At 42.0% G+C, this 55,717-nt stretch carries 59 protein-coding genes; 39 read left to right on the forward strand and 20 right to left on the reverse strand.

Features of this window, described 5'->3' with window-relative positions; translation table 11 throughout:
* Nucleotides 1-151 precede the first annotated feature (151 nt).
* From RBATCC27255_RS04700 to RBATCC27255_RS04725, 6 genes are all read right to left on the reverse strand, one after another.
* Nucleotides 152-2,581 carry a hypothetical protein gene (locus RBATCC27255_RS04700; protein WP_101028959.1) on the reverse strand — a complete coding sequence of 810 codons (2,430 nt, stop codon included), beginning with the start codon at nt 2,579-2,581 and terminating at the stop codon, nt 152-154.
* Entirely contained in the window at nt 2,581-4,674 is a 2,094-nt protein-coding gene (locus tag RBATCC27255_RS04705) for an efflux RND transporter permease subunit (RefSeq protein WP_101028960.1), read from the reverse strand. Before RBATCC27255_RS04705 ends, RBATCC27255_RS04700 begins: the two co-directional genes overlap by 1 nt.
* Before the next feature lie 259 nt (nt 4,675-4,933).
* Complete coding sequence (locus tag RBATCC27255_RS04710) at nt 4,934-5,500, reverse strand: TetR/AcrR family transcriptional regulator (RefSeq protein WP_015522778.1); 567 nt, start codon at nt 5,498-5,500, stop codon at nt 4,934-4,936.
* Between the two features lie 273 nt (nt 5,501-5,773).
* Entirely contained in the window at nt 5,774-6,370 is a 597-nt protein-coding gene (locus RBATCC27255_RS04715; RefSeq protein ID WP_169923255.1) for a 4'-phosphopantetheinyl transferase family protein, read from the reverse strand.
* Nucleotide 6,371: 1 nt separating this feature from the next.
* Nucleotides 6,372-6,860: a deoxycytidylate deaminase gene (locus RBATCC27255_RS04720; RefSeq protein WP_015522780.1), complete on the reverse strand. Its 489-nt coding sequence runs from the start codon at nt 6,858-6,860 to the stop codon at nt 6,372-6,374.
* Between the two features lie 69 nt (nt 6,861-6,929).
* Nucleotides 6,930-7,166, reverse strand: coding sequence for an AbrB/MazE/SpoVT family DNA-binding domain-containing protein (locus tag RBATCC27255_RS04725; protein ID WP_015522781.1), 237 nt, complete (start codon nt 7,164-7,166; stop codon nt 6,930-6,932).
* 160 nt (nt 7,167-7,326) lie between these two features.
* Between RBATCC27255_RS04725 and RBATCC27255_RS04730 the strand changes: the two genes are divergently transcribed.
* Both RBATCC27255_RS04730 and RBATCC27255_RS04735 read left to right on the forward strand, forming a co-directional pair.
* Nucleotides 7,327-7,911, forward strand: coding sequence for a nucleoside recognition domain-containing protein (locus RBATCC27255_RS04730; protein WP_015522782.1), 585 nt, complete (start codon nt 7,327-7,329; stop codon nt 7,909-7,911).
* Between the two features lie 16 nt (nt 7,912-7,927).
* Complete coding sequence (locus tag RBATCC27255_RS04735; RefSeq protein WP_015522783.1) at nt 7,928-8,440, forward strand: spore maturation protein; 513 nt, start codon at nt 7,928-7,930, stop codon at nt 8,438-8,440.
* A 265-nt stretch (nt 8,441-8,705) separates the two neighbouring features.
* On the opposite strand, the gene RBATCC27255_RS04740 is transcribed toward RBATCC27255_RS04735, so the two are convergent.
* The 3 genes from RBATCC27255_RS04740 to ychF form a co-directional block, all read right to left on the reverse strand.
* Nucleotides 8,706-9,374, reverse strand: coding sequence for a CRISPR-associated helicase/endonuclease Cas3 (locus tag RBATCC27255_RS04740; RefSeq protein WP_101028962.1), 669 nt, complete (start codon nt 9,372-9,374; stop codon nt 8,706-8,708).
* Between the two features lie 181 nt (nt 9,375-9,555).
* Entirely contained in the window at nt 9,556-9,684 is a 129-nt protein-coding gene (locus RBATCC27255_RS10645) for a hypothetical protein (protein WP_015522801.1), read from the reverse strand.
* 114 nt (nt 9,685-9,798) lie between these two features.
* Nucleotides 9,799-10,893: a redox-regulated ATPase YchF gene (ychF, locus tag RBATCC27255_RS04745; RefSeq protein ID WP_101028963.1), complete on the reverse strand. Its 1,095-nt coding sequence runs from the start codon at nt 10,891-10,893 to the stop codon at nt 9,799-9,801.
* 165 nt (nt 10,894-11,058) lie between these two features.
* Here ychF and RBATCC27255_RS04750 point away from each other — a divergent pair, with 165 nt between their 5' ends.
* The 18 genes from RBATCC27255_RS04750 to RBATCC27255_RS10580 all read left to right on the forward strand — a co-directional run bounded on the left by RBATCC27255_RS04750 (nt 11,059) and on the right by RBATCC27255_RS10580 (nt 28,931).
* A complete protein-coding gene (locus RBATCC27255_RS04750) occupies nt 11,059-11,448 on the forward strand; it encodes a thioesterase family protein (RefSeq protein WP_101028964.1) in 390 nt (129 codons plus the stop codon).
* Nucleotides 11,441-12,103, forward strand: coding sequence for an HAD hydrolase-like protein (locus tag RBATCC27255_RS04755; RefSeq protein WP_101028965.1), 663 nt, complete (start codon nt 11,441-11,443; stop codon nt 12,101-12,103). Before RBATCC27255_RS04750 ends, RBATCC27255_RS04755 begins: the two co-directional genes overlap by 8 nt.
* Nucleotides 12,104-12,187: 84 nt before the next feature.
* Nucleotides 12,188-12,658, forward strand: coding sequence for a DUF4830 domain-containing protein (locus RBATCC27255_RS04760; protein WP_169923256.1), 471 nt, complete (start codon nt 12,188-12,190; stop codon nt 12,656-12,658).
* A gap of 1 nt (nt 12,659) precedes the next feature.
* Entirely contained in the window at nt 12,660-13,379 is a 720-nt protein-coding gene (locus tag RBATCC27255_RS04765) for a pseudouridine synthase (protein ID WP_101029003.1), read from the forward strand.
* A gap of 159 nt (nt 13,380-13,538) precedes the next feature.
* Nucleotides 13,539-14,645 (forward strand): ABC transporter ATP-binding protein, encoded by a 1,107-nt coding sequence (locus RBATCC27255_RS04770; protein WP_101028967.1) that lies wholly within the window; start codon nt 13,539-13,541, stop codon nt 14,643-14,645.
* A gap of 465 nt (nt 14,646-15,110) precedes the next feature.
* Nucleotides 15,111-16,196: a PucR family transcriptional regulator gene (locus tag RBATCC27255_RS04775; protein ID WP_101028968.1), complete on the forward strand. Its 1,086-nt coding sequence runs from the start codon at nt 15,111-15,113 to the stop codon at nt 16,194-16,196.
* Nucleotides 16,197-16,296: 100 nt separating this feature from the next.
* Nucleotides 16,297-17,061, forward strand: coding sequence for a cell division ATP-binding protein FtsE (ftsE, locus tag RBATCC27255_RS04780; protein WP_101028969.1), 765 nt, complete (start codon nt 16,297-16,299; stop codon nt 17,059-17,061).
* A gap of 56 nt (nt 17,062-17,117) precedes the next feature.
* Complete coding sequence (gene ftsX, locus RBATCC27255_RS04785) at nt 17,118-17,996, forward strand: permease-like cell division protein FtsX (protein ID WP_169923257.1); 879 nt, start codon at nt 17,118-17,120, stop codon at nt 17,994-17,996.
* Nucleotides 17,997-18,028: 32 nt separating this feature from the next.
* Nucleotides 18,029-19,348, forward strand: coding sequence for a murein hydrolase activator EnvC family protein (locus RBATCC27255_RS04790; RefSeq protein ID WP_101028971.1), 1,320 nt, complete (start codon nt 18,029-18,031; stop codon nt 19,346-19,348).
* An 87-nt stretch (nt 19,349-19,435) separates the two neighbouring features.
* Complete coding sequence (locus RBATCC27255_RS04795) at nt 19,436-20,263, forward strand: hypothetical protein (RefSeq protein ID WP_101028972.1); 828 nt, start codon at nt 19,436-19,438, stop codon at nt 20,261-20,263.
* Nucleotides 20,264-20,381: 118 nt separating this feature from the next.
* Nucleotides 20,382-20,864 carry a transcription elongation factor GreA gene (gene greA / locus RBATCC27255_RS04800; protein WP_015522791.1) on the forward strand — a complete coding sequence of 161 codons (483 nt, stop codon included), beginning with the start codon at nt 20,382-20,384 and terminating at the stop codon, nt 20,862-20,864.
* A gap of 89 nt (nt 20,865-20,953) precedes the next feature.
* The gene (lysS, locus tag RBATCC27255_RS04805) at nt 20,954-22,867 is read left to right on the forward strand and encodes a lysine--tRNA ligase (protein ID WP_101029004.1); all 1,914 of its coding nucleotides are present in this window, start codon (nt 20,954-20,956) and stop codon (nt 22,865-22,867) included.
* A 157-nt stretch (nt 22,868-23,024) separates the two neighbouring features.
* On the forward strand, nt 23,025-23,213 hold the full coding sequence (locus RBATCC27255_RS04815; protein WP_147337740.1) for a hypothetical protein: 189 nt from the start codon (nt 23,025-23,027) through the stop codon (nt 23,211-23,213).
* A 135-nt stretch (nt 23,214-23,348) separates the two neighbouring features.
* Nucleotides 23,349-24,692 (forward strand): MATE family efflux transporter, encoded by a 1,344-nt coding sequence (locus RBATCC27255_RS04820; protein ID WP_101028974.1) that lies wholly within the window; start codon nt 23,349-23,351, stop codon nt 24,690-24,692.
* Nucleotides 24,693-25,321: 629 nt separating this feature from the next.
* Complete coding sequence (locus RBATCC27255_RS04830) at nt 25,322-25,993, forward strand: response regulator transcription factor (protein ID WP_101028975.1); 672 nt, start codon at nt 25,322-25,324, stop codon at nt 25,991-25,993.
* Nucleotides 25,993-27,036: a sensor histidine kinase gene (locus RBATCC27255_RS04835; protein ID WP_101028976.1), complete on the forward strand. Its 1,044-nt coding sequence runs from the start codon at nt 25,993-25,995 to the stop codon at nt 27,034-27,036. Before RBATCC27255_RS04830 ends, RBATCC27255_RS04835 begins: the two co-directional genes overlap by 1 nt.
* Nucleotides 27,037-27,069: 33 nt before the next feature.
* The gene (locus RBATCC27255_RS04840) at nt 27,070-28,134 is read left to right on the forward strand and encodes an FUSC family protein (RefSeq protein WP_101028977.1); all 1,065 of its coding nucleotides are present in this window, start codon (nt 27,070-27,072) and stop codon (nt 28,132-28,134) included.
* Between the two features lie 443 nt (nt 28,135-28,577).
* A complete protein-coding gene (locus RBATCC27255_RS10580; RefSeq protein ID WP_242958575.1) occupies nt 28,578-28,931 on the forward strand; it encodes a low molecular weight phosphatase family protein in 354 nt (117 codons plus the stop codon).
* Nucleotides 28,932-28,953: 22 nt separating this feature from the next.
* Here RBATCC27255_RS10580 and RBATCC27255_RS10545 read toward each other — a convergent pair whose 3' ends face one another.
* The 7 genes from RBATCC27255_RS10545 to RBATCC27255_RS04885 all read right to left on the reverse strand — a co-directional run bounded on the left by RBATCC27255_RS10545 (nt 28,954) and on the right by RBATCC27255_RS04885 (nt 35,127).
* Complete coding sequence (locus RBATCC27255_RS10545; RefSeq protein ID WP_206602212.1) at nt 28,954-29,181, reverse strand: hypothetical protein; 228 nt, start codon at nt 29,179-29,181, stop codon at nt 28,954-28,956.
* A 144-nt stretch (nt 29,182-29,325) separates the two neighbouring features.
* Nucleotides 29,326-29,820 (reverse strand): hypothetical protein, encoded by a 495-nt coding sequence (locus tag RBATCC27255_RS04860; RefSeq protein ID WP_101028980.1) that lies wholly within the window; start codon nt 29,818-29,820, stop codon nt 29,326-29,328.
* Nucleotides 29,821-29,966: 146 nt separating this feature from the next.
* On the reverse strand, nt 29,967-32,432 hold the full coding sequence (locus tag RBATCC27255_RS04865; protein WP_046431994.1) for an ATP-dependent Clp protease ATP-binding subunit: 2,466 nt from the start codon (nt 32,430-32,432) through the stop codon (nt 29,967-29,969).
* A 46-nt stretch (nt 32,433-32,478) separates the two neighbouring features.
* Entirely contained in the window at nt 32,479-33,468 is a 990-nt protein-coding gene (locus RBATCC27255_RS04870) for a protein arginine kinase (RefSeq protein WP_101028981.1), read from the reverse strand.
* A gap of 2 nt (nt 33,469-33,470) precedes the next feature.
* Nucleotides 33,471-33,974: a UvrB/UvrC motif-containing protein gene (locus tag RBATCC27255_RS04875; RefSeq protein WP_021882921.1), complete on the reverse strand. Its 504-nt coding sequence runs from the start codon at nt 33,972-33,974 to the stop codon at nt 33,471-33,473.
* A gap of 21 nt (nt 33,975-33,995) precedes the next feature.
* Nucleotides 33,996-34,445, reverse strand: coding sequence for a CtsR family transcriptional regulator (locus RBATCC27255_RS04880; protein WP_021882920.1), 450 nt, complete (start codon nt 34,443-34,445; stop codon nt 33,996-33,998).
* Nucleotides 34,446-34,656: 211 nt separating this feature from the next.
* Nucleotides 34,657-35,127 (reverse strand): hypothetical protein, encoded by a 471-nt coding sequence (locus RBATCC27255_RS04885; protein WP_021882919.1) that lies wholly within the window; start codon nt 35,125-35,127, stop codon nt 34,657-34,659.
* Nucleotides 35,128-35,305: 178 nt separating this feature from the next.
* Between RBATCC27255_RS04885 and RBATCC27255_RS04890 the strand changes: the two genes are divergently transcribed.
* The gene (locus RBATCC27255_RS04890) at nt 35,306-35,860 is read left to right on the forward strand and encodes a hypothetical protein (RefSeq protein WP_101028983.1); all 555 of its coding nucleotides are present in this window, start codon (nt 35,306-35,308) and stop codon (nt 35,858-35,860) included.
* A 282-nt stretch (nt 35,861-36,142) separates the two neighbouring features.
* Here RBATCC27255_RS04890 and RBATCC27255_RS10445 read toward each other — a convergent pair whose 3' ends face one another.
* The 3 genes from RBATCC27255_RS10445 to RBATCC27255_RS04905 form a co-directional block, all read right to left on the reverse strand.
* Nucleotides 36,143-36,286, reverse strand: coding sequence for a hypothetical protein (locus RBATCC27255_RS10445; RefSeq protein ID WP_169923258.1), 144 nt, complete (start codon nt 36,284-36,286; stop codon nt 36,143-36,145).
* Between the two features lie 245 nt (nt 36,287-36,531).
* The gene (locus RBATCC27255_RS04900; RefSeq protein ID WP_015523333.1) at nt 36,532-36,810 is read right to left on the reverse strand and encodes a zinc-ribbon domain containing protein; all 279 of its coding nucleotides are present in this window, start codon (nt 36,808-36,810) and stop codon (nt 36,532-36,534) included.
* An 87-nt stretch (nt 36,811-36,897) separates the two neighbouring features.
* A complete protein-coding gene (locus tag RBATCC27255_RS04905; RefSeq protein ID WP_101028985.1) occupies nt 36,898-37,485 on the reverse strand; it encodes a sigma-70 family RNA polymerase sigma factor in 588 nt (195 codons plus the stop codon).
* Nucleotides 37,486-37,719: 234 nt separating this feature from the next.
* On the opposite strand from RBATCC27255_RS04905, the gene RBATCC27255_RS04910 reads away from it, so the two are divergent.
* The 17 genes from RBATCC27255_RS04910 to RBATCC27255_RS04990 all read left to right on the forward strand — a co-directional run bounded on the left by RBATCC27255_RS04910 (nt 37,720) and on the right by RBATCC27255_RS04990 (nt 54,097).
* Nucleotides 37,720-39,249 (forward strand): YifB family Mg chelatase-like AAA ATPase, encoded by a 1,530-nt coding sequence (locus RBATCC27255_RS04910; RefSeq protein WP_101028986.1) that lies wholly within the window; start codon nt 37,720-37,722, stop codon nt 39,247-39,249.
* A 120-nt stretch (nt 39,250-39,369) separates the two neighbouring features.
* Nucleotides 39,370-39,564 carry a DUF1858 domain-containing protein gene (locus RBATCC27255_RS04915; RefSeq protein ID WP_015523330.1) on the forward strand — a complete coding sequence of 65 codons (195 nt, stop codon included), beginning with the start codon at nt 39,370-39,372 and terminating at the stop codon, nt 39,562-39,564.
* On the forward strand, nt 39,564-40,229 hold the full coding sequence (locus RBATCC27255_RS04920) for a class I SAM-dependent methyltransferase (protein ID WP_101028987.1): 666 nt from the start codon (nt 39,564-39,566) through the stop codon (nt 40,227-40,229). Before RBATCC27255_RS04915 ends, RBATCC27255_RS04920 begins: the two co-directional genes overlap by 1 nt.
* Nucleotides 40,226-40,984: a Nif3-like dinuclear metal center hexameric protein gene (locus RBATCC27255_RS04925; protein ID WP_101028988.1), complete on the forward strand. Its 759-nt coding sequence runs from the start codon at nt 40,226-40,228 to the stop codon at nt 40,982-40,984. The genes RBATCC27255_RS04920 and RBATCC27255_RS04925 overlap by 4 nt, the downstream gene beginning before the upstream one ends.
* 118 nt (nt 40,985-41,102) lie before the next feature.
* Nucleotides 41,103-41,771: a tRNA (guanosine(46)-N7)-methyltransferase TrmB gene (trmB, locus tag RBATCC27255_RS04930; protein ID WP_101028989.1), complete on the forward strand. Its 669-nt coding sequence runs from the start codon at nt 41,103-41,105 to the stop codon at nt 41,769-41,771.
* Nucleotides 41,772-41,802: 31 nt separating this feature from the next.
* Entirely contained in the window at nt 41,803-43,140 is a 1,338-nt protein-coding gene (locus tag RBATCC27255_RS04935) for an FG-GAP repeat domain-containing protein (RefSeq protein ID WP_101028990.1), read from the forward strand.
* Between the two features lie 22 nt (nt 43,141-43,162).
* Nucleotides 43,163-43,870 carry a response regulator transcription factor gene (locus tag RBATCC27255_RS04940; RefSeq protein WP_101028991.1) on the forward strand — a complete coding sequence of 236 codons (708 nt, stop codon included), beginning with the start codon at nt 43,163-43,165 and terminating at the stop codon, nt 43,868-43,870.
* A gap of 176 nt (nt 43,871-44,046) precedes the next feature.
* Nucleotides 44,047-45,384 (forward strand): sensor histidine kinase, encoded by a 1,338-nt coding sequence (locus RBATCC27255_RS04945; protein ID WP_242958576.1) that lies wholly within the window; start codon nt 44,047-44,049, stop codon nt 45,382-45,384.
* A gap of 41 nt (nt 45,385-45,425) precedes the next feature.
* On the forward strand, nt 45,426-46,409 hold the full coding sequence (locus RBATCC27255_RS04950) for a DUF1385 domain-containing protein (RefSeq protein ID WP_021882907.1): 984 nt from the start codon (nt 45,426-45,428) through the stop codon (nt 46,407-46,409).
* Nucleotides 46,409-47,251: a peptide chain release factor N(5)-glutamine methyltransferase gene (gene prmC / locus RBATCC27255_RS04955; RefSeq protein WP_101028993.1), complete on the forward strand. Its 843-nt coding sequence runs from the start codon at nt 46,409-46,411 to the stop codon at nt 47,249-47,251. The genes RBATCC27255_RS04950 and prmC overlap by 1 nt, the downstream gene beginning before the upstream one ends.
* 157 nt (nt 47,252-47,408) lie before the next feature.
* Nucleotides 47,409-48,530 carry a recombinase RecA gene (recA, locus tag RBATCC27255_RS04960; RefSeq protein ID WP_101028994.1) on the forward strand — a complete coding sequence of 374 codons (1,122 nt, stop codon included), beginning with the start codon at nt 47,409-47,411 and terminating at the stop codon, nt 48,528-48,530.
* The gene (locus RBATCC27255_RS04965) at nt 48,530-49,135 is read left to right on the forward strand and encodes a regulatory protein RecX (protein WP_021882904.1); all 606 of its coding nucleotides are present in this window, start codon (nt 48,530-48,532) and stop codon (nt 49,133-49,135) included. The genes recA and RBATCC27255_RS04965 overlap by 1 nt, the downstream gene beginning before the upstream one ends.
* Nucleotides 49,136-49,137: 2 nt before the next feature.
* Entirely contained in the window at nt 49,138-50,478 is a 1,341-nt protein-coding gene (rimO, locus tag RBATCC27255_RS04970) for a 30S ribosomal protein S12 methylthiotransferase RimO (protein ID WP_101028995.1), read from the forward strand.
* A gap of 53 nt (nt 50,479-50,531) precedes the next feature.
* A complete protein-coding gene (pgsA, locus tag RBATCC27255_RS04975) occupies nt 50,532-51,116 on the forward strand; it encodes a CDP-diacylglycerol--glycerol-3-phosphate 3-phosphatidyltransferase (RefSeq protein WP_101028996.1) in 585 nt (194 codons plus the stop codon).
* Nucleotides 51,117-51,153: 37 nt separating this feature from the next.
* Nucleotides 51,154-51,807, forward strand: coding sequence for a serine O-acetyltransferase EpsC (gene epsC, locus RBATCC27255_RS04980; protein WP_101028997.1), 654 nt, complete (start codon nt 51,154-51,156; stop codon nt 51,805-51,807).
* Nucleotides 51,808-51,810: 3 nt separating this feature from the next.
* Nucleotides 51,811-53,217 (forward strand): cysteine--tRNA ligase, encoded by a 1,407-nt coding sequence (gene cysS, locus RBATCC27255_RS04985; protein ID WP_101028998.1) that lies wholly within the window; start codon nt 51,811-51,813, stop codon nt 53,215-53,217.
* 94 nt (nt 53,218-53,311) lie between these two features.
* Entirely contained in the window at nt 53,312-54,097 is a 786-nt protein-coding gene (locus tag RBATCC27255_RS04990; protein ID WP_015523319.1) for a polysaccharide deacetylase family protein, read from the forward strand.
* A 412-nt stretch (nt 54,098-54,509) separates the two neighbouring features.
* On the opposite strand, the gene RBATCC27255_RS04995 is transcribed toward RBATCC27255_RS04990, so the two are convergent.
* Nucleotides 54,510-55,079: a hypothetical protein gene (locus tag RBATCC27255_RS04995; protein WP_101028999.1), complete on the reverse strand. Its 570-nt coding sequence runs from the start codon at nt 55,077-55,079 to the stop codon at nt 54,510-54,512.
* A gap of 168 nt (nt 55,080-55,247) precedes the next feature.
* On the opposite strand from RBATCC27255_RS04995, the gene RBATCC27255_RS05000 reads away from it, so the two are divergent.
* Nucleotides 55,248-55,574 (forward strand): helix-turn-helix domain-containing protein, encoded by a 327-nt coding sequence (locus RBATCC27255_RS05000; RefSeq protein WP_169923259.1) that lies wholly within the window; start codon nt 55,248-55,250, stop codon nt 55,572-55,574.
* Nucleotides 55,575-55,717 lie beyond the last annotated feature (143 nt).

Genomic DNA, 55,717 nt, shown 5'->3' on the forward strand with positions numbered 1-55,717 from the left:
TATTATTTGTAATTTTTTCAAGTTTTGAAATTCACAAAAAACATCATACAAAGCAAAAAGCAGCTATGCCAAACGACATAACTGCTTTTTATATTGTGTATGAAAGGGTTAGGGAAATAAGCCTTTCGTCTTGCTGTTAAAATATATTGAATTACTTTTTCTCGATTGAATCGGTCTTGTAGATGAAGTCAACCTTACCGTCCATATCATCGGAAATACCGCTGTAATTGTTGTACTTCTTTGATGCTTTCTGAACAGCCTTGAAACGGTCGATAATATCCTTGACATCACCGTTTGCGGCATCAACAATGCTGTCAATGCCCTCTTCTTTGAACTTCTTCATACCCTTGGACAATGTCATTGCACCGTCATTGAGCTGTTGTACACCGTCAACAAGTGTTTTGCCGCCGTTCTTAAGCGTTGCAATGCCGTCAAGAAGTGTTGTTGTACCGTTTGAAAGTGAGCCTGTGCCGTTTTTGAGAGTCTTTACACCGCTCTTAAGGCTTGATGTGCCGTCCTTGAGGGTTGAAGTACCGCTCTTGAGTTCGCTTGTGCCGCTCTTAAGACTTGAAGAACCGTTCTTGAGCTGACCGGCACCGCTTACAAGTGAACCTGTGCCGTCCTTGAGTGTGTATGTGCCGGCGAGAATCTGCTGAGCGCCCTTGTTAGCCTGATCAACACCCGCTGTGTATGAAAGCACACCCTGATAGAATGTGTTGTAGCTGTCAAGCTGAGTTTTGAGAGCCTGAAGTGACTTTCTGCCTGCCTGAGCTTTTGCAACACCTGCCTGAATCTGACTCTGAACCTCTTCGCTGTTCATATTTGTTTCGATAAGGCTCTGAATCTGTGCCTCTGTATTGCTGTCAATTGCAGTCTGAACCGCAGATGAACTCATTTGTGTAGAAACTGCAGTAGAAACCTGAGCCTGAACTTCTTCGCTGACCTGACCTGCGGCAACAGCGGCATCATACTGATCTGCCGTCATACCAAGACCTGCGGCTGCGAGAACCTGTTCCGTAACAGACTTTCTTACCGTTGCCTCAACGGCAGTTCTGATAACATCCTTCTGGCTGTTTACAGTTGCCGTTACTGTTTCGAGTGCTGTATTGTAAGCGAGCTTCTGAGCATTTTCGTCGCTGAGTGATGAAATAAGTCCTTCAAGAACGCTGTCATAGTTTTTAATTGTAAGCTTGTCGGCTGTAAGACCTGCGGCGGCAATCTGAGTGTCGGCAGTTGAAAGAAGTGTGTTAAACACCTGTTCTGCACCGCCGTTTAGAGTTGCGCTGTTGGATGAAAGCTTGCCGAGACCGCCCGCAAGTGTTGCAACATAACTGCTGAGACTTGCCGCACCGTTGTCAACCTGTGACGCACCGCCTGCAAGTGTTGCAAGACCGCTGTCAAGCTGTGATGCACCGCCATCAAGCTGTGACGCACCGTTTTTGAGCTTTGCCGCACCGTCATCAAGCGTTTTTGCACCGCTTGAAAGACCGTCTGCACCGCTGTCAAGTTTTTTTGCACCGCTGTTTACCTGTTCTGCACCGTCATAAAGCTTGTCAATACCTTCAATGAGTGTGCCTGACTTGTCAAGAAGTGTGCCGATACCGTCATAAAGCTGTGAAGAACCGTCAACAAGCTGTTCTGCGGCGTCTTCGAGTTCATCAAGAGAATCCTTAAGCTCGTCAACCTTATCGTCAACCTTTGAAAAATCAACATCGTTGAAAATATCGTTCATTGCAACTGTCATTGTTGTTGAAAGTTCAAAATCGGTTGTGTCTGCTGTGATTTCGACATAATCAGGGATTTCCATTTCATCCTTGTCAATGTCAAGGCTGTCCTGCATACCCGGAAGAGCAAAACCGGCAACGATTGTTCTTGTACCGTCATTTATAGCCTTGCCGTTTGAAACCTCAACATTTTTGAATTTGTCATCGTCAAGGATCATACCCGAAAGCATAAGGAACGGAACATTAACTTCTTGTGTCTTGCCGTTAATCTTAACCTTTTCCTTCTGTGTGTTTTCATAGTCAATGCGGATTGTAACCTTACCGCTCTTGCCGGCAATTTCATCTGCAGAAACAGTTTTGCCGTTGAGCTTGTAACTTAATTTGAGCTTTACGGGAAGTTCGGTTGTGCCTGTTCCCTGGTAGTAGATGTCATCGCCATTTGCAGCCCACTCATAAGCGTTGTCTTCGTTTACCGTGTATGTTTCGTCACCCTTAACATTTTTAACATCCTTGAGCTTTGAAACATCCTTTACCTTGCCTTTTGTATCTACACCCTTGAGCCAGTCGCTTACAATGATTTTCTTAGCCGCACCGCTTGCGTCGGCAATAACATAAACGGTTTCATTTTTGCTGAGCTTTTTGAGAGCCTCTTTAGTTGTGCTTGCCTTCTTAACAGCCTCAACCGTACTTTCTGTCTGAACACCGAGAGCCTGTGCAGTATTGTCTGCACCGGCGGAATAAGCGGCAACGCCTACTCCGCTGCAGAGAATTGTGAGTGCAAGTGCACCCGAAATAGCGCCCTTAATGTAGTTTTTATTTAAAAATTTGTGATTATTATTTTTGTTAGTCTTTTTCATTATACAGCAGCCTCCGAATTTGATGTTTTTTTCGGCTTAAAACCGAGAGTTGTCTTTGCAATTACCTTGTCGAACAGCATAAACATTGCCGGCAAAATAAGCGTTACGCAGAACATACTGATGACAGCGCCTCTTGCAAGGAGCTTACAGATTGACGAAATAAGGTCAACATCCGAGTAGAATGCAACGCCGATTGTAGCGGCAAAGAGTCCCATTGCACTAACGATAATTGACGGAATTGAAGTTTCAAGAGCCGTAATAACCGAGGTGCGTTTATCGTTTCCGAGATACCTTTCCTTCTTATATCGTGTCGTCATTAAAATTGCGTAGTCAACCGTTGCGCCAAGCTGAATTGTACTTATACAGATAGGTGTGATGAACGGGAGCGACTCGCCCATAAGATGCGGAATACCGAGGTTAATAAAGATTGCAAGCTCAATAACCGCAACAAGAATAATCGGAAGTGTGATACTCTTTTCAACAATCGCAATGATAATAAAGATTGCAACAATAGAAATTGCATTTACAACCTGAAAGTCAACTGTCGTGATGTTTACAAGGTCGTTTGTACAAGCGGCTTCACCGATGAGAAGTCCGTCCTTATCATACTTTGTAATGATTTTATTCAACTCGTCAATCTGCTTTGCCATAGGATCTGTGGCTGTTTTGTACTCAGAGTTGATAAGCATAAGCTCCCATTTATCATTTTTGAGAACGCTTGTGATTGAATCGGGAAGAACTTCTTCCGGAACAAGCGAACCTACAACGCTTTCAAGGCCGAGAACATATTTTACGCCGTCAACCTTTTCAAGCTCGTTTGTCATATTTCTTGCGTCCTTTGCAGAAAGCGAAGAATCAACAAGAACCATATGTGTTGTACCGACACCGAATTCATCTTTAAGCTTAGTGTTGGCAATTACATTTGCCATATCTTCGGGAAGACTTTCCGACAAATCGTAGTAAATCTCATTGTTCGTCTGGCTGTATGCCGAATAGAACGGATAAATAAGAGCCGCAAACATCACGAGAAATACGGGGAAAATTTTAACAAGTCCTGTTGCAAGCTTCTTTGTTGACGGAATAAGCGACTTGTGCATTGTCTTTTCAAGAGGCTTGTCAAGAACAAGAATGAGTGACGGAAGAACCGTTACACAGGAGATAACACCGAGGATAACACCCTTTGCCATTACAATACCGAGGTCAAGACCGAGTGTGAATGTCATAAAGCAAAGTGCGATAAAGCCTGCAACCGTTGTGATTGAACTTCCGATTACGGAACGGACGGTTTCGTGAATTGCAACAGCCATTGCCTGCTTGTGGTTTTCACAAATGCCCTTTTGTTCTTCGTAGCTGTGCCACAGGAAGATTGAGTAGTCCATTGTTACCGCAAGCTGAAGAACTGCCGCCAACGCTTTGGTAATGAATGAAACCTCACCCATAAAGTAGTTACTGCCCATATTTACGAGGATAGCAACCGCTATACTTGCAAGGAACACAAACGGGATAATCCAGTTATCCATAAAGATCATCATTGCAATTACCGCAAGGACAACAGCGATTGCAACATAAGTCATTTCCTGTTCCTCAAACATATCCTTCATATCCGTAATCATTGCCGACATACCCGAAACAAAGCATTGTTTACCGGCAACCGAACGGATTTCTTCGATAGCGTTCATTGTTTCATCAGCTGATGTTGAGGTATCGAAGAATACCGCCATCATTGTTGCATTTCCCGAATTGAACGCATCATAAATTTTGTCGGGCAACATTTCCTTTGGAATTGAGATGTCGGCAAAATCGTCATACCAAAGAACCGTATCAACATGGTCAATTTCTTTGATTTTTTCCTCTGTTGCCGCAACATCCTTATCATCCATATTCTCAAAGATGAGGAATGAAAAAGCACCCTTTCCAAAGTCATCAAGCAGATAATCCTGACCCTTGATTGTGTCGAGGTTATCGGGAAGATAACTAAGAATGTCGTAATTAACCCTTGTAAATGCCATTCCCAAGGCTGACGGAATCATCAGCGCAACGGCAAGTATAAGGATTACGAAACGGCTTTTAACAACCGCTTTCCCTAACTTCATATTTCATACTCCTTCATATATGATTTGCAGACTGCACTCTGCATTCAAAGGAACGATCCGAGAGGTGAACCGTATTTCCTTTGTCCGTAATATATTCTATTACGGCTTTGTTAAAATTTAAACAGACACAAAAAATGCCGTGTCAGGAATTTAGACACGGCAATAAATTTGTACAGAAATCAGACATTTTGTTAAATTCGTCTGCATTTCAGACACGCAAATAAACGCAAATATTCACTTTTAACCAATAAAACAGCAATCAGGCGTTGATTTTGGCACATCTGTCCAATGCAGACTCCATTGAACCCTCAAACAGCTCACAAATGCGTTTCATCTTAATTCTGAGGTCATATTTCATACCTCCGCCGAGCCAGTCGATAATAAAACCGACAAGCTGACACTTGTAATACATAATCATTGCGTCAAGGTCATCTTCGGCAATATTTTTTGTAATTTCAAGCTTGTCAAAATAGCTTTTTATAGCGTGAGTACAAATCCTGTTGAGATACACATCAAATGTAGTTCTGTTCGCAGAATTGTAAATGTGCTGAATCACCGACTTGTTTGAAAAAGCATAGTCAATTACAGAAATCAGGCTTTCATAAACAGAAGTATTGTTGTCGGTTTCGGTCGCAACAAATCTGTCAGCCTCTTCAACGAGAATTTCCTCAAGAAGCGACGGAATGTCGTCAAAATGGTAGTAGAAAGAATTACGGTTAATTCCGCATTCTTCAACAATTTCCTTGACTGTAATTTTATTCAACGGCTTTTTATTCAAGAGCGAAATAAATGTCGCCTTGATAGCCGCCTTTGTAAATGTCGGCATAGTGTCCCCCCTGAAAATTGCAAAACATCCGTGTGCAGACGGATATTTCCGTTCCGAATTTTTTCATACACAATATATGCAGCCGATTGCTACACTAATTAAAGTAAATTGTATCACAATTATTTAAAAATAGCAATAACAAGCATATTAACAAAATCAGGGGTTTGTTTTGTATTTCCTATGTAAAAAAGCCCCGAAATTGATGTTACCCCAAAAAAGTCAGACCAAAAATCTAATAATTTTGGAGGTTGATTCAAAATCGTGGCTTTATAGTTATAAAGTGATAAATTCAATATCTTTCGGGAAATCATTTTGCACACTGCAAAGGCTGATTTCATAGTCCGAAAATTTATATTGTTTCATATAATATTCGATTTGATTTTCAGAGAATTTTCCGCTGCTGACATCAACACTTTTTGCGCCACGGTGAAATCCGTCACCCATACATTTTAGGAGTGCCTCTTTTTTTGTCCACAATTCAAAAAATGTGCCGAGCCTGTCAAAAGCATTGCCGAGCAATTTCATCTCGTTGTCGCAGAAAACAATTTTTCCGAGCCTTATGCCATTGAGAAATCGAATTTCTTCAATATCACAACCGACTTCGGAATCCGACAACGCAAAAAGCACATAGCTTCCGCTGTGCGAAATATTGAAACAAAGCCCGTTGTCACATTCGGGTTTGCCGAATTCATTCACGGTGATTTTTGCACCGCCAAGAAATTTGTTCATAAACAATCCGCCTGCAATGCAACGCAGTTTATCGTCAGCTCTGCGGCATCTTTGAACACGCTCCGCTCTTTCGGGAGAAAGCTCACCGACTCTGTCAAAAGAAATTTTGCGGATATCGGTTATAAAAAGCCGTGTTTTCATATCAATAGCCACGGAGTGCGTCAAGCGAATCATCGGACATAATCCAATCGTTCACATCAATTTCCGTAAAATCGGTTTTATCATTTCTGACAATAACCTTGTCAATACCTGCGTTGATAACCATACGCTTGCACATTGCACACGAAGATGTGTTCTGAACATACTCGCCGTTTGACATCTCCTTGCCGACAAGATAAAGCGTTGCGCCAATCATCTGTTCTCTTGATGCATGAATAATAGCGTTCGCCTCGGCGTGAACGCTTCTGCAAAGTTCGTAACGCTCGCCACGGGGAATGTTGCGTTCCTGACGGATACAAAATCCCAAATCACAGCAATTTTTTCTGCCTCTCGGAGCGCCTGTATAGCCTGTTGAAACGATCTGGTCGTTGTTCACGATAATTGCACCAAAATTTCTGCGCAGGCAAGTTCCCCTTTCAAGCACAGTTTCGGCAATGTCAAGATAATAATTAATTTTGTCAATTCTGTCCATATAAAAACACCGTCCGTTATCATAATTTCAAATTCGGTCAAGTATATTTTAGAGTAGCCGAAAGCAGTATCAGCCTTTGAGCTTTTCAACACAATCTCTGCATACATATTTTCCGCCGAATGCAATCAGATTATCAAGAGTATTGCAAAAAACGCACTTGCTCTCTGCCTTTTTTATCGTAACGCACTCATCGTCAGCCTCAATGTGAAGAATGTCACCCGGCTTAATGTTGAGGTGGTTGCGGATATCCTTTGATATTACAATTCTGCCTGCTTTATCAATTTCCCTAAAGTTTGTATAAATCATTTTAATTCACCATAATCCCTATTTTTTAATTCACCATAATCCCTATTTTTACCTATACTACCATTTTTCGGGATTTTTGTCAACGATTTTATTAAATAATTTGATTACAAAAATGACAATATTGTACATTTTGTCGTTAATTGCAGCAAAAGGAGTAAAAATGCTGAATTATATCTGGAGCGGACTCATTGCCGTGAGCGTATTGTGTGCGTTGTTTATGGGCAACACCGCCGACATTTCAAACGCACTCATCGAAAGCGGAGCGTCATCAATACAGCTTATTCTCACAATGGCAGGCATAATCTGCCTTTGGTCGGGAATTATGAAAATCGCAGTCGAAAGCGGTTTGACAAACATTTTTGCAAAAATCTTTGCACCGTTGCTCCGTCCGCTTTTTCCGAGGCTTGATAAAAAAAGTGACGCCTTTCAAAGCATCACCATGAATATCAGTGCAAATCTGCTCGGACTCGGCAATGCCGCGACACCTTTCGGGCTAAAAGCAATGGAACAGCTGCACACGCTCAATGACCGCCGTGACATTGCGAGCAACGAAATGGTTGTTTTTGTAGTTATGAACACAGCGTCACTCCAGCTGTTACCAACAACGCTTGCCGCACTCCGCCAATCCTACGGAAGCTCTGCGCCTTTTGAAATTATCGTTCCCGTCTGGATAAGCTCTGCGTGTGCGTTGACGGTGGCATTGCTGATTGCCTGTACGCTGAATATCAGGCAAGGTAAAATTTGAGAAATGTGGTGAGCAAATGGAATTTGTAATGCCGGCATTTGCGTGTATTGTTGTGGTGTTCGGGCTGATAAAAAAAGTTCCCGTATTCGATGTGTTCATTTCGGGAGCAAAAGAGGGAGTAAAACTTCTGTACAACATTGCCCCTACAATTATGGGACTTGTGTTTGCCGTTGACCTTTTGCAGTCAAGCGGAGCAATTGACGCAATATGCGCACTGATTCAGCCGACAGCGGAATTTTTGGGGTTTCCGAAAGAAATTGTTCCGCTCGTACTCCTCCGCCCTGTTTCGGGAAGCGGTTCAACCGCACTCCTCACAGCCCTTTACAAAACCTGCGGACCCGACAGCTTTGCAGGCAGAACAGCCTCCGTACTCGCAGGTTCAAGCGAAACAACCTTCTACGCAATCGCAATGTACTTTGGCTGTATCCGAGTCAAAAAAATTCGCCACACCCTCTTTGCCGCCATAACCGCCGACCTAACCGCCGCAATCATGAGTGTTATAACGGTCAGATTGTGGTTTAATATGTGATATAAAAATAAGTTTTTGATCTATTTTCTTTTCTGCGGCTTTTTTATCATGCCGGTTACGGGCTTCAGGGTCTTTGACTTGTAATAATGTTCTATAATGCGAGCGCGAAAGCAGCACATCTGGTTGTCTACACTCCGTGTAGACAATTTCAGAAAAAAAGGGGGCTGTGAAAAAATAAAGTTTAAGACTTCATTCTTCGCAGCTCCACACAGTCACCTTCCTCGCGGAAGGTGACATAAACTCGGCTATAAAGTAGACGCTACTATCACATTTCAATCCACACCTTAATAACTTTTACACACGGCACAAGATACTGTATCGGCAACATCTGCGCCTCGTCAAAAATAATTACGCTGTCGGAAATATTATGCAATTTTCTGCTTTTTGAGGGCTTGTTGCTGAATAAGGATTCAAAAAACTGAACCGCAGTCGTCACTATAACCGGAGCGTCCCAGTTTTCGCAGGCAAGTTGTTGTCTTTGAACCGTTTCTGACGAAGTTTTTTTAGGATCAAAAGTAACATTGGAATGGTGTTCAACAACATTTTCTGCACCGAGTGCGTCCTTAAAAACGGCGGCATTTTGCTCAATAATGCTCGTGTAAGGAATTACATAAATCACACGCTTTCGCTTGTGCTTGTCCTGAACCGCATAATTCAGTGCAAAAGCAAGCGAAGATATCGTCTTTCCGCCGCCTGTAGGGACTGTAAGTGACAAAAGATTTTCGTCGCTGTCTTTGGCGGCTATACATTGCTTTTGAATTTCAGAACGAAGTATATTCAGTTCTTTTGTAGGTGTTCCCCATTTGGCAGTATAAGCGTTAAGTCTTTCAAGCAAAACAGGGATATCATCATATCCTCCACGGCTAACCGTATCGTCAAGCATAAAACGCTCAGTGCATATAAAATCCGAGTCAACAAGGCAGGAAAACAGCATATGTATCAAAAACGCATTTTTAACCTTCTTCCGTTACCTTTCCGTTTTTTTGGGGTATCCCAAATATTGAAATTGAGCCGCATTAACAAAGGGCGGATATCGCAAAATACGGTATCCGCCCTTTTCTATATTAAAACATCCTCAGCAATAAGCCGAATTGGGTCTTAGTCAGCTTGCTTTATCAGCAGCCGCAACCACAGCTGTTGTTGTCACAACCGCAGCCGCCGTTATTTCCGCCGCAGCAGCAGAGAACGATGATAAGAAGAATAATCCATGAGCAGCAGCCGTTGCCGTTACCAAAGTTACACATACGCTTACCTCCTTTCGTTTACACTACATATTATTGTGAAAGGAGAAATGTGTGACATCAAAAAAATGACGGCTGCGAAAATCTTCGTAACCGTCATCAACTGTAATGATTTAATTAAACATTGAACCTGAAAAGAACGACATCGCCGTCCTTCATAACATAGTCCTTGCCTTCACTGCGGACAAGACCTTTTTCTTTTGCGGCTGTCATACTTCCGCAGGCGATAAGGTCGTCATATGCGATAACCTCGGCTCTGATAAATCCACGCTCAAAATCCGAGTGAATTTTGCCCGCTGCCTGAGGTGCTTTTGTTCCTTTTTTGATTGTCCATGCACGAACCTCCTGTTTGCCTGCCGTAAGGTAGGAGATAAGTCCGAGAAGTGCATAGCATTCCTTGATAAGTCTGTCAAGACCGCTTTCTTCAAGTCCCATATCGGCAAGGAACATTTCCTTTTCTTCCTTGTCCATTTCAACGATTTCTTCTTCAATCTGAGCGCAGATGGGAAGAACGCCGGCGTGCTCCTCGGCGGCAATCTTCTGAACAGCCTTGTAGCCCTCGTTTGAGTCGATGCCGTTTGAGAAATCCTCGTCACTCATATTTGCGGCATAGATAACAGGCTTGTTTGTGAGAAGAGCAACCTCTGAAAGAATTGCTTTTTCGTCATCGTCACATTCAACGCTTCTTGCAGGCTTGCCCTCGTTGAGTGCGTCAAGAACTCTTTCAAAAAGGTCGATGTCTTTCTGATACTTTTTATCGCCCTTGAGCATTTTCTTTGTCTTGTCAATTCTGCGTTCGAGCATTTCAACATCGGAGAGAATAAGCTCAAGATTGATTGTTTCAATGTCACGGGCAGGGTCGATGTTGCCTTCAACATGGATAATGTCGTCGTTTTCAAAGCAACGGACAACATGAACGATAGCGTCACATTCACGGATGTTTGAAAGAAACTTGTTGCCGAGTCCCTCGCCCTTTGATGCACCCTTTACAAGACCTGCAATGTCTACAAATTCAATTGACGCAGGAGTATATTTGTCAGGATCATACATTTCCGCAAGTTTATCAAGTCTTTTGTCCGGAACTGCAACAACGCCGATATTCGGTTCAATTGTGCAGAAAGGATAGTTTGCACTCTGAGCGCCTGCGTCTGTAATTGCGTTAAAAAGAGTACTTTTGCCGACATTTGGAAGTCCGACGATTCCGAGTTTCATTTATTTTCACCTCAAATAATATTCGGGCAATGCTTGCCTATTTTCACTGAATATTGTATTATTATATCGTATGGATACTTACTCTGTCAATTCACAGACGAGTAATGCACGCTTTGTTAAGTATATCACATAAAATTGCTTTAAACAATAAGAAAGGAAATTTTTATGAGCGAAATAAATACATATTCTGTAACAATTAAGGTTGAAGAAGAAAATCTTGCCGTTTCAATGGGCAGCGGCAGTCTTTGTGTGCTTGCAACTCCGTGCGTTGTGGCTCTTATGGAAAATGCCGCCGCAGCTCTTGCAGACAAGGTTCTTGACAACGATGAGCTTACAACTGTCGGCACGATGATTTCAATTGAGCACACAAGCCCCACTCCCCTCGGTGCTGAGGTTACGGCAACAGCCGTTCTCAAAAGCGTTGACGGCAGAATGTTTAATTTTGAAGTTTTTGCCGAAGATAAAAAGGGTGAAATCGCAAGAGGCACTCACACAAGAGTAAGCGTAAAATCAGAAAAATTTCAGATGAAGGCGGACAGAAAGTTTGATGAATAAGTACAAATATTATCTGTTTGACCTTGACGGCACAATCAGCGAGAGCGCATTGGGCATAAGAGAGTCACTTGAAAACGCAATTAAAAGTATGGGCAAGCCGTTGCCGAATCTTGACGATTATACATTGTATATCGGACCGCCGCTGCTCGATACATTCCGCAATATCTGCCGTTTCAATGAGGAAGAATCGGCAAGAGGCGTTGAGATTTATCGTGAATACTACAACACAAAAGGCAAGCTTGTGAACAAGCTTTATGACGGCATTGACAGGGTTCTTGCAGAGCTTAAAAACAGCGGTGCAAAGCTTGCCGTGTGTTCGTCAAAGTATGAAAAGTTTGCCGAAGAAATTACAGAACTTCTCGGTGTGCATGATATGTTTGACGCAATCTGCGGTTCAACACTTGACGGCAGCAGAAAAGATAAAAAAGACCTCATTCCGTATGCTGTTGAAAGATTGGGCGGCAATCTTGAAAATGACAGAAAAGATACCGTTATGATTGGCGACACTTGGTTTGACACAAAGGGTGCAAGACTTTGCGGTGTTGATTTTGTCGGTGTTGAATACGGCTACGGCGACCTTGAAAGCATGAAAAAAGAGGGCGGCAGGGTGTTTGTGAAAACTACGGCTGAACTCTTGGATGTTCTTACAAAGTAAATAATTTGAAATCGGACAAACGGAATTATCCGAAGATTTTTCGCATACATTTTATCAGAGAATAAAATGTGCGGAGGATTTACAATGTTCGTTTTTGATTTTAAAATCAAGGCTAAGAAAACGGTAATTTTAGCGGCGGTGCTGTCCGTAACAGCGGCAATAATATGTACAGCCGTCACGGTTGCAATAAATTCACGGTTGCCCGATACAGCCGTAAGTGATAAAACAGGGGAGTATTCTCTTGTGCTTAATGACGGTGAGGAGAAAAAATTCCTTGAACAGTTCGGAATTGAAACCGCCGACGCAAAGCCTGAAAAACGCTCGGTTGTAATTCCGTCGGATTTTAATAAATATTATGAGGAATACAACGAACTTCAGAAGAAAATCGGACTTGACCTCGGAAAATTCAAGGGCAAAGAGGTTACGGAGATTACCGTTCCCCTGGAAAAACCAAAGGATAACAATGCCGTTTTGCTTGTTTACAAAAACAGGGTAATCGGCGGACACATTACAAACGGAGAATACGGCAGTAAAAATCTGCCGCTTGTTGAATAAGATGGAAAGACTCGATAAGCTTATTTCGTCACAAAGAGCCGACGGCAGAAAAGAGGTTCAAAAGCTGATTAAAAGCGGTGCGGTTCTTGTGAACGGAAAAATCTGCAAAAAGCCTGATACAAAGGTTGACCCCGACAAGGATGAAATTGTTGTGGACGGACAGGCTTTGAATTACAGCAAATACATATATATAATGATGAACAAACCTGCGGGAGTTGTGTCGGCAACCGAGGACAGGCAGTTTAAGACTGTTATTGATATTATCCCTGAGGATATGAAACGAAAGGGACTTTTTCCCGTCGGCAGGCTTGACCGTGATACGGAGGGACTGCTTCTTATTACAGATGACGGTGACTTTGCGCACAGCATAACCTCGCCTAAAAAGCATGTGAACAAGAAGTATATTGCGCAGCTTGACGGAGAAATCACAGAAGATACTGTCAAGAGTTTCTCCGACGGAATTGAGTTCTCTGACGGAACGAAGTGCCGCAGTGCCGTGCTTGAATGTGACGAAAATGATAAAAAAACAGGAATTGTCACAATTTGTGAGGGTAAATATCATCAGGTTAAAAAAATGTTTTTGTGTTGTGGATTAAAAGTTGTGCATCTTCAACGAATTTCAATAGGCGGTTTGTATCTTGATAGCAATTTGCACATAGGTGAGTGTAAATTGTTGACGGATTTGGATAAAAAGTCGGTCTTTATCGGCAATATACACTAAAAAATGCATCTGAATTTTATCCTGTGTCGGTTTTAAATAAAATAATGCATATATCTTTGGTCAATTTCGGTATGGTCAAATTGTGCGAAAAGTGGTATATTATTGTAGTAATAAAGCTAAGGACTTTATAGTTATCGACTAATTGGAGGTTTATACACAATGGCAAATGTTTCATTAAGACATGTTTACAAGATTTATGACGGCGGTGTAACTGCTGTTACAGACTTCAACCTTGAGATTGCCGACAAAGAATTTATCATTCTCGTTGGTCCTTCAGGCTGTGGTAAATCAACAACTCTCAGAATGATTGCAGGACTTGAGGATATTTCAAAGGGTGAGCTTTATATCGGCGATACACTCGCAAACGATGTTGCACCTAAGGACAGAGATATTGCGATGGTATTCCAGAACTATGCTCTTTATCCTCATATGACAGTATATGATAATATGGCATTCGGTCTTAAACTCCGTAAGTTCCCTAAGGAAGATATTAAGAGAAGAGTTGAAGAGGCTGCAAGAATCCTCGGTATCGAGCAGTATCTTGACAGAAAGCCAAAAGCTCTTTCAGGCGGTCAGAGACAGCGTGTTGCTCTCGGCCGTGCTATCGTTCGTAACCCGAAGGTATTCCTTCTTGACGAACCGCTTTCAAACCTTGATGCTAAGCTCCGTGCTCAGATGAGAACAGAGATTTCAAAAATTTATCAGCGTCTCGGCACAACATTCATCTATGTAACCCATGACCAGACAGAGGCTATGACAATGGGTACAAGAATTGTTGTTATGAAAGACGGTTTCATTCAGCAGGTTGATACTCCTCAGCATCTTTATGATATGCCTTGCAATATGTTTGTTGCCGGATTTATCGGTTCACCTCAGATGAACTTCATCAACGCTGTTCTCTCTAAGAACGGCGGCAAGTATACTCTTGATTTTGACAAGTATCACATTCCTGTTCCGGAGTCAAAGGTCAATGCTGACCTCGACAGCTATGTTGGCAAGGAAGTTGTTTTCGGTATCCGTCCTGAGCATGTTCACGATGAGCCTGAAGAAATTGCTAAGGCTGAGTGCCTTCTCAAAGCCAATGTTGATGTTACCGAACTTATGGGCGCTGAGATTTATCTCTATGTAAACATCAACGGTACACCTATTACAGCTCGTGTTGAACCGACTTCAACAGCTAAGCCGGGCGACGACATTGAGATTACTTTCGACCTCAGCAAACTCCACATCTTTGATAAGGACACTGAGAAGACAATTACAAACTGATTATAATTTCATTTGGTTTTCACGGCGGAGCGTTATGCTCCGCCGTTTCGGCTTTTTAGGCAATTCTATTTTAACGGATTTTGGCAAAATATGCTCTGCTTTTTTACTTTTTATTTACAGGCTCTTTTTCTGCTCCAACTTTTATTATAGAGCCTTATTGTATAGCCTTTTTAAATTCGTTTCACTGTGACGAATGAACAATTTTTCGTATTTTGTCACAAAATCAACACAATGTTGTGATATATTAAAAAAGTAATAAAGTTATGTAACAATTGTTTAATTTTGCTTTCAAAACTGTAACTTGTTGCTGATTATGCAAATTCTCTAAAAAAATTCAAGAAAAATTGTAAATAGAGGTTGATTTTTTTCTCGTTTTTGTGTAATATGTATATGAGACAGATTGTATTTTATTGAACTCTTTTACAATCACAATATATAACTGCGGAGAAAACGAGGTAAAAATTTATGTCAAACAGATTATTTCAAGGTATTGTACACCAGATGAAAGACGCAATCGACAGAACGATTGGCGTAATTGACGAGACTTCGGTTGTTATTGCCTGCTCCGAGCTTGGAAAAATCGGCGAGGTAAACGAGAGCGTTAATTCCGAAACACTCAGCTCGACAGCACCGTTTGTTGTGAACGGCTATACATACAGATCTTTCGGCAGCAATGCAAAGTATGATTATGCAGTATTTGTTCAGGGTACCGATGAGTATGCTCAGAAGTATGCTCAGCTTTTGTCGGTTTCCTTTGCAAGCATCAAGCAGTATTATGACGAAAAGTATGATCGTTCAAACTTTATTAAGAATGTTATTCTTGACAACATTCTTCCGGGTGACATTTACCTTAAAGCAAGAGAGCTTCACTTTAACAGCGAGGTTTCCCGTGTTTGCCTGCTTATTAAAATTGTTTCAAAAACAGATGTTTCCGCTTATGATATAATTCAGAACCTTTTCCCGGACAAGTCAAAGGACTTTGTTATCAACATTAACGAGGTTGAAATTGCACTTGTTAAGGAAATCAAGCCTGACACAGAGAGCCGTGACCTTGAAAAGCTGGCAAGCTCGATTTCAGACACACTTTCGAGCGAGTTCTACACGCATTGCGTTGTCGGTATCGGTACAACGGTTACAGGCATAAAGGATCTTGCAAGAAGCTTTAAGGAGGCTCAGTCGGCTCTTGAGGTTGCAAAGGTATTTGACACTGACCGTACAATCGTAAGCTATGATAACCTAGGTATCGCCCGTCTTATCTATCAGCTTCCCACGACATTGTGTGAAATGTTCCTCAAAGAAGTTTTCAAGCGTGGTTCAATTGAGAGCCTTGATCAGGAAACTCTCTTTACAATTCAAAGATTTTTTGAAAACAACCTTAATGTTTCCGAAACATCAAGAAAGCTCTTCGTACACAGAAACACTCTTGTGTACAGACTTGAAAAAATTAAAAAGCTCACAGGTCTTGACCTTCGTGAGTTTGAGGATGCAATTGTGTTCAAGGTAGCTCTTATGGTTAAGAAATACCTCAACGCAAGTCCTACAAAATACTGATTTGGTTAAAGTGTGCCCGAGCATAGTGCGTTCGCTGTGCTCTGGGCGTTTTGACTTTTTATGAGTATTTGTACAATAACTACAAAACAAAGGTGACTTTATGATTGATTTTATAAATGTGTCTAAAACATACCCTAACGGCACTCATGCTCTCTACGGTATTACGCTGAGTATTGATAAGGGCGAGTTTGTGTTTATTGTCGGTGCATCGGGCGCAGGCAAAAGTACATTTCTTAAACTCATTATGCATGAGGAAATTCCGACATCGGGCAAAATCGTTATCAACGACACCGATGTTACAAAGCTGAAAAGGAGCAAGGTTCCTTATATGCGCCGTCATATGGGCATTGTTTTTCAGGATTTCAGACTTATTGACAAGATGAATGTTTTCGACAATGTTGCGTTTGCGATGCGTGCTGTCGGAAAACCTTCGGCAGTAATTAAAAAGCGTGTTCCGTATGTGCTTGAGCTTGTCGGTCTTAAAGATAAGATGAAAAACAGACCGAGTGAACTCTCGGGCGGTGAGCAACAGCGTGTAAGCCTTGCAAGAGCCCTTGTGAATAACCCCGAAATTATTATTGCCGATGAGCCGACAGGTAATGTTGACCCCGAGATGTCACACGAAATCATTGAGCTTCTCAATGAAATTAACGCAACAGGCACAACCGTTATTGTTGTAACGCATGAACATGACCTTGTTCGTGAGTTTGACAGACGAGTTGTTGTTCTTGACCACGGAAAAATTAAGAGCGACACCAAGGATTTGTTTGTTAAAGATGACTATACTGACGATTACGGTGATGACAGCGGTGAAGAAGAAAACACACCGGATTATCCCGATAATGCAGTGGTTGTTCCGGAATAATGCGTTTGCGCAAATAGGATTTTGAAAGGATTTTTGATATGACCGGATTTGGTTATTTGGCAAAAGAAGGTTTCAAAAATGTGTGGAACAACCGTATTATGAGTATCGCTTCCGTCTGCGTACTTATAAGCTGTCTTGTTCTCACAGGTGCGGCGGCACTTTTTTCATTGAATGTTGACAAGGTTGTTGAATCTGTCGGCAAGTCAAATGAAACCTCTGTATACATTAAAGACGGATATTCACAGCTTGAGGCTGTTTATGTAGGAAAAGCAATTGAAAAGCTTGACAATGTTGAGTCTGCAACCTTCCTTTCAAAGGAAGATGCAATAAAGCAGTATAAATCTACTCTCGGCGATGATCTCTTTGCAGAAATGCAGGGCAGAAACAAACTCCCTGATTCATTTATTGTAGTGATGAAGGATTTGTCAAAGTACGATGAAACTATTGCACAAATCAAGAAAATTGACGGTGTTGACAGTTTCAGCAGTCACCGTGAGCTTGCAAAAAAGCTTACGGACATCAGCAATCTTGTAAATATGATTTGCGTTGCAGTTGTGTGTGCTTTGACAATCATTTCAATCTTTATCATCGCCAACACAATCCGTGCAACAATGTACTCACGAAGATTTGAAATCAGCATTATGAAATCGGTTGGCGCAACGAATTCGTTTGTCCGCTGGCCTTTCCTTATTGAAGGTATGATAATCGGACTTATTTCCGCAATTCTTTCAACAGGTGCAATTGCAATTCTCTATGAGACTGCACAGGCTCTTGTTTATCAGATTGTTCCGATTGATTTCATTCCGATTAACAATGTCATCTGGATTACAGGCGGCTTGTTTGCAGTTGCGGGTGTTGTTATCGGCTTCTTCGGCAGCTTTATCTCAATAAGAAAATACCTTAAAATGGAAGGTAATGAAATACTCGGTTGGTAATCCCGACAGAAATCTTAAAGGAGGAGATTACAATGAACAAATTAAAAAGAATTTTATGTGCAATGCTCTGCGTATGTATGATTTCAATTCCTATGGCAATTCCGACTGTTGTTTCTGCTGAGGACAGCATTTCAGACCTTGAACAACAGCTTCAGCAGCTTGAACAGGAAAATCAGAAGTATCAGAAGATTCTTGATGATACAAAGTCTGACATCGCAGAAAAGGAAGAATACAAGAGCGCCCTTGTAAGCAAGGTTCAGGTTCTTGATGAAAAAATTGCAGTAACCCGTGAGAAAATTTCAAGCCTTAACGATGATATTAAGGAAAAGCAGGACGCTTATGACAAGGGACTTTCGAAAGTTGAGGATCAGTTTGACGCACTTGCAAACAGACTCAGAATTCTCTATATGTCAGGCAATGCAACCGACCTTGAAATCATTTTCGGTGCAAAGGATTTTTCTGACCTTATTGATAAGATGGAGCTTGTAAAGAACCTTGCAAACAGCGACAAGGAGCTTATCAGCGAAATCCAGACAAAACTGGACGAGCTCAGCACCCAGAAGGAATCCCTTGAGGCCGACAAGAAAGACCTTGAAACTCAGCAGTCGTCATTGAAGTCGGATCAGGACGAGTTTAATAAACTCATTTCGGATAATGACGAGATTCTTAAAAATCTGTACGCATCAAATTCCAAGGCGCAAAATTCTCTTGAAAGTGCGGCTTTGAAGAGTGATGAGATTGAATCCAAAATCAGCGAGTACTATGCCGCTCAGAAGGCGGCTGCGGAACAGGCTGCTCAGGCTGCCCAGAGTTCAAGCAGTTCATCAAGCAGCTCTTCAGGCAGTTCAAGCAGTTCATCAAGCGGCTCAAGCAGTTCGGGTTCATCAAGCTCAGGTTCATCATCTGTAATTGTTCCGTCGGGTTCGGGCTTTGCATGGCCTACACCGGGCTTTGTAAGCCGTTCATCTGAATGGTTTGAGGACAGAGAAGTTTATAACCACGGCGGAATTGATATTGCCGGCGCGGGCATCATGGGAACTCCCGTTGTTGCGGCTGCCGACGGTACTGTTATCGCAACCAACAGCAGTTGTACACACAACTGGGGCAAGAGCTACAGCTGCGGCTGCGGCGGCGGTTACGGTAACTATGTAATGATCAGCCACGCGGGCGGTAAGATGACAGTTTACGGTCACCTTACAAGTCTTACAGTAAGTACAGGTCAGACCGTTTCAAGAGGACAGGTTATCGGCTATGTCGGTTCAACAGGTAACTCAACAGGACCTCACCTCCACTACGAATGCCGTCTTAACGGTGTAAGATACAACCCGATGTCTGAGTATCCGTACATGTGATAATTTCTTTGATACATACACAATTTGATAATTAATTTAAAAGCCTTCGCATATACTTAAATAAGTAAATATGCGGAGGTTTTTGTTTTGATTACTTCATTGAATGTTGTGTTTCCCGAAAAGTGCGGGAAAATAAGGGGATTTTTTAACAGGCTGAGGGGGGACAAGGTGTGCGTTGAAATCAAGAGGGCAAGGGGCGTAAGCGTAAAACAGCTTACATACATCTGTCGCAGACAAAAGGTCAATCTCAATAAAATTGACAGGGCAATCGGCAATCAGCGCACAAGACTTTTGTGTTGCGAAGAAATGACTTTTCCAAATGACAGCGGTTACAAGCGTTTTTACTCGCCGTTTTTTTCGGCAAGACTTTGTACAAATATGGCGCTTTATGCCCTCAGCAAATTTGATACTCCCGAAAGGCTGACGGTCGGAATTTATGACCCCGATGCTCAATGCACCGACCTTGTTTCATTTGTGTTGAAATATACGGGCAATGCCTGTATTATCACAGACAACGAAGATGTGTTCTATGATGAGCTGAATACCATTGCCGAAGAAACAGGTGCGTGTGCCGTTGTTACTCACCACCGTGAACAGCTTTCAAATTGCGACCTTGTCATTGCACCGTTTGAAATTGAAGAAAATCTGCCTGTAAGAAATGACGCGGTCATCCTCACAAACGGCAGACCTAAGGAAAATATAAAGGGCTTTGTGTATTTTCGCTATTGCTTTAAAATGCCGAACGGTTTCGCACTTTTGCGGCCTGAGGGATTGTCTGAGGAATACTTCTGCTCAGCACTCTACACACTCGGTTCACAGTACGAACTCGGCTCAATTGTTCCCGATTTGTGCCGTAACGACAATGAGGCGCAGACAGTGAAATCTCTTTGCAGTTATCTTGCCCGTTTTGCTTGACAATCGGTGTGAAAAAAATTATAATAAATCTATATGCAGTTTTTTGCTGATATGAAAGAATTTTATACCGTATGCACGCTTGTGCAGGTGCGGTATTAACTGAAAGGAACGATATAAAATGGCAGCTAAACCAACAATGCTTACTGCGGAAGGTCTTAAAAATCTTGAAGAGGAACTTGCAGAATTAAAAAATGTCAAGCGTAAAGAAATTGCAGAGAAAATCAAGGTAGCCCGTTCCTACGGCGACTTGTCCGAGAACAGTGAATATGATGACGCAAAGAACGAGCAGGCTATTATGGAGGCAAGAATCGCTACTATCGAGTCTATCCTCAAAACTGCTCAGATTATTGATGAGTCCGAAACATCTAACGATAAGGTACACCTCACTTCTGTTGTTACAATCGAAATGGTTGGCACAGACAGACAGATGACATACAAAATCGTTGGTTCGGGTTCTAACGAAACAAATCCCGCACAGGGCAAAATTTCAGACGAATCACCTGTCGGCAAGGCTCTTATGGACAGATGTGTCGGTGATGTTGTTGAGGTTGAAACTCCCGGCGGCGTAAAGGCATTTAAGATTCTTGAAATCTCAAAGTAATTTGTTTATCTATTGAATTTTAGCTGACGGATTCTGCTTTTGCAATCCGTCAGATTTATTGATGTTGAAAAAGAGAGGAATGATTGGAAATGAGTCAGAAGCCACAGCAGACCGGCACAAGCGATGTTATCAAGGTCAGATACGAAAAGCTTGCCGCCCTCAAAGAAGCAGGCAGAGATCCGTTTGTAATTACAACAAGTGCCCGTGATGTTCTCACGGAAACAATTAAAAACAATTTTGAAGAGTACGAAAACAAAGATGTATGCGTTGCAGGCCGTTTGCTTTCAAAAAGAGGCAAGGGCAAGGTTTCGTTTATGGACCTTTGGGATCGTTCGGGCAAAATCCAGATTTTTGCAAAATTTGACGATCTCGGTGAAGAAGAATACGGTTTCCTTAAAAAGTGGGATATCGGCGATATCGTTGAAGTAAAGGGTTTTGTTTTCAAAACGCAAATGGGCGAAATTTCTGTTCATGCAAAAGAGGTTAAGCTCCTTTCCAAATCACTCAAACCCCTCCCCGAAAAGTATCACGGTCTTACAAATACAGACCTTCGTTACCGTCAGCGTTATGTTGACCTTATTATGAATCCCGAGGTAAAGGATACCTTTGTAAAGCGTTCAAAAATTATCGGCAGTATCCGCCGTTACCTTGACAATCAGGGCTTTATGGAGGTTGAAACTCCTATGCTCGTTGCCAATGCCGGCGGTGCGTCGGCTCGTCCGTTCCTTACTCACTTCAACGCTCTTGACGAGGATTTAAAACTCAGAATTTCTCTTGAACTTTACCTCAAAAGACTTATCGTAGGCGGACTTGAAAAGGTTTACGAAATCGGCAGAGTATTCCGTAACGAGGGTGTTGACACCCGTCATAACCCTGAGTTTACTCTTATGGAGCTTTATCAGGCATATACCGACTACAACGGTATGATGGATCTTACCGAAAACCTCTATCGCCATGTTGCACAGGAGGTTCTCGGCACAACAACAATCACATACAACGGCATTGAAATGGATCTTGGCAAGCCGTTTGAAAGAATTACAATGCTTGACGCTGTTAAAAAGTATTCAGGTGTTGATTTCAACGAAATTCATTCTGACGAAGAGGCAAAGGCAATTGCTAAGGAAAAGGGTGTTGAGTTTGAAGAACGCCACAAGAAGGGCGATATCCTTAACCTTTTCTTTGAAGAATTTGCAGAAGAGCATATGGTTCAGCCTACTTTCGTTATGGACCATCCGATTGAGATTTCTCCGCTTACAAAGAAGAAACCCGAAAATCCCGATTATGTTGAGAGATTCGAGTTCTTTATGAATGGTTGGGAAATGGCTAATGCATATTCGGAGCTTAACGATCCGATTGACCAGAGAGAGCGTTTTAAGGCTCAGGAGGCACTTCTCGCACAGGGCGATGATGAGGCTAACACAACCGATGAGGATTTCCTCAACGCACTTGAAATCGGTATGCCTCCGACAGGCGGTATCGGCTTTGGTATCGACAGAATGTGTATGCTCCTCACAGATTCAGCCGCAATCCGTGATGTTCTCCTCTTCCCGACTATGAAGAGCCTGGATTCCGACAAAAAGCCGTCGGGTATTCCGAAAACCAAGGACGCTGTTGTTGAAGAAAAGATTGATTTTTCAAAGGTGAAGGTTGAGCCTTTGTTTGAAGAATATGTTGATTTTGAAACATTCTCAAAGTCAGATTTCCGCGCAGTAAAGGTTAAGGCTTGCGAGGCTGTTAAGAAGTCGAAGAAGCTTTTACAGTTCACTCTTGATGACGGCACAGGCACAGACCGCACAATTTTAAGCGGTATTCACGCTTATTATGAGCCTGAAGAACTGGTTGGAAAGACTCTTATCGCTATCACAAATCTTCCGCCGAGAGCAATGATGGGCATTGACTCCTGCGGTATGCTCCTCAGTGCAGTTCACGAAGAAGAAGGCGAAGAAAAGCTCCACCTCCTCATGGTAGATAACCATATCCCCGCAGGTGCAAAACTCTATTAAAATATGATGTAAAAATGTACCGTTTACAAAATAGATTGATGCAGAAATCGGTGCAAGCAAGAAAAAATCGCATAATTAGTGCAATGAGTGGGCAATTCCAATCGGAGTTGCCCATTTTCAGAAAGAAAAAGACAAATCGGAATTTATGGAGGAGACAATGATGGATAAAAAGACACAAAAAATAGGAGTGATTTGTTCAATTGTACAGATTATATTAAGCATAATATGCTTGATTTATAATGCGATAAATCAAGAAAATATTATAATTTGGGTATTATTTTTATGCTCTGGAATTTTATTGTTAAGCTCGAATATTAGTAGAAACAATAAAAAAGAAGATGAGTGAGGAAGTGCAACTTCCAGTTTGTAGGGATGACATGAAAAATGAAGTTTAAGGAACAGTGAAATAGATGTTAATAGAAATTAGATAAATCGGAATTTGAGAAGGTAAGTGAATGGGATACCATGGAGGAATATGATAATGTCGAAAGATGAGTATTTGATAACCGATACGCCCCTCAAAGCGTTGACGGTTTTTGCAATGCCAATGATTCTTGGAAGTTTTTTTCAGCAAATATACAATATGGCCGACTCTATTATTGTCGGCCAGTTTGTTGGTCCTTCCGCACTTGCAGCTGTCGGTGCATGTGCAGCATTGACCAATGTGTTCATTTGTGTGGCACTGGGAGCCGGTGTCGGAGCCGGTGTGCTTGTGAGCCGTTATTTCGGAGCCAGGGAGTATGGCAAAATGAAAACAATCGTGTCAACCTCCTTGATTAGCTTTTTGCTTCTAAGTATAGTCCTTGGTGTTTTTGGCTTTTTCTTCGCCGGCTCGATGATGAGTGGACTGCAAACCCCCGCTGACATACTGGATGATGCAGTACTGTATCTGCGGGTCTATTTTGTGGGCTTTCCGTTTCTGTTTATGTATAACATTCTTTCTACCATGTTCACCTCAATCGGCGAATCCAAAATTCCGCTGGGACTGCTGATTTTTTCGTCCATCCTGAATATTTTAATGGATCTTTGGATGGTAGCCGGGCTAGGTCTCGGTGTGTTCGGTGCGGCTATTGCAACCCTGATTGCACAAGGAATTTCCGCAGTGTTTTCGTTTTTGATTTTCTTTGCACGGATGCGGCAATATAAAAGCCCCTTTAACAGGTTTGAACGGCAGGAGCTGTATTCCATGCTTCGCATTGCGGTGCCGTCGGTTTTACAGCAGTCCACAGTGTCCATCGGTATGATGATTGTACAGGCAGTGGTAAATCCTTTCGGTACACAGGCACTCGCCGGGTATACAGCAACGATGAGGGTGGAAAATGTTTTTTCATTGATCTTTGTATCCATCGGCAATGCGGTTTCGCCGTATGTTTCCCAGAATCTTGGTGCAAAGAAAATTGATCGTATCAAAAAAGGCTACCATGCTGCACTGGTGCTGGATGTGTGCTTTGCCGTTCTTGCCTTTCTCGTCATTGAAACGCTACACACGCAGATCTCCTCGCTGTTCTTAGGAAAAGACGGAACGGCGTTTGCCTATCAGGTGTCCGGTGATTATATGAGGTGGATTGGTTACTTTTTCATCTTCATGGGTATCAAGATGGCAACCGATGGAGTTCTTCGCGGTCTCGGAATTATGCGTCCGTTCCTCGTTGCAAACATGGTGAACCTTGCGATTCGTCTGTCCGTTGCCCTGATCTGTGCACCGCGTTTCGGCATTGCCTTTGTCTGGCTTGCTGTACCGGCTGGTTGGCTTGCAAACTTTTTAATCTCCTATGTGGCTCTCAGGAGATCATGGCCGACTGATAAAATGGCATCCATTAGTTAACTTCCGGTTTTTCAACCAGCCCTTTGAGAAGAGAATTTTACAAAAGAAGTGTTCTCTATGTTCTCAGGCGAGAAAGTTCTTGAAGATTTACGGTGTGATAACAGCCTGATGAAAACAATGGTTGACCGCTTCGGAGAAGATGTGACAGACCAATATCAAACCGGACGAAGTGCATATTTGCGACTGGGACAATTATTTATGAGATTATTTGCTGGATTGCTATAAGAATCTGATGAAACGACCTTTCAAAAAACAGTTGATTTAGAAGTTAACTTTTTTTGAAAGGCCGTTTTTGCTATATCTAACAGTCTGTTGTACAAAGAAGATTTTGCATGGATTAAAAAACAAACCTTGTTGAGGTTAAATTGAGTTTTCCATTGTATTGTATTGTTAATGAATAAGAATGAGAAAAAGAACAGACAATGCTGAATGCTCTGGAAACAAGAATATCTGAGTATAGTATGTAAGTTCATAACAGAATGAAAGGAGCGATTCAAATGAGCAATTTGGAAAATTATATGAAACAGCAAGCAATTTTTTGTGAACAAAATGATAGCATTAGTAAGAATCTGGTATTCAGAGTATGGTGTAAAAAGAGGATTACGAGATGAAAAAGGAGGAAGAAGATCGTGTTTCAAATATTAATTGTAGAAGATGATAAAGAATTAAGCCAGCTATTCCAAAATGTGCTTGAGAAGAATGGATATCAGGTCAAAAGTGCATCGGATGGAGCACTGGCATTAGAAATATTGGATAAAGAGTATATTGATCTGATCATTTCCGATATTATGATGCCGGTTATGGATGGTTATGAACTGGTGTCGGAACTCCGTTCAGCAGGATATCAGATACCGGTACTTATGATCACTGCGAAAGGTTCCTTTGATGATATGCGCCAGGGATTTCTTTCGGGAAGTGACGATTATATGGTAAAACCGGTAAATGTGAATGAAATGGTTTTAAGAGTCGGAGCACTGCTTCGCCGTGCACAGATACTGAATGAACACAAAATTGTGATCGGTTCAACAGAGTTTGATTATGATGCAATGACGGTTACAACTGATAAGGAAAGTCTTGTTTTGCCTAAAAAAGAATTCCTGCTTTTATATAAGCTTGCAGCTTCGCCAGGCAGAACATTTACAAAACAACAGTTGATGGATGAAGTATGGGGATACGAGACGGAAGCAGACCCACATACGATAGAGGTACATATAGGAAGAATCAGAGAGCATTTTAAAGATAACCCTGATTTTGAAATCGTAACAATGCGTGGAATTGGATACAAGGTGGTGAAAAAATAATGAAACAAAAGAAAGAAAAAGGATTGCGGATCCGATCCTGTCTGACCGGTGCAATCTGGCTGGCACTTGTATTTTCAACAGTCATATCTGCTTTATTATTTGCTTTTTTGAATCATTTTTTTAATCTGCCGGGCAGCATATCTGTGCTTGGCTGGCTTTTGATTTTCAATACATTGATTGCAGGGCTGATCACTTCCTTTATTAATGCAAAGTTACTGGAACCAATTACCAGACTTAGTAAAGCAATGAAGGAAGTTTCTCAGGGAGATTTTGAACAGCATTTGGAAACGAACAGCCGTATAGCAGAAGTTGGAGAATCTTATCAAAGTTTTAATGTTATGACAAAAGAACTTCGTGCAACAGAGGTGCTGCAGATGAATTTTGTATCTGATGTTTCTCATGAGTTTAAGACCCCGATTAATGCCATTGAAGGATATACAATGCTGCTTCAGGGAGAAGAACTGTCTCCGGATCAAGAGAAATATGTAGAAAAAATCTTATTTAACACCCAAAGACTTTCCGGATTGGTTGGTAATATTTTGCTGTTATCCAAGTTAGAGAATCAGAATATACCAATGAAAAAAACAGAATATCGTCTGGATGAACAGATCCGCCAGGCATTTCTTTCATTGGAAACAAAATGGACAGAAAAAGAAATTGGTTTTCAGGTAGAATTGGAGGAAGTTAAATATACTGGGAATGAAGGACTTTTTATGCATATCTGGATAAATCTTTTGGATAATGCGATTAAGTTCAGCCCTTCAAAGGGGACAATTACGATGTTTCTGAGACAAGAACAGGATTCTGTTAAATTCATTCTGGAAGATGAAGGACCAGGAATAGAGGATGATGTAAAATCCAGAATATTTGACAAGTTCTATCAGGTAGATGGATCTCATAAAGCAGAAGGAAATGGCCTAGGTCTTGCACTTGTAAAACGGATTGTAGATAGTGCCGGAGGAACAATCAAAGCAGAAAACCGTGAATATGGTGGATGCAGATTTGTTGTAGAGCTGCCAAAGCAGAAAGATGAGATTATATAGTTTTAAGATAAATTAGAAGATTGGATGATTTATATGACATTTTATCAGGAGTTGCAGTTAAATCAGGCAGGTTCTAAAAACCTGTTGAAAAAGAGTAAAACACTAAAAGAAAAATTATATCATATGTGGGTATATCTGGTGAAGATAGCTGTTACAATGGCATTTTGTTTTTTCTTTGTTAGTATTTTCAGCATCCTATTTGGAAATGAGAACAGCATTGTAGGTGTAGTAGTCTTATTATGTCTCATGGTGTTTAGAAATGCGGATCTGGGGATCCACACCGGACAATCTACGATGCTTTTGGCTTTGTTCTTTGTAATTATGACTGTATGTCCGCATTTAGCAAATCAGTTTTCACCGGTATTGGGAATGCTGTTAAATATTGCGGCACTGGCTGTGTTGATTCTGTTCGGATGCCATAATCCATTCATGTTTAATCAATCTACATTGGTTCTTGGGTATCTGCTGCTATATGGTTATGATGTTACGGGAAAAAGCTATCAGATGCGATTAGTCGGAATGGCTTTAGGTGCAGCACTTACCTGCTTCGTATTTTATCGAAATCATAAAAACAGAACTTATAAAAGTAATCTGAAAGATCTGATACAAGAATTTGATATCACTTCTTCCAGAACAAAATGGCAGATATGTCAGATTTTATGCGTACCGATTGTCCTTTGCATTGCAGAACTTTGTAATATGCCACGTGCAATGTGGGCTGGTATTGCGGCCATGTCCGTGATTTTGCCGTCTATGGAAGATATGCACTACAGAGTCCGTAAAAGGATTGTCGGAAATATTGCAGGTGTTATATGTTTTACAGTATTATATTTTCTGCTTCCTTCGTCAATCTATGCATATATAGGAATTCTTGGTGGAATCGGTGTAGGATTTTCAGCACAATATGGCTGGCAGGCAGTATTTAACACATTTGGTGCTTTAGCCATTGCTGCAGAGACTTATGGACTACAAGGAGCAGTTAGTCTTAGAGTGATTCAAAATGTTTTTGGTGTTGTGTTTGCTTTAGCATTTTGTGTTATATTTTATTGGTTTATGTCTAAAAAAAAGGAAAGTGATATGACCGTACATGCAGAGTGAAGTGAATCAGGAAGAAAATTTGAATAGAATTATTACGGTTCCTAGATAAGGTTTTTTATGATGAAAACAGTATATCATATGCGGTCATGCATTGAAAATACTGTTCAGTTAAGAAATGCTGTATTTTTTAGGTGCACTAATGTGTAGAAAGCAGGTGTATGATGAGTTCAAATCATTTTTTGGGGTATGACAAAAAGACAGATTGCATATCTGCCTCATAATGGAGTATAATGGTAACGCGATTTATGAAACCCGATACATGAAATCCCTATTTTTCTTTGGACGGAGGTGGATAGGATAATTTCGATTGTACCTGACAGGTGTCAGATACTTTTGTATGAGAAGCATGGTCTCTGTTTCGTTACCACCGTGTTTGAGATATGCCCTGCATATGTTTACTGTGATGGCGAAATTAATTTTATAGATGTGTTTGGTATTTTTAGATGTTTTTACCACAGCGTGAGAAGTCACTAATTCACAGAAATTATACAGAATCATACGGACTTGATTTCCTGAAGGATTCCATCATACTTGCTGCGCCCCAGATCAATCAGGATGCCGTCCGTCTCATGAAGGAGCTTTACGGCATCGACATGGAGAAAAAGCAGTATTCTAAGCTGATATCAAGCATCCCGGAGCCAGACATCTCCATGGGTTGTGATGTAGGTTGTCCGTTTATCGGCAGAGCGTTTGATGACAACTGGAAACTTGAAGATCCGACAGGAAAAACGGATGATGATTTCAGGGGGGTTATACAGCAGATCGAGAAGAATATTCTAGAATTAAAGAAAAAATGATTGCAATATAAATTCCGGTTTGTCAACCAGCCCTTTGAGAGAGGAGAAATCCTTTTCTCAAAGGGTTATTTCTGTTTTGGCATTGATTTTTATAGTTAGTCTTTCCGTCGGAAGTTACTGTTCCCTCGTTTGAAAGGACAAAGGCTTTTTTAATGTGATAATCTTCGTTGCTTATAAATGTGTTCAAGGCGCTGTGGACCGTGTAATCCTTGCCCGATTTCACCTCAATAGGAACAGCTAAAAAATACACTTTTCAATGCAAATTGAGGGGCAAAAGCTACACTTTTCAAATTATGAACAGAAATTTGATATAAAAAAACACGATGCAACCTATGTATTTGGGTTACACCGTGTTTTGTAAAATTGTTTAAATGTAGGCAGCTCTATGCTGTGATTATTTTATCAGTTCTTCAAGCTGCGATTTATTGTATTTGCTCTTATAGATGTCATAGCCTGCCGTGTCAAGGTTTATGTTTGCGTGCCTTTTGTCAGCCTGAACATAGACATCATCACCCTTGACATATATCAAAACCCAAATATCTCGACTGGTATCTTTCAGGTATGATAAAAGAAGTACATAACTCGGTTCAACATCTATCGAATCCACCTTATTATCAGATGTCATATATATCAAATCGTCAGATGCCTTCAACTTTTCGTTAAGGTTGTTTTTGTTTGATTTTGAAATGAGTTCATTAGTTTTGTAGTCATAAAATTCAACTGAAAATTGGTTTGGATCTGCGGTCGGAGTAGTATCTGATAAAGCAGTTGTATCGGCTTCATCAGAAGTTTGAGCGTTATTTGACGCAACTTCACCACCACAACCTGTAAACAAAATTGAAGTTGAAATAACAACTGCTAATAACATAATCGAGATAATTTTTTTCATAATTAACACCCTCTTGTGTTTTTGTCGGCTTGATTTCGGCTTGATTGTACACCTTAAATTCATTTTTGTCAAGATATTCAAAGCAAAAAAATCAACCACAAAGTTTTTAGCTCTGCGGTTGATTTTATTTTTATTAAGGATTACGCTTAATTGGCGTTTGCTGTTGTAAAGGTAAACTGACCGTCTGCGAAATCGCAAGTAACTACTGCGCCGTCCTTGACCTTGCCCTCGAGCATCTGCTCTGAAAGCGGATCTTCAATCTCGTTCTGTATTGCACGGCGGAGAGGTCTTGCACCGTAGTTTTCGTCAAAGCCCTTGTCGGCAATCTCGCTGATTGCGTTGTCTGTAAAGCTGATTTTAATATTCATCTTATCAAGACGGTTTTCAAGAGTTTTGAGCATCTTAACGGCAATCTGCTTAATTTCGTCCTTGTTGAGCTTGTTGAACACGATAATATCGTCAACACGGTTCAAAAATTCAGGACGGAATACCTTGCGGAGTTCGCCTGTTACAAGCTCCTTGATGTCCTTTTTCTCGCTCTCTTCGGCATTCTCATTTTCGGAATTAAAACCGAGTGAACTCTGCTTTTCTGTGATAAGTCTTGCGCCGACATTAGAGGTCATTATGATAATGGTGTTCTTAAAGTCAACCGTTCTGCCCTGTGAGTCGGTAAGTCTGCCGTCCTCAAGAATCTGGAGGAGCATATTGAATACATCTGGGTGAGCCTTTTCAATCTCATCAAAGAGTACAACCGAATACGGTTTTCTTCTTACCTTTTCGGTGAGCTGACCGCCCTCTTCAAAGCCTACATATCCGGGCGGTGAGCCGATAAGCTTTGACACGGTGTGTTTCTCCATATATTCACTCATATCAAGACGGAGCATTGCGTTTTCATCGCCGAACATTGCCTCTGCAAGAGCCTTGCAAAGTTCTGTTTTACCGACACCCGTCGGACCGAGGAAGATAAACGAACCGACAGGTCTTTTCGGGTCTTTAAGACCTACTCTGCCTCGTCTGATAGCCTTTGCGATTGCAGTTACAGCCTCGCTCTGACCGATAACTCTTTCGTGGAGAACATTCTCCATGTTAAGAAGCCTTTCGCTTTCTTCCTTAGTAAGCTGAACAACAGGGATACCTGTCCATTCGGACACAATCTTTGCGATATCCTCGGCAGTTACCTCGCCGCTGTTGCCCTTCTGCTGTTCCTGCCACTTCTTCTTTGCATCGTCAAGCTTTGTCTGAAGTTCCTTCTGCTCATCACGAAGTCGTGCAGCCCTTTCAAAGTCCTGCTCGTTAATTGCGCTTGCCTTTTCTTTTTCATAGTCTGCAATTTCATCTTCAAGCTCCTTTACATTATCAGGAGATGTAAGAGATGCAAGCCTTACCTTTGACGCGCCCTCATCAATAAGGTCAATTGCCTTATCGGGGAGGTAACGGTCTGCGATATATCTTGATGACAATGTTACTGCGGCATTGATTGCCTCATCGGTAATCTTAACCTTATGGTGTGCCTCGTAGCTGTCACGCAAGCCTTTGAGAATCTGTACAGCCTGTTCGGGAGTAGGCTCGCCAACCTTTACGGGCTGGAAACGACGCTCCAAAGCGGCATCTTTTTCAATATATTTTCTGTACTCGTTAAGAGTTGTTGCACCGATAACCTGAAAATCGCCTCTTGCAAGTGACGGTTTAAGGATATTTGCGGCGTCTGCACTGCCCTCTGCGGCACCTGCACCAACGATAGTATGAAGTTCATCAATGAAGAGGATAGTGTTCTTTGACTTTTTAACCTCGTCAATAGCCGCCTTAATTCTCTCCTCAAAGTCACCTCTGTACTTCGCACCTGCTACCATACCTGTGAGGTCAAGGCTGACAACTCGCTTGTCTTTAAGAATTTCAGGCACATTGCCCTTTGCAATTTCAAGTGCAAGTCCCTCTGCAACCGCAGTTTTACCTACACCGGGTTCACCGATAAGAACAGGATTATTCTTTGTACGGCGGGAAAGAATCTGGATAACCCTCTGGATTTCCTTTTCTCTGCCGATTACAGGATCAATTTCACCGTTCTTTGCGGCTTGAGTAAGATCTCTGCCGAATTTATCAAGAGCCGAACCGCCTTTCTGTGAACCGTTCGGAGCGGATTCGTTTTCAAAACCGCCGAAGCCTTCCTCTGCACCGCCCTGCATACCTTTTGACACAGCCTGTGCAAGTCTTTCAACAGATACACCGAGTTCTTCAAGAAAAGCAACTGCGTAGCTGTCGCTCTCCGAAAGGATTGCAAGGAGCAAATGCTCTGTGCCTACATAGGTGTAGCCTGTTTTTGAAGAAATGATAACTGCGGCTCTCAGAACTCTCTTTGTACGGGGAGTAAAATCATCGGGAGTAAGCTCAACGAGCGACATTGTACCGTTGATGGATTCAAGCTTTTCACGGAGAGCATCTTCCGTTACTCCGCACTCATTAAGAGCGGTTGCGGCAACACCGCTGCCCTCTTTTACGAGTCCGTAGAGAATATGTTCTGTACCGACATAGTTGTGGCGCATCTCCTCTGCACTTTCAATCGCAAGATTAAGCGCCTTGTTTGCTTTTTCTGTAAAACCTTTGAACTGATACATAAAATCATCACCCTTCCTTGTGGATAATGTATTAACTGCTTATTTTCTATGAAAGAGCCTCTCTTAAAATTTTTGCCCTTTCAATATCTCTTTCCTGTGCGGAAAGATTTTTTCCTGAGTTTACCATAAGCGTTGCAGGCTCAATTTTTTCCATAAGAGAGTCAACAACCTCTGCGGTAACATCTTTTATCTGTCCCGACAAAATGCCGAAACGAACATTTGACAACAGCTTTAAAGCCTCGTCATGAGTCATAACCATTGCCGATTTCAACAAGCCTAAGCTTCTGCTTACGCTATCCTGAATATCAATACTCTTTGCAAGTCTTTCTCTTGCCTGCCGTTCCTGAGAAACAAGCTGTTTTGTGATGTTCTCAAGATTTTCAATTGCGGCTTTTTCGGAGATACCGAGCGTTACCTGATTTGAAAGCTGATAAAGCGAACCGCTGGGTTCTGAGCCTTCACCGTAAGCACCACGGATTGTAAGTCCGAGCTTTGAAAGGTTGCCCGCAATTCTGCCGATTGTACGGCTCTTTTCAAGTGCCGGCAGATGGAGCATAACAGAGGCTCTCATGCCTGTGCCGAGGTTTGTAGGGCATTGTGTAAGATAACCGAGCTTGTCATCAAAAGCAAATTCAAGGTTTTCATCAAGCAGGGTGTCAAGCTTATCGGCTGTGTCATATGCCTGTTCAAGCGACAAGCCGTCTGTGATAACCTGAAGTCTTATGTGATCTTCCTCGTTAATCATAATGCTCATGCTTTCATCCTTGCTCAACAGCAATGCTCTGCCCTCTGTTTCGCTGATGAATTCTGGACTTACAAGATGTCTTTCAACAAGTGACACACCCTGTGCCTCTGTCAAATCATCAAGCTTAATCAGATTGAAATCCGAGGCAATTGAGCTGTTGCTGTCCCTGATTGCACTTGTAACCTTTTCAATAACCTTTTTTCTGCCCTGTTCGGACAGTCGGCACGGAAACGGGTAATCTTTCAGGTTTCTTGCAAGTCTTACTCTGGTGGAAATTACTTCGTTACTCATAATTAAGCCTCCATTTCCTTAATCTGGTCTCTTAACTCTGCGGCATGTTCAAAATTCTGTTCCGAAATTGCCTTGTCGAGTTCCTTTTTAAGTGCCTTGATTTTATCTTTCTTTGTCATCTCGGCACTCTTTTCGGCTTTCTTTGTACCGAAACGGCTGTTCTTACCGCAATGGGTTGTGTTGCCGTGGATTCTTCTGATTGAAGGAAGAAGCTGGTCGCCGAAGATTTCGTAACATTTTGCACAGCCTACATGACCCGACTTTGCAATATCGGAATATGAGCTTCCGCAGAAGTCACAGCGTGTTGCCTGAGTTCTTGCGGGAAGGCTGTTGCCGAAGAAACTTCCGAGGAGTCCCGAAAATTCGTCCTCAAAGTTACCGAAGATGTTTGTGTATCCCATTTTCTTTGCACATTCACTGCACAAATCATATTCCTTAATTTCACCGTTGATAACGGTCTTTACATGAGTATTTGCATTGTTAGCACCGCATTTTTGACATTTCATAATAACTGCCTCCGTTCAAAATCAACTTAATGTGAGCAACATATTCTTGAACAAGTCCGCTCGCACGGCATCTCGTTTACTCTGTTCAACATTTGTAAGCGTTCTGTCGGACAACGCCGAGGCTATCAGCCTTGCCGATGTAAGCTCAATCATATCTCTTTGCAACATATTTTTGAGCATTGCCTCTGCACTTGCCTTGTCAAGTGTTGTTCCAATCGAATTTATTATATGCATAAGCGCCGTACCTCTATCCATCTTCACACGGCTTATTCGGATAAATCCGCCGCCGCCCCTACGGCTCTCTACAATGTAGCCTTTTTCGGGAGTGAATCGGGAGGTTATAACATAATTGATTTGGCTTGGTACACATCCGAGGTTGCCGGCGAGTTCGTTTCGCTGAATCTCCGCACTGCCGTTTTCACGGTCAAGCATCTCTATAATGTACTGTGCCACCAAATCGCTCATTCTCATTTTGGTCGCCTCTTTTCATTTGTTTGACTACATTATAATATCAAGGTCAGAGAAAGTCAAAGTCAATTAAAGTCAAAAATTAAAGCATAAGCTTTGAAATTCTCACGAATCCTCGCTTATGCTCTCGTTTCCTAATATTTTAAAATATTTTTGACTTTTTCTGACTTTCGATTTTTATCCGATAAAGTCTGACTTTTCAAGCAATTTGACCTTACATAATCACATTAACCGTGTAATCAACATCGTAAATTTCACCGTCAAACCAATTTATAAAACCTATGTAGATGCAGATTTTGTCATCATGTTTATTCATATCACGAACAACCTTAAAGCACTCCGACCAACCCGAAAAGCGTTCAAGTCTTTTGACTGTATCAACATCGGCATTGCCGTTTACAAACACACACATTGCAAGGTGACGGGTTGACGATAACATTCTTACAAAGTCAAGGAACATCATATTAACCTCATCGCCCGAACATTCAATTTTAAGAGCGTCTTCCTCGATTTTGTTTCCGAAAAAATCAAGCACATTGTCAAACGCTGAATCAAAGTCATCGGTTTCAGCGTTCTTTAGTCCCTGCGAAAACTTGTAAATTGCGGTAGATGCATAAATTCTCTTAATTTTTTCAATCGTCACGGCAATCACCTTCTCGGTATCGTTACTTTTATTATTATACATTATATGAGCAAATTTGACAACAAGTATGTTATTCGGGCGGTTTAATACAATTTTCGCAAAAAAGCATTTGAAATTAAACAAAAATTTTGTGTTTGCCGATTGACAATTGTACAAAGATATTGTATTATATAATTGTACTAATGAATTAGCACAATTACTTGATAAGGAGCGTGATTTTATGTACAGCGACTTTGCATTAAGAACAGTTTTATATACTATACTCTGCATCGGTGCTATCGGAATAAGCACAGGAAAACTGTTTGCCATAAATCACGGCATTTCAAAATATCTTGCTAAAAAGTCATATAGCGGCAATTTTAAAACAGTAAAAACAACATTTATTTCACTTGGTGTTGAATATGTTTCGATAGCAATAATTGCACTTTTCATCAGTTTATGCACCATAAATACAATTTACACAAATGCATTCTTTGATGAACTGTTGCCTGAATTTTTCTCGACAGCTGTTACCGTATTTGCAATCGTTGTTCTTGGTGCAGAATGTGATTTCGGTTTGTGGTTACTCTTTGCAATACCCTATACTTTTCTGATTATTGCAAACATTCTCATTCTGTTTTTCGTCAATTACAAATTTGTTTATAAAGATTTTGAAGTTTCTAAAAATAAAAGAATAAAACTCTCGTTTTTCACCGCACTTGCAAATGCACCTTATGAATTTCTGATTCCCTACGGAATGATTGTAGATATGATTATCGACAGTATTATATTTTGATTTTGTGTTTAAGGAGGTTTGGTTTATGTTTAACTCGACATTTATGTTCAACACAACATTTGATCCGCAATATACTTTTGTTATCCTGTTTATTAACATAATTGCATCTGTACTTTTTACATCTGTTACAGTTTTCATTGCTATGAATTATGCAAAAAGAAAAGCCTGTATGGAAAACATAACACTTATAACAGGAAAAAATTACATAACAGTAGTTCTGATTTTTTCAGTTATAAACTGTATTGCTTCATTTGCCTCATTTATGGCTATGTATGCTACTTATTATTTTACATACATACCTGTTTGTTTGATTTTTACAGTTTTATCCGCTTTGGTTGAATATTTCATCGCAAGAACCGTAGTATTCAAAAAGTTTTCGTTTGATAAAAAAGAAAAGAATAAACGAGCCTTATCCTTTACTTGCATTTGCGCACCGTACTATATTTTTATTGTCAATGCACCGTTATTTTTATACCCAATTGCTTTCACACTCGACCCCTGCTGATTTTAACGAAGTGATATTATGAAATAAAAACGGTGAGCAGATGCCCACCGTTTTTGTGTTTAGCTTTTTAAATTTGAAATTAGTCTGAAGATAATCAAGCTTTTAAAATTAAAATATTTAACCTCAGTTACGAGAAATTAAACTAAAACAATAAAAATTCAATTAATTATTCAGCTGCTTTTCTTTTTGCAAAACATTCGCTGCAATAGTAGCTTTTGCCCTCAACAGGCTTGAAAGGAATCCTTGCAGTTCCGCCGCATTCAGCGCAAACGGTTTCAAAGAATTCTCTCTCTGTCTTGGCAGCATTTTTACGAGCCTGTCTGCAAGCCTTGCAACGCTGCGGTTCGTTTGTGAAACCCTTTTCAGCGTAAAATTCCTGCTCTCCTGCAGTAAAAACAAATTCGTTTCCGCATTCTTTGCAGACAAGTGTTTTATCTTCGTACATTGGTATTTACCTCTCTTTTTCTACCTCTCGGAGGTTAGTTTGTTGCCCTGTGCGGAGTTGCACCGCAATACTGTTTAAGGACATATGCTATTTTTGCAATCCGACACGAACCTTTTTTCTTGCTCTTTGAAGTGCATTATCAACCGTTTTTTCGGTTACGGAAAGCCTTTCGGCAATCTCTTTATAGCTCAAGCCGTTGCCGTAAAGCATAAGAACATCGTACTCGGATTTTGACAAAATGCCTTGAAGGCGTGACAACAGCTGATTAAGCTGTTCCCTGCACATCAAAAGCTCCTCGGGAGTTTTGGCGGAATCTTCAATTGACTCGCCCACATCGTCCATCGGAACAATGCTTGATGAGGGAATGGCTTTTTTCTGCTCACCCCGTCTGATTATCGAAATAAATCTTCTCTCAACAACAACCGACATATAGCTTTTAAAGCTTGCACCGCCGTTTTGGTCAAAGGCTTTGCAGGAACAAAGCAGTCCCACAAGTCCTTCCTGAACAAAGTCATTGTGTTCATAGCCCTCTGCCGAAAACTTTCGTGCAATTATGCTGATTGTGTCAAGATACCTCACCGCAAGTTCGTCAAAAGCACGGTCATCACCGAGGCTCACAAAATGCGCAAGCTGTGCGTCGGATAAAACACCGTAGGATTTTTGCAATTCGGTCATAACCTGCCCCTAATACTTATTCTTATACGCTTAATAATATAACAAAATCGCATAAATGTCAACAACTTAAAAGCAAATTCTGTAATATTGCATTATGATATTGAAAATAATTGTGCAAAATAGCTGAAATAAAGTCGAAATTACATACATTATGAAACTTGTTAAGAGAAAAGGAAAATGGTATAATAAAATATATTTTACTTAATTTCAAATTAACGGTCTGGAGGAATTTTGATGGTTGTTACCTGCAACAGCTTTGGTGTGAGCGGTATGGACGGCTACAAGGTTGAGCTTGAAGCGTCAATGTATTACGGCACACGGGAATTTGATATGGTAGGTCTGCCCGACGCCGCCGTGCGTGAGAGCAAGGACAGGGTTCTGAGCGCATTAAAAAACTGCGGCTTTAAATATCCTGCCGCACACACAACAGTAAACCTTGCCCCTGCCGACATAAAAAAAGAGGGACCGATTTACGATTTGCCTATTGCGGTTGCAATTCTTGTACTGCTCAATCAGATTAAAAGCAACATCTCCGACTGCGCATTCATCGGCGAGCTTTCGCTTTCGGGAGAAGTCAGAGGAATCAACGGAGTTCTGCCCATGGTTATCAAGGCGAAGGAATGCGGTATAAAGAAAATTTATGTTCCGAAAGCCAACGCAAGCGAGGGCGCTGTTGTTGACGGAATTGAAGTGTACGGTGTTGACAATATACTTCAACTGAAAGATTATCTCAACAGCATTCTTGAACCTGCACCCGCAAAGCCGAATACACACTCACCGAAGGAAGAGCAGGACTACATTCCGGATTTTTCACAGGTAAAAGGTCAGCTTGAAGTAAAGCGTGCGCTTGAAATTGCCGCTGCCGGCGGTCACAATATTCTGCTCATAGGCCCTCCGGGTTCGGGCAAAAGTATGCTTGCAAAACGAGTTCCGTCAATTCTGCCCGATATGAGCTTTGACGAAATGATTGAAACCACAAAAATCCACTCAATTGCAGGAACGCTAAAGCATGACGGACTTATCACAACACGGCCGTTCCGTTCGCCTCACCACACGGTAACGCCCGTAGGACTCGGCGGAGGAGGTACGGGAACTATCAGACCGGGTGAGGTTTCACTTGCAAACAACGGTGTGCTGTTCCTTGACGAGCTGCCCGAATTTTCAAGGACGTCGCTTGAGGTACTCCGTCAGCCGATTGAGGACGGCTCTATCACAATTTCAAGAGCAGGTCAGAAATGCACCTATCCGTGTTCGATTATGGTGGTTGCCGCAATGAACCCATGTCCGTGCGGATATTACGGTGATCCGACAAGAAAATGCACCTGTTCGGAACAGAAGATAAAACGCTACCTCAACCGCATTTCGGGGCCGCTTCTCGACCGTTTTGATATCCATGTAGAAGTGCCTGCCGTGAAATTTGAAGAACTGCGTGACACTTCATCTGCCGAATGTTCAGCCGACATCAAAAAGAGAGCCGACAGAGCAAGAGAAATTCAGCGTGAAAGATTTAAGGGCAGTAAAACAACCTGCAACGCAAAAATTAACGCAGAGCAGTTTGAAAAGGTCTGCGTAATTGATAAAGAGGCTGAAAAGACGCTCAAAGACGCTTTTGAAAGTCTTGGACTTACCGCAAGAGCGTATGACAGGGTTTTGAAAGTTGCAAGAACCATTGCCGATTTGGACGAGTCGGAAATAATCCGCTCCGAGCATGTTCTTGAGGCGGTTCAATACCGCAGTCTTGACCGCAAATATTGGGCAAAATAAGACTTATACCTTACACAAAAATTAAAAATATCACTTTTAAAAATCACGGCTTTATGCTATACTATTATAATGCGACACCGAGGCGGTGTTGCAGTTTCATGACACAGGAGGTTTTTTATAATGGAAATTACAAAGAATTCAATAATCGGTGATGTTCTTGATCAGTACCCCGACACAGCAGAGCTTTTCTTCAGCATCGGTATGCACTGCCTTGGCTGTCCTGCATCACGAGGCGAAACGATTGAAGAAGCTTGTATGGTACACGGTGCAGACGCAGACGCACTCGTTGCAGACCTTAACAAAGCAATTGCATAATGAACGGCGCATCTGATTTTTCGCTTGATAACCGTCTTGCACTTTGTGCGGACTTTGTGCGTGACGGAGCAAAGGTTGCCGATATCGGCACAGACCATGCCTATCTTCCGGTGTGGCTGTGCCGTATTGGCAGATGCGACACAGCGATTGCCGCAGACATCAACCCCCTGCCCCTTGAACGGGGAATTGAAACAATTAACAACAGCGGTCTTAACAATCGAATTGAAGCAAGGCTTTCAAACGGTCTTGAAAAAATTTCGGGCGATGAGGCTGATGACATAGTAATTGCAGGAATGGGCGGAGAACTCATTTCGCAGATTATCGAAAACTGGGAGTTTTCAAAGGACAGGTCAAAGCACTTTATTCTTCAGCCTATGACCAAGAGTGAGGAGCTTATGCGTTGGCTGTTTGCAAACGGTTTCAGCGTTATCAAGCGTGACTGCTGTACTGCCGCAAACAAGTGCTACACGGTAATTCTTGCCGAATACAGCGGCGAGGTTCGCACGGTATCCGAGAGTGACCTCTACCTTTACGGACTTGATCCGAAAAACAACCCCATGCACCGCAGATTTATTGAAGGCTGTGTGCGCAGACTTTTAAAACAGGCTAAGGGCAACCCTGTCTGTGCCGAAACCGCACGCATTCTTGAGGAGAGCTTTAAGTGAAAACCATAAACGATATACTTAATTTTTTTGAAGAATTTGCGCCCTGTGCAACTCAGATGAGTTTTGACAACGCAGGGCTTATTGTGGGCGACAAATGCACAGCCGTAAGCCGTGTGCTTGTCGCTCTTGACATTACGGAGGATGTTGTGAATGAGGCGGAAAGTCTGGGATGTGAGCTGATTATCAGTCATCATCCCGTAATTTTTGCCCCTATAAAAAGGCTTTCGCCTTCTTCCGTTCCCTATATGCTTGCACAAAAGGGAATTTCCGCCGTTTGTATGCACACCAACCTTGATCTCAGCGAAAAGTTCGGAGTAAACATCTGCCTTGCAGACGCACTCGGAGTCAAAAATCCCGTGCTGTCGGAGTTTGGCGAGTGTATGTTCACGGGCGAGCTCGAAAGCGAAACCGATATTCACGATTTTGCAAAGCTTGCAAAGAAAAATCTTGACTGCAAGGGACTTCGCTACACCGACATTAAAGACAGGGTTAAAAAGGTTGCCGTATCATCGGGTGCAGGCGGTTCAAATGTGTTTGATGCGGCTTTGGTGGGTGTTGATGTGCTTGTCACGGGAGAAATCAAGCACCATGAGATTATCGCCGCAAAATCACTCGGAATTGACATTATTGACGCAGGTCACTTCAAAAGTGAAGATGTTGTAATTTTGCCGCTTGTAAACAGGCTTTCAGAGAAATTTTCCGACATTATTTTTACAAAATCGCAATCCTGTGACGATATGATTAAATTTATTTAACCTGTAAGCATCATTATCAAAATATTTGTTGCATAATTTGTTACAATTTGATATAATGATACGGTAAATTACTATATGTGGTAGTGCGCCGTCTGTACGCACCGCAAAATGAGGTATTATGAGAATCAGAAAAAAGAAATGGGCAGAACCGGAGCTTTCCGTTTGCGACTTTTATGTAAAAAATCCTGAGGAATACGCAGGAAAATGGATGCAGGCTTTCAAAAAGGAACAGCCATTGTATCTTGAAATCGGCTGCGGCAAGGGCGGTTTTGCGGGACAGCTTGCGCTTAAAAATCCCGACAAAAACATTATCGCACTTGACATCAAGGTTGATATGCTCGGCGTCGGCAGAAGAACAATTGTAAAGCTTTTTGAGGACGCAGGCAAAACGCAGGATGATATTACAAATCTTCTGCTTGTAAAGTACAATGTTGAAATGCTTGACAAAATTATTACGGCTGACGATAAGATTGACAGACTTTTCATAAACTTCTGTAATCCGTGGCCGAGAGCAAAGCACAAAAAGCGCAGACTTACATACTACAAAAAGCTTGAAATGTACAAAACATTTTTGAAGCCTGACAGCGAAATCCGTTTTAAAACGGACGATGACGAGCTTTTTGACGAAAGTCTTGAATACTTTGAGCAGAGCGGATATGAGATTTTGTACCTTACCCGTGATTTGCACGCAAGCAATGTTACGGACAATATTGAAACAGAGCATGAAAAAATGTTCTCCGAGGAGGGCATAAAAATCAAGTATCTTATTGCAAGGCAAAAGACTTAAAGAATCAAAATAAATGGCAGGGGGATTTTTTGTGAAGATTAAAAAACTGATTTCGGCTGTGCTTTTCGGCTCAATGCTTTTATGCATGAGCGGCTGCAATATTTCCGATTTCAGTGCCGACAATCTCCTCCGACCTCCCAAGGCAGTCGGCGATGAGGCTGAAATTGAACAGCTTATTGCCAAAACGGCTGACAGCGGATACACGCTTAAGTATCCTAAAAACGGAAAATTCCGCAGTGCGATAATTATGACCGACCTTGACGGCAACGAAAGCAACGAGGCTGTTGCTTTTTTCCGCAACAGTGCCGAAACCTCTTCGGTACATATGCTCGTTATGTATTCAAAGGATAATTCGTGGAAGATTGCATCCGACAACATCTTTGAAACAACGGATATTGACAGCGTCGATTTTGCCGATGTTACCGGCAACGGAAAGGCTGAAATCATCGTTAATTCAACAACCTACACTCCGAATGTCGGCAAGCTTTCCTGCTATTCCTACTCAGACGGAAAAACAAGCGACATCGGGTCCGGACAGAGCTGTTCAAGCTTTGTTACCGGAGATTTTGACGGTGACGGAACAAACGAAATTATATCACTTGTTCTCTACACAACCGAAAACGAGGCTCTTGCGTCAATGCTTGATTACAACGAGGACAGCAAAAGCCTGTATGCCAAAGCAATGGCAAACATGGATCCGAATGTTGTAAAGTACAAGAACATTGCCGTTACAAAGCTTGATAACGATATTACGGGAATTGTCGTTGACGGAACCTCGGCAAGTGAGATTACGAACACACAGGTTATCTTTTACAGCCGTGACCTTGCAATTCTGCGTAATCCTATGTTTAAGGAAAAGACAAAGAACATTTCCGAACGCACCTCGTCTGTTATTTGTTCCGACATTGACAAAGACGGCAGTCTTGAGATTCCGGTTACACTTGCTCTTCCAAAACAAAAGGGCGACACCAAAAACATCTATGCAGACAAAATTATCTGGAACAGCTTTGATACCGTAAAAGAAAATCTTATAAAAAAACAGACAGCCGTTATAAACTATGATTTTATGTTTATGATGAGCTATCCCGATAAGTGGGACGAAAACAAGGTTACGGCAATTACAGACCTAAAAAAAGGAACTACCTCATTTTTCGCATGGAACGGCTCAAAGCTTGACACGGAGCTTTTTGAAATAAAGGTGCTGCCGATAAACGAATGGGAATCCGGAAAATCAAACAATTTTACACTTATTACAAAAGACGATAAATATGCATATACATTTAATAATATAAATCCCGACACACAGATTTCGCTCAGTGATGACGAAATTAAAACCGGTTTTATGACACTTGTTCAATCGGGAATCTGACCATAGTAACGGAGGTTTTGGTATGAAAAAAATTCTTGTTTGTGAGGACGAGGCGGCAATTCGTGACTTTGTCGTTATCAATCTTACAAGAGCAGGCTACGAAGTAGTTGAGGCAGACTGCGGCGAAGCGGCTTTGCAAAAATATGAAGATAATAACGGTGACTTTGATGTTGCAATTCTTGATGTTATGATGCCGGGCATTGACGGCTTTCAGGTTTGTAAGGAGCTGAGAAACCGCAACGGTGGAATCGGAATTATTATGCTTTCCGCAAAAACACAGGAAATGGACAAGGTAACAGGTCTTATGCTCGGTGCAGACGACTATGTTACAAAGCCATTCTCACCGAGCGAGCTTCTTGCGAGAGTTGACTCACTCTACAGAAGGGTTGCACTTGCACAGTCACATTCAGAAAACAACTTTAAGGAAGAACTTAAATCGGGTGAATTTACACTTAATCTTCGCAACCGTGCTCTTATGAAAAGCGGCAAGATGATTGAACTGACACAGGTTGAATTTCAGATTATGGAGTACTTCTTTTCAAATCCGGGTGCTGCGCTTGACAGAATTGATATCCTCAATCATGTATGGGGTGACGCTTATGTCGGCGAGGATAAAATTGTCGATGTTAATATCCGCAGGCTCAGGATGAAGGTTGAGGACGAGCCGTCAAATCCCAAGCACATCATCACCGTTTGGGGACTCGGCTACAAGTGGGATTCAGGCGAATAATTCCGACAAAATCCCGCACATAATCTATACAAAGGAGGACGGCAACAATTTTTAAGGGCATTTCAAAAAGATGGATGCTCAACACATTGAGCGTCGTACTGACAATCATAATACTTATTGTTGTCAGCCTTATTTTTATTGTTACATATATTTTTCAAAACAGCGTTGAACAAAATTTGAATACAACAAGCAGTGAGCTTTCTCTTGTTTTCTCGGGATTTCAAAGCGACAGTTCAACCTCATTTGTGGCGTCTGCCCGTGATTATGTTGAAAACTTTGACAAAAAGGAAGAAATGGAGGTTATCGTAATCAATTCTTCCGGCAGAGTTGTTATGACTTCAACAGGATTCACTCCCGATGAAAACGAACAGATTCCCGACTTTAACGAGGCTCTCTCTGATGAAAGCGGATATGCCTACTGGAACGGCAAGCTTTCATCGGGCGAAAGTGCTATGAGCCAGACGAGAATTATCACCAACGAAAACGGAACCTGCGTCGGTGCGGTAAGATATATTGTTTCTATGGAACAGGTGAATACTGCAATCGTGCTTGTATCTGCAGGGATTATCATAAGCGGTATTGTTATAATTGCACTTGTAATTTTGTCGGGACTTATGTTTATCCGTTCAATCGTTGCACCTATAAGAAAGCTTTCGGAGATTTCAAGCAAGATTGCCCACGGCGACTTTTCGCAGGCTAAAAAAATCGAGTACAAATATGACGATGAAATCGGCGACCTCTGTGACGCAATCAGCGATATGGCTCTTGATTTGCAGACAGCCGATCAGATGAAAAACGATTTTATTTCACGAGTATCACACGAGTTGCGTACTCCGCTTACGGCGATTAAGGGCTGGGCTGAAACAATGCAGCTTTCCGAAAGAGGAAAGCTTGACCGCAAAACCTTTGACCGCGGTATGGGAGTTATTATCAATGAAAGTTCACGCCTTACAAGCATTGTAGAAGAGCTTCTTGACTTCAGCCGTATTCAGAGCGGAAGAATGAAGCTCATCAAGGAAAAGCTTGACATTCTTGCCGAATTTGACGATGCGGTTTACTTTTTAAAGGAAAGAGCCGTTACAGAGGGCAAGCATCTTCTCTATGATGAACCCGAGGCTGTTTATCCTGCCGTTTACGGCGATAAAAACAGGCTCAAGCAGGTTTTCCTCAATGTGCTTGACAATGCGTTGAAATACACACCAAAGGGCGGTGTTGTTGCCGCTCAGGTAATCTACAGCAAAGATGAACCCGATATTATCAAGATTGTAATAACCGACACGGGTTGCGGAATTTCTGCCGAGGATCTTCCAAAGGTTAAGGAAAAATTCTACAAAGCAAACCAGACTGTCGGCGGTTCGGGAATCGGACTTGCGGTTGCCGATGAGATTATGAACCTCCACAACGGTTCACTTAATATCGAAAGCGGAGAGGGCGTCGGCACAACCGTAACGCTCACCTTCCCTGTATATAAAGAGGGCAGTGAAAACTCACTTCCCGAAAACATTAAGCTTTAATCTTATTTCTCTGTGCAACCTAATACAGAAAGGAACAGCTAATGGCTAAAAATACTACTAAAAAAATCACCTCAATCGGCGGCAGCGCCCTGATTGAAGGCATTATGATGAGAGGTCCGAAGCGCACAACTGTGTGTGTCCGTACCGCACCCGACAAGATTTACAGCGAGGATATAAGCATAAACACAATTCCCTCAAAATGTAAGCTTTTCAAGCTTCCGTTTCTCAGAGGAATCGCAGGTCTTATTGACTCAATGCGACTTTCCTACAAAGCACTTATGCTCTCTGCCGATAAGGCAATTGAATCAACCGAAATTGAAGAAGAACCGTCAAAGTTTGAAAAATGGCTTGACGATAAATTCGGCGACAAGCTTGTTAAGGTTATGATGGTAATTGCGTCAATCCTCGGTGTTGCGCTTGCCGTGGGACTTTTCTTCTTTGTCCCCTCTTTCCTGTTTGACCTCAGTGCAAATGTTGTGCCGGCTTTCAAGGGTGACGGCGGAAACGCTGTTTTCTGGAAGTCTGTTTTTGAGGGTGTTCTCAAGATTATTCTTTTCTTACTTTATATTATAGTATGTTCACAAATGACAGAAATGAAAAGGGTGTTTATGTACCACGGTGCCGAGCACAAGACAATTTTCTGCTACGAAAACGAAGAAGAACTCACAGTTGAAAATGTTAAAAAGCAGAGCCGTTTTCACCCGAGATGCGGAACAAGCTTTATGGTTCTTATGCTGATTGTCGGCATTCTTGTCGGTCTTTTCGTTCCTGTTGCACCCTTCGGCATCGGATTTTTAAGACCTGTATTCAAGATTCTTCTTCTCCCCGTTTCATGCGGAATCGGTTACGAGCTTATCAAAATCTGCGGTAAGCACGACAATGCCGCAACAAGAATCATTGCCGCTCCCGGACTTTGGGCGCAGAGAATCACAACAAAAGAGCCTGACGACACTATGATTGAAGTTGCAATTGAGGCTATCAAGGCTGTTATCCCCGAGGACGGCTCGGACATTGTAAGCAAGTAATGACTGTAAACGAAATTTATCAAAGCGGACTTAAACTGCTTGAAAATAATAATATTGAAAATTCAAAATTTGAGGCGCAAAGTCTTTTACAAAAGGCTTTTTCGCTTGACAGAGTCGGCTTTATCATTCACAAAACTGATAAAGCCGATGAAAACTGTTCGCATAACTTTTTAAATTTTATAGAAAGACGAATTTCAGGCGAGCCGTTGCAGTATATTCTCGGCGAATGGAGCTTTATGGGATTCGATTTTAAGGTGGGCAGAGGCGTGCTTATACCCCGTGATGACACGGAAGTGGTTGTCAATCTCTGCATTGATTTTCTCAAAAACAGAGCCGATAAAAAAACGGTTGACCTCTGTTCGGGAAGCGGTGCAATTGCCGTTGCACTTGATAAAATTTCAGGTGCAAAGGTTACGGCAGTTGAAATTGACGAAACCGCTTTTTCATATCTTGAAACAAATGTAAAAGAAAACAATTCGTCAGTAAAGCCTGTTATGGCTGACGCTCTCAAAATCTGCGATACATTTGCAGACGGCGGGCTTGACCTCATCGTTTCAAATCCGCCTTATATAAAATCAGCCGACATAGAAACACTTCAAAAAGAGGTTCAGCTTGAACCGAGGCTTGCGCTTGACGGCGGCGAGGACGGCTGCGATTTTTACCGTGAAATAGTGAGCCGTTGGAGCAGAAAACTCAAAAAGGGCGGTGCACTTGCATTTGAACTCGGAGAAGGTCAGGCTGACGCAGTAAAGGCACTTATGACTGACAAAGGCTTTTCGGATTTTAAAATTTCGCTCGACTTTGGCGGTGTGCAGAGGGCGATTATTGGGACTTTGCTCTGATTTTAGAAAATTTGTTCGATAAAATTACCGCCAAATTATTGCATTTTCCCCTCACATATTTTATAATCTTAGTGCGAACATAACCGCCGTTGAAGTGACGGTTATGTTACAGACTGAAAAACATCAGCTCCCTTTGCGGAGTACGGAGGTATATGAAATGGCAGTAGATAAAAACAAAGCGCTTGAAACTGCGCTCACACAAATTGAAAAACAGTTCGGCAAGGGTGCTGTAATGCGTCTTGGCGAAAATAAACATATGAACATTGAACACATCTCAACAGGTTCGCTTTCGCTTGATATTGCACTCGGAATCGGCGGACTTCCCCGCGGAAGAATTGTTGAGATTTACGGACCTGAATCTTCGGGTAAAACAACACTTTCTCTCCACTGCATTGCAGAGGGACAGAAAAACGGCGGCAATGTTGCATTTATTGATGTTGAGCATGCACTCGATCCGACATATGCGGCAGCTCTCGGTGTTGATGTTGATTCACTCCTCGTTTCACAGCCGGACACAGGTGAAGACGCTCTTGAAATTGCAGAGGCGCTTATCCGAAGCGGTGCGATTGATGTTATCGTAATCGACTCCGTTGCCGCTCTTGTTCCAAAGGCTGAAATTGAGGGCGAAATGGGTGACAGCCATGTAGGTCTGCACGCAAGACTTATGTCACAGGCACTGCGTAAACTCGCAGGTGCAATTTCAAAGTCAAACTGCGTTGCAATCTTCATTAACCAGTTGCGTGAAAAAGTAGGTGTAACCTACGGTAACCCCGAGGTTACAACCGGCGGTCGTGCGCTCAAGTTCTACAGCTCCGTTCGTATTGATATAAGAAGGGTTGAAACCCTTAAATCAGGCGGTGAAATGGTCGGTTCACATACAAGAGCAAAGGTTGTAAAAAACAAGATTGCTCCCCCGTTCCGTGAAGCTGAATTTGATATTATGTACGGTGAAGGCATTTCCCGTGAGGGCGAGCTTCTTGACCTTGCCGTAAAGGCTGAGATTGTTCAAAAAGCAGGAGCATGGTTCAGCTATGACGGCAGACGACTCGGACAGGGACGTGACAAGGTCAAGGAACTTCTCAAAACCGACAAGGAGCTTGCTGCTGAAATTGAGAAGAAACTCTGGGAAAATATTGACAAGCTTTATGAACGCAAAAAGCCTGCTCCAAAGGTAAAAATTACCGAAGTTCCGTCTGCAAACCAAGAAATCAAGCCTGATTCTGCGGATAAGACAGACAAAAAGAGCGGTGCAAAAATTGATGTTCTGGTTGACGACTGATGCTTATAACCGCAGTTGAACCACGAAGAAAGGCGATGTGTGCGCTCTACATTGACGGCGAATATGTTATGAATCTTGACGCACGCACAGTTATTGAAAACCGATTTGATGTCGGCAGAGAAATTGATGACGAGGATCTGCACGAGATTATCAGGCTAAGCAATGAGCGCCGTGCAAAGGAAAAGGCTTTGTGGCTTATTTCCTATCGTGACCACTCAAAAAAAGAACTCACCGACAAAATCAAACGCACCTGTGATGAAGAATCGGCGGAAAAGGCTGTTGAGCGAATGGAAGAACTCGGTCTTGTAAATGATGAAAACTTTGCAAGACGATATGCCGAACAGCTTTTGTTTTCAAAACATAATGCTCCGAGAGGTGCGGTAAGACAGCTTGTTCAAAAGGGAATTGACCGTGAACTTGCAGAAGAGATTATCGAAGAAATCGACTTTGATCCATGTGACGGAATAAGGGCGGTTATCGACAGAAAATATAAAAACATAAATGATGAAAAAATAAGGCGAAGAGCCGTTGCCGCTCTGCAAAGGCTCGGATACGGATGGGATGACATTAAGACCGTCCTCAGAGAATACACAGAGGAAGACTGATTATGAATTATAAAGTAGGCATTGTATCACTCGGTTGTGCAAAAAATCAGGTTGACGCCGAGATGCTTTTGTACACACTCAAGAACAGAGGATTTATTATTGTGAACGATCCGGCAGATGCGGACGCAGTAATTGTAAACACCTGCGGATTTATCGAAAGTGCAAAGCAGGAAAGCATTAACGAAATTATTGAACTCGGCAAGCTCAAGGACGAGGGCAAAATCAAGGCAATCATCGTAACAGGCTGTCTTGCTCAAAGATATAAATCGGAAATTTCCGAACAGCTTTACGAGGTTGACTCGGTTATCGGAATCGGTGCTAACGAAACTATCGCAGACATCGTTTTGAAAACACTTGACGGACAGAAGTGCGAAAGCTTCCCCGACAAGGTTTGTCTGCCGCTTGAGGGCGGAAGAATCCTTTCAACTCCCCCCTACACTGCTTATCTCAAGATTGCCGAGGGTTGCGACAACCGTTGTTCCTACTGTGCAATCCCGATGATTCGAGGAAGATTCCGCAGCAGAGATATTGAAGATGTTGTAAAAGAGGCGGAAGGTCTTGCCGAGCGTGGAGTCAGGGAACTCAATGTAATTGCTCAGGACACAACCCGTTTCGGTGAGGATAAATACGGCAAACCGATGCTTGCAGAACTTCTCAGAAGACTTTGTAGGATTGACGGCTTTAAATGGATAAGGGTTCTCTACTGCTATCCCGACAGAATTACAGACGAGCTTATTGACACAATAGCAAGTGAAGATAAGATTGTAAAATATATGGATATTCCGCTCCAGCATTGTGACGGGGATGTTCTCCGCAGAATGAACCGTCACGGCGACAGAGAAAGCCTTACTGCACTTATGAACAAGATTAAGGATAAAATTCCGAATGTAATCTTCCGCTCAACCTTTATTACAGGTTTCCCCGGTGAAACCGAGGAGCAGTTCAATGAGCTTGCAGAGTTTGCCGCTGAGATGAAGTTTCAGCGACTCGGCTGTTTTGCCTACTCTCCCGAGGAAGACACAAAGGCGGCTGAAATGCCCGACCAAATTGACGATGAAATCAAGCAAAAGCGTGCCGATATTATTATGGAGCATCAACAGCAGGTTATGGCTGAATACTGTGAAAGCCTTGTTGGCAAAGAGATTGAAGTTCTTGTTGAAGGCTTTGACAAGCTTGCCGAATGTTTCTTCGGCAGAAGTTATGCCGACGCCCCCGAGGTTGACGGCTGTGTATTCTTCACCTGTGACGGTGAAAAGCCAAAGGCAGGAGATTTTGTCAAGGTGCGTGTAACCGATTACACAGGCTGCGATTCTGTCGGCGAATTTGTCGGCAAAATCGACTAAGTGGCTAAAAGACTCAGCAATTTCATAATATTTAACTTTGAAAGGCACATAAAATGAACTTACCAAATAAACTGACAGTAGGACGAATAATTCTTGTTCCGTTCTTTGTGGCGGCATTGCTTGCAAACTTTCCGCTCAACAATGCCGTTGCCCTGATTATTTTTGTAATGGCATCACTCACAGATATGTTTGACGGAAAAATTGCAAGAAAAAACGGTCTTGTAACAGACTTCGGAAAATTTGCAGATCCGCTTGCAGACAAAATTCTTGTACTTGCCGCCTTTCTGTGCTTTGTACAGCTTGGAATATGTGACTGTGTTGCGGTTATAATCGTGCTTTTCCGTGAATTTTCCGTCACCTCAATACGGCTGATTGCCGCCTCAAAAGGCAAGGTTGTTGCCGCCAATATGTGGGGCAAAGCAAAGACGGTTTCACAGATGATTGCTATAATTGCAGTAATTGCAATGCAAATCGTGCTTGAACTGCCCGAAGTCGGACTTAATTTTATAAACACGGCAACATTTGGACCGATTTTCTTTGTGGTGGGAGAAATTCTCATCTGGATTTCGGTTGTATTCACAATCATTTCGGGCGTTGTATATATAGTTCAGAACAGACAGTTTATTTCTCAGACCTGAGAACAGACTCTCACGGTCTTGACAGGAGGGTGATTGCGTGTTTAAAAACCTGAAAGCGGATATTGATGCGGTTATGGAGCGTGATCCTGCCGCAAGGAGCAGAGCAGAGGTGTTTTTTCTCTACTCGGGTTTCAAGGCGGTGCGTTCTCACCGAAAAGCCAACTGGTGTTTGCGACACAACCTCAAGTTTCTTGCAAGGTGGATTTCTCAGCGCAGTCGTCACAAGACGGGAATTGAGATTCATCCCGGCGCAACAATCGGTAAGGGACTTTTTATAGATCACGGAATGGGCGTTGTTATCGGCGAAACTACAGTAATCGGTGACAACTGCACCATCTATCAGAATGTTACTCTCGGAGGAACAGGCAAAGAAACGGGAAAAAGACACCCCACGCTCGGCAATAATGTGCTTGTCGGCTCGGGGGCAAAGGTTCTCGGTCCGTTCAAGGTTGGTGACAACGCAAGAATTGCCGCAGGTGCGGTTGTTTTAAGCGAAGTTCCGCCGAATGCAACGGCTGTCGGCGTTCCGGCAAGAGTAGTAAAAGTCAACGGTGTTCGCAGTGAAACCCTTGACCAGATTCATGTATCGGATCCGGTTGCACTTGCATTGTGCAACCTTGAGCATAAAATTTTTGAACTTCAGAAACAGCTTGATGAGCTGAAAAAGGAAAATGTAAAAAGTGAGGAATAGCAAATGATTTTATATAATTCTCTCGGACAGACAAAGCAGGAATTTGTACCGCACACACCCGGCAAGGTTAATATGTACACCTGCGGTCCTACTGTTTATCACTATGCCCACATCGGCAATCTTCGCACCTATATTATGGAAGATGTTCTTGAAAAGTATCTTCGTTTTTCGGGTTATGATGTAAACCGTGTAATGAACATCACAGATGTAGGTCATCTTTCAAGCGATGCCGACACAGGCGAGGATAAGATGCTTTCAGGTGCAAAGCGTGAGCATAAGACTGTTATGGAGATTGCAAAGTTCTACACAGACGCATTTTTTGCCGACTGCGAAAAGCTCAACATCAAGCGTCCCGATGTTGTAGAACCTGCAACAAACTGCATTGACGATTTTATCAATATGATTTCCGTTCTGCTTGAAAAGGGCTATGCCTACATTGCAGGCGGCAATGTTTACTTTGACACTTCAAAGCTCGACAACTACTATGTGTTCGGCAATATGAATGAGGATGACCTTGCTGTCGGTGTTCGTGACAGCGTTGAAGAGGACGAAAACAAGCGTAACAAGGCTGACTTTGTTCTCTGGTTCACAAAGTCAAAGTTTGATTCACAGGAACTCAAGTGGGAGAGTCCGTGGGGTGTCGGTTATCCGGGCTGGCACATTGAATGTTCTTGCATCAGCTACAAGCACTGCGGTGAATATCTTGACATTCACTGCGGCGGCATTGACAACGCTTTCCCCCACCACACAAACGAAATTGCACAGAGCGAGGCTTTTCTCGGTCACAAGTGGTGTCCGTACTGGTTCCATGTACTTCACCTCAACGATGCAAGAGGCAAGATGAGCAAGTCAAAGGGCGGTTTTCTTACAGTTTCACTTCTTGAAGAAAAGGGGTACAATCCGCTTGTTTACAGAATGTTCTGCCTCCAGAGCCACTACCGCAAGCCGCTCACATTCTCATATGACAACCTTGACAACACAGCCACAGCCTACAACAAGCTTGTAAAGAGAATTTCCGCTCTTTCAAGGGACGGTGAGCCTGATATGGCAAAGGCTGAGGAGCTTACAAAGGGATTCCGTGAGGCACTCGACAATGACCTCAACACATCTCTTGCGCTCACCTGCGTTTATGATGTTCTCAAAGCTGACGCTGACGATGCGACAAAGCTTTATGTAATCGGCGAATTTGACAAGGTGCTTTCACTCGACCTTACAAAAGTTCCCGAAAGCAACAAAGCGGACGCTGACGATGACTTTGCCAAGGAAGTTGAGGAGCTTATTGCACAGCGTACAAAGGCCCGTGCCGATAAGGACTGGGCGACAGCCGACGCTATCCGTGACAAGCTTAAAGAGATGAAAGTTGTTGTCAAGGACACAAAAGACGGCATTGAATGGCATATTGAGGGCTAACTTGACTGCTATCGCCCAATGAACGCACCTAATTAAAACAAAATATGAATAAATAAAAATCCCCTTCATATAAATTTGGTATGGAGGGGATTTTATGCGTTTGTATATCATAACAAAACGAAATCTAATATCAATCGGATTCTGTCTTTTAATCGGAGTGCTTGCAGGGGCAATTGCAGTCACATCAACCGTTCGAGCCGTTCAGAGTGCGGCTGCTCAGCGTGAAATTCCCATTTACTATGTTGACACGGACAAAAAGCAGGTTGCCCTGTCGTTTGATGCGGCATGGGGCAATGAACAGACCGAGCATCTGCTTGAAATTCTTGATAAATACAAGGTGAAATCAACATTTTTCCTTGTGGGCGACTGGGTTAAGAATTATCCCGACAGCGTAAAGGATATTGCAAAGCACGGTCATGATGTTGGCAATCACAGCAACACGCATCCGCATATGACGCAGATGTCATCGTCCGATATGGTCGGTCAGATTCAGTCCTGCAACGAAAAAATCAAGGAGCTTACGGGCAAAACCCCCACCCTGTTCCGAGCCCCCTACGGCGATTACAACAATGATGTTGTAAAGTCGGTCAACGGATGTAATATGTATTGCGTGCAATGGGATGTCGATTCGCTCGACTGGAAAGATCCTACTCCCGAGCAGATAAAGCAGAATATTATGAAAAAAATCAAGAACGGCAGTATTATATTGATGCATAACGGTGCAAAAAATACCCCCGAAGCATTGCCGACGGTAATCGAGGCAATCAAGTCCGAGGGCTACGAAATCGTTCCGATTTCGCAAATTCTGCTCAAAGGCGAATACTACACAGATGTTGACGGCAAAATGTGCAGTAAAACTGCCACACAACCGAGTTCGTAAGGGAACATTTTATTAATGTCGCAAAACTACCGTCATATTGTAGGGGCGTTCATCGGACGCCCGCCAAGTAAAGGCATAAATTATATGTTAAAACAAATTTTATAAATGAAATGCAGTTACCGAAATAATGTAGCGGAGAACGAGGTTCGCCGCTACATTGCATTGTAGAAAAGGTAACAATTTTACGCTCGAGCATAATTTGTGTTAAATCGCATCGATTTTACAATCGGTACGATTGGCGGTCAATGACCGCCGCTACAGATTATACACAGTTTTCATCACATCAAAAATTATGTGAATAAACAAATAATTTCATCAAAGCGGGCGTCCGATGAACGCCCCTACTGATTAACAATAACTTTCATACAAAAAACAGACTGACAGATTATCAGTCTGTTTTTGTATGCAATCATCATTTTCTTGCAATGTTAAGAATATTTTCCCACCATTCATTAGATGATATTATTGAATAGGTTGTGAGAAAACTTTCCGCTATTAGCAAACGAATGAGTATGACAAATAGTATTGTTAAAAATAAATCCAATGCCATTACTAAACATATATTTAAAATATTACCGTATTCTGCATATTTTAACCTTAAAATAAATGTCGGTACTACACATATAGAACTTATGAACATTAAGTCAAGAGGTATCACAAGCAACGATATAATTGAATTCAGCACATCATTATGACAAACAAAATCTATTGACCAAGTAACAAGTAACAAATAAAAAATTAACACCTTTGCAAAATCAAGTATTGTAAACCCAATCGTAGCTGTAACTTTTACTGATTTGAATGAATTTTTCCGAACTAAATAGAAAGATATAAGAAAAGTAATAATTAATAAAACCGCAAATATTAAATAGCAATTGTTAACAATGAAATCAGCAAATACTTCGGCTACTCTATTACTTCCACACAGATAAAATAAAAATGCAATAATTGCAAAACCACAATTACTAAATAAAATAATCATTGCGTACTCCTTAAATTATTTCTAATTAAAAAATCACTTAATGCAAAAGCAAGTTCTATAATTTTATATACTTTATTCACTTGAATTATACCCATATTGTATAAAATTGTCAACAAAAAGTTATAATATTATACTCACAAAGTATAATTTATGGAGCGGGTACGACAAATGCAAAGAATTAAGGAACTACGAAAAGAAAAATCTATGAACCAAATTGCATTGGGAATGGAACTTAACTTTTCGCAGAAGATAATCAGCGAATATGAAAACGGAAAGGTTGAACCGAGCATTACAACGCTCAAAAAGCTTGCGTCAATCTTTAATACATCTGTTGATTATATAATTGAATATACGAACATCAGACAGCCGATTGACAAAATTGCACAGTCTAAACTTTCGGAAACGGAATGCGAACTTCTCAATGAATTTCGTTGTCTGCCAAAAGAAAAACAAAACATTGCCCTTGGTATCATTATGGGATTAAAGCACAGTTAATTGTAGCCAATATAATTTTATTCGTATCGTGTTTGCACACGAAATGATTAGTAGCCTTGCGACCGCCGCCGGTGGCGGATAAAGGGAGCAATGCGCTGTCTGAAATAACGAGCAATAGGAAGCACATTTATGTGCAACGCATT

This window comes from Ruminococcus bromii (genome assembly GCF_002834225.1).
In the GTDB taxonomy this organism is placed as follows: domain Bacteria; phylum Bacillota; class Clostridia; order Oscillospirales; family Acutalibacteraceae; genus Ruminococcoides; species Ruminococcoides bromii.

Bases quoted from the DNA above. Each gene is read 5' to 3' on its own strand.
- RBATCC27255_RS04700 (WP_101028959.1), bottom strand. From the start codon at position 2,581: ATGAAAAAGACTAACAAAAATAATAATCACAAATTTTTAAATAAAAAC.
- RBATCC27255_RS04705 (WP_101028960.1), bottom strand. From the start codon at position 4,674: ATGAAGTTAGGGAAAGCGGTTGTTAAAAGCCGTTTCGTAATCCTTATA.
- RBATCC27255_RS04710 (WP_015522778.1), bottom strand. From the start codon at position 5,500: ATGCCGACATTTACAAAGGCGGCTATCAAGGCGACATTTATTTCGCTC.
- RBATCC27255_RS04715 (WP_169923255.1), bottom strand. From the start codon at position 6,370: ATGAAAACACGGCTTTTTATAACCGATATCCGCAAAATTTCTTTTGAC.
- RBATCC27255_RS04720 (WP_015522780.1), bottom strand. From the start codon at position 6,860: ATGGACAGAATTGACAAAATTAATTATTATCTTGACATTGCCGAAACT.
- RBATCC27255_RS04725 (WP_015522781.1), bottom strand. From the start codon at position 7,166: ATGATTTATACAAACTTTAGGGAAATTGATAAAGCAGGCAGAATTGTA.
- RBATCC27255_RS04730 (WP_015522782.1), top strand. From the start codon at position 7,327: ATGCTGAATTATATCTGGAGCGGACTCATTGCCGTGAGCGTATTGTGT.
- RBATCC27255_RS04735 (WP_015522783.1), top strand. From the start codon at position 7,928: ATGGAATTTGTAATGCCGGCATTTGCGTGTATTGTTGTGGTGTTCGGG.
- RBATCC27255_RS04740 (WP_101028962.1), bottom strand. From the start codon at position 9,374: ATGCTGTTTTCCTGCCTTGTTGACTCGGATTTTATATGCACTGAGCGT.
- RBATCC27255_RS10645 (WP_015522801.1), bottom strand. From the start codon at position 9,684: ATGTGTAACTTTGGTAACGGCAACGGCTGCTGCTCATGGATTATTCTT.
- ychF (WP_101028963.1), bottom strand. From the start codon at position 10,893: ATGAAACTCGGAATCGTCGGACTTCCAAATGTCGGCAAAAGTACTCTT.
- RBATCC27255_RS04750 (WP_101028964.1), top strand. From the start codon at position 11,059: ATGAGCGAAATAAATACATATTCTGTAACAATTAAGGTTGAAGAAGAA.
- RBATCC27255_RS04755 (WP_101028965.1), top strand. From the start codon at position 11,441: ATGAATAAGTACAAATATTATCTGTTTGACCTTGACGGCACAATCAGC.
- RBATCC27255_RS04760 (WP_169923256.1), top strand. From the start codon at position 12,188: ATGTTCGTTTTTGATTTTAAAATCAAGGCTAAGAAAACGGTAATTTTA.
- RBATCC27255_RS04765 (WP_101029003.1), top strand. From the start codon at position 12,660: ATGGAAAGACTCGATAAGCTTATTTCGTCACAAAGAGCCGACGGCAGA.
- RBATCC27255_RS04770 (WP_101028967.1), top strand. From the start codon at position 13,539: ATGGCAAATGTTTCATTAAGACATGTTTACAAGATTTATGACGGCGGT.
- RBATCC27255_RS04775 (WP_101028968.1), top strand. From the start codon at position 15,111: ATGTCAAACAGATTATTTCAAGGTATTGTACACCAGATGAAAGACGCA.
- ftsE (WP_101028969.1), top strand. From the start codon at position 16,297: ATGATTGATTTTATAAATGTGTCTAAAACATACCCTAACGGCACTCAT.
- RBATCC27255_RS04790 (WP_101028971.1), top strand. From the start codon at position 18,029: ATGAACAAATTAAAAAGAATTTTATGTGCAATGCTCTGCGTATGTATG.
- greA (WP_015522791.1), top strand. From the start codon at position 20,382: ATGGCAGCTAAACCAACAATGCTTACTGCGGAAGGTCTTAAAAATCTT.
- lysS (WP_101029004.1), top strand. From the start codon at position 20,954: ATGAGTCAGAAGCCACAGCAGACCGGCACAAGCGATGTTATCAAGGTC.
- RBATCC27255_RS04815 (WP_147337740.1), top strand. From the start codon at position 23,025: ATGATGGATAAAAAGACACAAAAAATAGGAGTGATTTGTTCAATTGTA.
- RBATCC27255_RS04820 (WP_101028974.1), top strand. From the start codon at position 23,349: ATGTCGAAAGATGAGTATTTGATAACCGATACGCCCCTCAAAGCGTTG.
- RBATCC27255_RS04835 (WP_101028976.1), top strand. From the start codon at position 25,993: ATGAAACAAAAGAAAGAAAAAGGATTGCGGATCCGATCCTGTCTGACC.
- RBATCC27255_RS04840 (WP_101028977.1), top strand. From the start codon at position 27,070: ATGACATTTTATCAGGAGTTGCAGTTAAATCAGGCAGGTTCTAAAAAC.
- RBATCC27255_RS10580 (WP_242958575.1), top strand. From the start codon at position 28,578: ATGTTTTTACCACAGCGTGAGAAGTCACTAATTCACAGAAATTATACA.
- RBATCC27255_RS04860 (WP_101028980.1), bottom strand. From the start codon at position 29,820: ATGAAAAAAATTATCTCGATTATGTTATTAGCAGTTGTTATTTCAACT.
- RBATCC27255_RS04865 (WP_046431994.1), bottom strand. From the start codon at position 32,432: ATGTATCAGTTCAAAGGTTTTACAGAAAAAGCAAACAAGGCGCTTAAT.
- RBATCC27255_RS04870 (WP_101028981.1), bottom strand. From the start codon at position 33,468: ATGAGTAACGAAGTAATTTCCACCAGAGTAAGACTTGCAAGAAACCTG.
- RBATCC27255_RS04875 (WP_021882921.1), bottom strand. From the start codon at position 33,974: ATGAAATGTCAAAAATGCGGTGCTAACAATGCAAATACTCATGTAAAG.
- RBATCC27255_RS04880 (WP_021882920.1), bottom strand. From the start codon at position 34,445: ATGAGAATGAGCGATTTGGTGGCACAGTACATTATAGAGATGCTTGAC.
- RBATCC27255_RS04885 (WP_021882919.1), bottom strand. From the start codon at position 35,127: ATGTATAATAATAAAAGTAACGATACCGAGAAGGTGATTGCCGTGACG.
- RBATCC27255_RS04890 (WP_101028983.1), top strand. From the start codon at position 35,306: ATGTACAGCGACTTTGCATTAAGAACAGTTTTATATACTATACTCTGC.
- RBATCC27255_RS10445 (WP_169923258.1), bottom strand. From the start codon at position 36,286: ATGCAAGTAAAGGATAAGGCTCGTTTATTCTTTTCTTTTTTATCAAAC.
- RBATCC27255_RS04900 (WP_015523333.1), bottom strand. From the start codon at position 36,810: ATGTACGAAGATAAAACACTTGTCTGCAAAGAATGCGGAAACGAATTT.
- RBATCC27255_RS04905 (WP_101028985.1), bottom strand. From the start codon at position 37,485: ATGACCGAATTGCAAAAATCCTACGGTGTTTTATCCGACGCACAGCTT.
- RBATCC27255_RS04910 (WP_101028986.1), top strand. From the start codon at position 37,720: ATGGTTGTTACCTGCAACAGCTTTGGTGTGAGCGGTATGGACGGCTAC.
- RBATCC27255_RS04915 (WP_015523330.1), top strand. From the start codon at position 39,370: ATGGAAATTACAAAGAATTCAATAATCGGTGATGTTCTTGATCAGTAC.
- RBATCC27255_RS04920 (WP_101028987.1), top strand. From the start codon at position 39,564: ATGAACGGCGCATCTGATTTTTCGCTTGATAACCGTCTTGCACTTTGT.
- trmB (WP_101028989.1), top strand. From the start codon at position 41,103: ATGAGAATCAGAAAAAAGAAATGGGCAGAACCGGAGCTTTCCGTTTGC.
- RBATCC27255_RS04940 (WP_101028991.1), top strand. From the start codon at position 43,163: ATGAAAAAAATTCTTGTTTGTGAGGACGAGGCGGCAATTCGTGACTTT.
- RBATCC27255_RS04950 (WP_021882907.1), top strand. From the start codon at position 45,426: ATGGCTAAAAATACTACTAAAAAAATCACCTCAATCGGCGGCAGCGCC.
- prmC (WP_101028993.1), top strand. From the start codon at position 46,409: ATGACTGTAAACGAAATTTATCAAAGCGGACTTAAACTGCTTGAAAAT.
- recA (WP_101028994.1), top strand. From the start codon at position 47,409: ATGGCAGTAGATAAAAACAAAGCGCTTGAAACTGCGCTCACACAAATT.
- RBATCC27255_RS04965 (WP_021882904.1), top strand. From the start codon at position 48,530: ATGCTTATAACCGCAGTTGAACCACGAAGAAAGGCGATGTGTGCGCTC.
- rimO (WP_101028995.1), top strand. From the start codon at position 49,138: ATGAATTATAAAGTAGGCATTGTATCACTCGGTTGTGCAAAAAATCAG.
- pgsA (WP_101028996.1), top strand. From the start codon at position 50,532: ATGAACTTACCAAATAAACTGACAGTAGGACGAATAATTCTTGTTCCG.
- cysS (WP_101028998.1), top strand. From the start codon at position 51,811: ATGATTTTATATAATTCTCTCGGACAGACAAAGCAGGAATTTGTACCG.
- RBATCC27255_RS04990 (WP_015523319.1), top strand. From the start codon at position 53,312: ATGCGTTTGTATATCATAACAAAACGAAATCTAATATCAATCGGATTC.
- RBATCC27255_RS04995 (WP_101028999.1), bottom strand. From the start codon at position 55,079: ATGATTATTTTATTTAGTAATTGTGGTTTTGCAATTATTGCATTTTTA.
- RBATCC27255_RS05000 (WP_169923259.1), top strand. From the start codon at position 55,248: ATGCAAAGAATTAAGGAACTACGAAAAGAAAAATCTATGAACCAAATT.